The organism is Psychrobacter celer (assembly GCF_016107555.1).
Lineage (GTDB): Bacteria > Pseudomonadota > Gammaproteobacteria > Pseudomonadales > Moraxellaceae > Psychrobacter > Psychrobacter celer.
This window is the reverse complement of record NZ_JABASU010000004.1, coordinates 115,343-162,745: the sequence shown is the minus strand read 5'-3', so window position 1 is coordinate 162,745 and position 47,403 is coordinate 115,343. Positions and strand designations below refer to the sequence as shown.

Below are 47,403 nucleotides of genomic sequence, written 5' to 3'. Positions count from 1 at the left end.
TACCTAAGCTGTTTCATGATATGGGTTGTATCTCTTTTATTCTAGACTGACTATAGTAGGATTTTTTATTTTTAATCTGTCTTAATATAAGATATGGTCCAAAACCAAAAACTATTAGAAATAAAATAAGCATAGCTATTAAAAATAACGCTGCGTATTCAAAGTCTTTGATAAAAATATAACTAAATATTACTACTGTAAAGAAAAAGAAACCTTGCCCAAACAACCAACTAAAGCAATAAGCCATCAAAAATCCAATTAATTGATATGAGTTAATAATGGGGTGAAACAGTAGGTAATCTGGGTTTACCTCATGCATATCACGGCTTAGCTTCTCTACGCTGGCTGTTTTTTCTCGATACGCAGGTATGCTCCCTTCCCAAGATCGGCTTAGTAGCTTTTCAATGGAGTGAGTATTATTAGGAGGATTGTAAATCATTAGTTTAAACAACAAAAGTTGAAAAATAACAGCATTATACATCCTGTTCTTAAACAATGTAACTATCCCCTAAAATAACACAGCTCAAACGTAGAATTTCTTATAAAATACCCATAAGGATTTTTAATATGAGCAAACGAATGACTGAGACCCAAATAGTATCCATATTAAAAGAAGCAGAAGCTGGGATACCTGCTAAAGAGCTGTGCCGTGGAAATACGGGGTAGCTAGCTCGACTTTTATAATGAGGAACGTTAAGAAACAGTCTGGGAGACTGTTTTAGTGACGCAAGACGAAGCGATAGCGAAGTTAAATCTAAATATGGTGGTATGGAAGCGTCTGACGTCAAACGCTTAAAAGAGCTTGAAGAAGAAAACCGCAGACTTAAACAGATGTATGCTGACTTAAGCTTAAAATCTCAGATGCAAGAAGAGATCATAAAAAAGCTATAGCGCCTGTACCCGAGCGCAAAGTCTGGGCGCAAGAATTACAGGCGCAGTATGGTGTTAGTATTGCAGTGAGCTGTCAGGTGGTCTGTATGAGCCGAACCGCTTACTACTATAAGCCTAAGCTATCTGATGATAGTGAGATTATTGATGTCTTAAATGAGCTAACAGATAAGCACAATCGTTGGGGTTTCCCAAAGTGTTTTAAGCGTATACGCAAGCTTGGCTATTCATGGAATCATAAGCGAGTACACCGTGTTTATACCGCGTTAAACTTAAACCTACGCCGTAAGTCTAAAAGACGGCTACCAGCACGTAACCCCCAGCCGCTAAGTGTACCAAATACATTAGGTCATACTTGGTCTATGGATTTCATGAGTGACAGACTACACAACAATATTCGCTTTCGAACCTTTAATGTGATTGATGATTACAACCGTGAAGTATTAGGCATTGATATTGGTACCAGTATGCCTTCTCACCGAGTGATTCGCTACCTCGACCAGTTAGCCGAGTGGCATGGTTATCCTAAGCAAATTCGTGTGGATAACGGCAGTGAGTTTACATCCAGCATATTTACTGATTGGGCATCAGCTCATGGTATTTATATTGATTATATCGAGCCTGGCTGTCCTTATCAAAATGCTTATATTGAACGGTTTAATCGTAGTTATCGCAATGAGGTCTTGGATTGTTATTTATTCAATGATTTAAATGAGGTCAGTCAACTGACTGAGGAATGGATCACGGTTTATAACACCGAAAGACCCCATGATTCACTTAATGATATGACACCTGCCGAGTACAGACAGGTGGCTTAATTATTCTACGATGATGTTGTGTTAAGAATGGGGTATTTACAACAACACTATCTTATTCTTTCACTCTCTACCCCATCACAACGAGCCAAAAGATAAAATACGAAGCAGCCTATCAAGCAAGCTTGGATAATCACCACCTTTCACTGCACCGAGCGAATCAATATAAAATGCTGAAAAGATCAGCATGACAATAGTAGACACAAATAAGACAGCGGCAAAAACAAGCTTATAGCGAAGTGATAATTTATCTTGAAGGTTACCCTCAGGTGGATACTTATTCGAATCGTGAGGATCATTGGTATCAATTTGACACTCTGCCTCTATAGGCTCACTAAAGAGCGGCGTGATGCTGGTATTGATAGAGAGTAACCTTCCTAAATAGCGCAGCCATAAAACCGGGGTAATCGCTAGCAAAGAGACATCAGGGGTAAATGAAGTCTTTGGATACTCCATGTTACTGTAGGTATTATGTCCACCCAGAACCACTCTTTGAAAAGAGACCAATGGATTTTCTCGCTTTTGATGGAAAATACTGCGGGAGCTGATGTGCCGTAAGTCGAGTCGTAATATGATGGCGATACTGATGGCCTTTGTGGTCATTGGGCTAAGCTGTACTGCTGTAGCGCTAGGTTTGCCGATTATTTATGGTATTTGGCTAATTATTTTGGCACCTATAGTGATGATTTGGTTTTTTGGACGAGACAACGAGCACTGGCTGGCTAAGGATAGCAGCTAAGTGTGTTTGCGACAGGTCTGGCCGTGATAGTGTGACAATATGACAACGTAAAAAGCAGAACAATGTGAAAAGTAGAACAAGGCAGTTCACAGTAAGTGCGACATCACAAAAACGGCAGTGGTACAATAAATTTAAACAGTCGTTTGCTTGATACAGCAGTGATAGGGTATCTGGCATGGTTTAAAGACATCATAAAAAAGGATTTTTGTACCCATGAAACACCCAAATCGTCTCTCTCAATTGATCAATACCAATGGTTTACAGCATGCAGGCTATCTGGCGGTCGCCAAGACTCGCGCCAAAGTGCTAAAAGCGTTTTCTTATGTTGTGCCGATTAGAAGACCGATGTTGTTTGTCGGTGAGACCTCATGTGAGGAGCTGTGCGATATGCTGATAAATGAAGGCAACGCTCATGTCTTTATCGTCACAGATGCTGTGCTTGATAAGCTGGGCATCCCTGCCAAAGTCACCGACTATCTGGATGAGAAAAATATCCGCTACCATATCTATGATGGTATCACGCCAGACCCAACGTTTGCTGTGGTCAAAGAAGGATTGCGCCAATCTGTCGCCGCCAAGTGCGATTCGATCATTGCCATCGGCGGCGGTTCGGTCATCGATGCGGCCAAAATGATCGCCATGGCCCAAGGTAATAAATGTCAGCCTGAGCAATTAATCGGACTTTTAAAAGCCAAAAAGCCCTCTGTACCGCTTTATTGTATTCCTACCACTGCTGGTACTGGTTCAGAGGCGACCCTAGGTGCGGTGGTGTCTGATGACAAAACTCACCAAAAAGCGCTGTCGATTGACCCCAGAATGGTACCCCTAGCAGCCGCTATCGATCCTGTGATTATGAAAGGGATGCCTAAGCATATCACTGCGGATACTGGTATTGACGTTTTGACTCATGCCTTAGAGGCGTGGATGAGCGCTAATGCTAGCGTTGAGACCGACTATTATGCCGCTTCTGCCACCAAAGCGGTGATGCAGTATCTGCCAATCGCCTATGAAAATGGGGAAGACCTGCAGGCTCGCGAAGAAATGGGGATAGCTGCACATTATGGCGGTATCGCCTTTAACAAAGCGGGTCTTGGCTATGTCCATGCCATCGCGCACCAGCTAGGGGCGTATTATGGTATTCCTCATGGTCGTGCCAATGCCATCGTCTTGCCTTATGTGCTAGACGTCAATCGTCAAGCAAGCAAAAAAAGACTGGCCAAGCTGGCCAAGCAGACAGGAATGATCAGGCAAGGCAACGCTGGTAATAGTGATGCTGAGATCGCCGATCATCTAATCGCGCAAGTGCGCGACTTGATTGCTAGCTTACACATCGACCCAGCGGTAAGAGGCATGCAAAGCAGTGATTTTGATGACATCGCAAAAGCGGCGGCAAAAGAAGTCAGTGATACTTATGCGGTGCCGACCTATCTGTCACCTGCCGAAATCAAAGACATCTTAACAAGGATCAAACACGCCAGTGAACAGCATAGTGCTGCTGCCAAGACGGCGAATGCGGTCGCTTAGGGTGCTCTTGTTTAAAGCACAGGCTGGCACGGCGACTGGATCGCTCAGATGCAGCCGAGCGTCTAAGGCTGACGAAAAGTGACAAAAAAGGATACTGAACGCAGTATCCTTTTTGGGTTTTGTTTGGGCGTTTATCTGGGTTTAGATGTTAGGCTTGATTGCTTGCGACATTAAAACGCCGGTCGACGCTTGGGCACCGCGTCCAAAAATTCATTACGTGCTTGATTGTCGTGAAGATACTCACCCAGCATGGCGGTACTACGGGTGGTTGACTGTTGTTTGTTGACGCCGCGCATCATCATACACATATGCGAAGCATCCATTACCACAGCTACCCCGCGACACCCTGTCACATCCATGATGGTTTGGGCGACTTGCTCGCTTAGGTTTTCTTGGATCTGCAAGCGGCGAGCAAACATGTCGACGATGCGCGCAAACTTTGACAGACCCAATACATGACCATTTGGTAAATAACCGATATGCGCCACGCCATGAAACGGTAGCATATGATGCTCACACAGCGAGTAAAACTCGATGTTTTGCACCAATACAAGCTCGCGATTGGTCGATGGGAATACCGCGTCATTGACGACTTCTTCTAAGCTTTGATGATAGCCTTGCGTCAAATAAGAAAACGCCTTTGCTGCTCGCGCAGGCGTGTCTAGTAAGCCTGGGCGATTTAAGTCTTCGCCAGTTGAGTCAATCAATTGACGATAAGAGTCGATATTTTCTTTATAATCTGGAGTGATGATGGGGGTATTACTCATAAGTTTGGCAGCCATCCAAAATGTGGGTGTAGCTTAACGCTAAATCCTCAGTTACAAGCACTCGATTACGAGCAAGGGTTGTAAGGGATTTTTATAAAAATTGTGCAAGCTGGGAAGGGCTGTGATTATACTTGAAAAAGGCTTAACTTCATACTGCTGTGGCCAGAGTTGCGCGTTTTATCGCCATCAGGCATCACCATAACATAGAGGATGCCAGCATCTGTATCAGTAAGTACAGTTTACGACTGTTTACTTAAATCAATTCGTGTATAATGAGTCATCTTTTTATCATACTTATAATGAGCATTTATACTCTCGAACGATTCAAAAGGAAATATTATGCTACTGCAAGGACAACGATTTGTCGTAACTGGCATCGCAAGTAAACTCTCTATCGCATGGGCGATCGCAGAAGCGTTGCACCGTGAAGGCGCTTCATTGATTTTGACTTATCCAAATGAGAAAATCAAAAAACGGGTAGATATGGCAGCCGAAGCATTTGAGGCAGACTTGGTGTTAGAGTGTGATGTCGCCTCAGATGACTCTATCGCCGCTTGCTTTGAGCAAATCACCGCACATTGGGGCGATGGTATCGATGGCGTCGTACATGCTATTGGCTTTGCGCCAATGGATCAGCTCGATGGCGATTTTGTTAGCGCCACCACTCGTGAGGGCAGTCAAATCGCGCACGATATCTCAAGCTACAGTTTTGTAGCATTGGCCAAAGAGGCGCGGTCGTTACTGGCTATGCGTCATGGCTCGATGCTGACACTGACTTATGAAGGTAGTATCTCAGTATTGCCAAACTATAATGTCATGGGGATGGCCAAGGCAAGCTTGGAGGCCAGTGTGCGTTATCTAGCGACATCGATGGGCGGTGAAGGTATCCGTGTCAACGCTATATCAGCAGGGCCTATCCGTACGCTGGCCGCCAGCGGCATCAAATCTTTTAGAAAAATGCTCGATATCAGCGAAAAGATAGCGCCGCTACAACGCAATATCACCCAAACAGAGGTCGGTAACGCAGCGTTGTTCTTGCTATCACCATGGGCTTCAGGTATCACCGGTGAGATTATGTTTGTGGATGCTGGGTTCAATACCGTGGCCATCAGCGAGCAGCTAATGATGGCTGATGAGTCAAAGTAGCCGCTCAAGGTAAGGGCATGAACTGACATATTCAGTGATATTATTTAGCAAAGACAGAAGGCAGCCTATGGGCTGTCTTTTTTGGTTATAATAAAGGCTTTTTGGCCCTAGGCCATGAAACGACAAATATGATCACCAAACTACCAAAGTGGATATTATGGGGCGGCGCGATTTTAGCGTTTAGTGCCGGCTGCGTAAATACAGCGGCGCTGATGGGCTTTGCGCGTCTTTCTGTCTCGCACGTCACGGGTAATGTGAGTCTGTTTGCCGCTGCAATCGCTTACATGGATGCTCGTAGTATCTTGTATATCGGGGCGCTGCTACTGTCGTTTTTGGCAGGTGCGATATTAAGCGGTTATGTGATCGGGCAGACGTCCCTAAAGCTTGGGCGACGTTATGGCCGCGCGTTATATATCGAGGCGGCACTACTGCTGCTCAGTTATTGGCTATATCAGCAGCATGACTACTTAGGGCAGCTGGCGGCAGCGATGGCCTGCGGTTTACAAAATGCCATGGTAGCGACTTATAGTGGGGCAGTCATTCGCACGACTCATTTGACAGGTCTTACCTCAGATATGGGTGCGGCCATCGGAAACTGGCTGGCAGGTCGTGCCATCAGCAAGCCTACCTTAGGGTTTCAAGCGATTATCTGGTACTGCTTTTGTGGTGGTAGTGCGCTTGGGGCGTTTTTATTTGCAAAGGTCGGTTATGATGCGCTGTTTGTGCCCATTAGCATCGTACTTAGCGCGGCGTTTATTTATAACTATGTCTCAGACCGCTTGCCGGAGAAAAGATAATTAAAATAAAGATAAACTAAAAAAGAGCGTATCTTAAGAAAAAGATCTAGGACACGTGCTCATAAAAGAAAGCGCTCATCATTCCAATGAGCGCTTATAGCAAACAATACATAAATGGCGCGTTGTCAGTGGCAATGCGCTTATTTTACGTGGCTGCTTAAAATTATAAAAATATTTGAAAAACCAGCGAATTACTTATCGCTTTCTTCGTTATGATCTTCGTGCTCATGCATGCCTTGCATCATGTCTAGGGCAGAGTCATCGGTACGCTGCTGGTCTTTTTGGTCAAGGCCATCTTGATTGATATCTTTACGAGCCATTTTTGTGGTCGAGTTTGTTTTATTGTCATCTGTCATGAAATGCTCCTAATAGTTATTGTCAATTTGATTGAAGACATGTCCTAGTATGAAAGAGCATGGTGGTGTTGTACATATGGTGTGTATGCGTGTTTAGTGACGATGTGTAACTGGCGGTTTGTAACTAAAGACTCATAACTAAAGCGCATGATCCTTGCTACTTGGCAGAACGGTATTTGCTAGCAGCGCCATCGATGACGAAAAATGTTGCTTAGATAAGTAATTGAGTTTAAAGCATTCTTATAAACGAACATTGATACAGGTCAATCAAGTGCTTTGTCAGGCGCGTTTTTTACGATATATCTGCTATGATGACAGCCTGTTTTTTGCTGATAACCCGCCAGTTATCACAATTTATACTCTCTCTTTGGTTTATCTTTAGGGTTTTTTTACACTGTCTTTGGATCAATAAGGACATTTTATGTCAAAGCAAAAACTAGACAGCCATCTTCCTGATGATGGCAATGAGTATTTATTTACCGATACCTTTCCGAAGGGGACGGGTAAAGGGCTGATAGTGGTCGCCATCGCTGCCATTATCGCTATGATTATCTATAACGTTTTACCCTTTGAAGTCAATGCCAATAAAGGCCTTGCGGTGCTGTTTTTTATCGGTGTGCTGTGGTTGACAGAGGCGGTACACGTGACTATCACCGCCTTGCTGGTCGTCGTGGTCGGGGCGCTGGTTGGCATACCTGAGTTTGATGCCAAGATTGGCCTACAAAGCTTTGCCAGCCCGACTATTTATTTGTTTTTTGGTGGTTTTGCACTAGCCGCTGCCTTACATGTACAACAGCTAGACAAAAAAATCGCCCTAAAGATATTATCGATGTCAGGTGGTAAGCTGAGTACGGCGGTGTTTTTGATATTTGCCGTGACCGCGTTTTTATCGATGTGGATATCTAATACTGCTACAGCGGCGATGATGCTGCCACTGGCGCTGGGTATTCTCACGCAAGTGGATCGCGAAAAAGACCGCGGCACTTTTGTTTTTGTGCTGCTGGGTATCGCATACTCAGCCAGCCTTGGGGGCTTGGGTACTATCGTGGGCTCGCCGCCTAATGCTATTGCGGCAAAAGCGCTCAACATCGCCTTTGTAGATTGGATGAAGTTTGGTGTACCCATGATGTTGGTGTTGTTGCCGCTGCTCTTGGGGGCGATGTATGTGTTTTTAAAACCCAACCTCAACCGCACAATCACTGTACTCGATGAAGCGCCAATCGCGTGGAACAAGCCGCGAGTTGTGACGATTATCGTCTTTATTATCACTGCCTTTAGTTGGATATTTTCTAAAAAAATTGGTGCAGCGCTCGATATCACTGATACCGATGCTATCATTGCTTTGTCAGCGGCCGCCGCGGTGGTCAGTCTGGGTCTGGTATCATGGAAGCAAGTCTCGGACAATACCGATTGGGGTGTGCTCATGCTGTTTGGTGGCGGTATTGCGCTATCGACGATCTTAAAAGTATCGGGCGCATCATTGGTGCTGGGTGAGACGGTGGCAAGTGCGCTGTCTTCTGCGCCGCTGATCTTGGTGATGATTGCGGTGTCGGCCTTTATTATCTTTTTGACTGAGTTTGCCTCAAACACCGCGTCAGCTGCGCTGCTGGTGCCAGTATTTGCGGCGATTGCTGAGCAAATGGGTCTGCCGCATGAGGTGCTGGTGCTGGTCATCGGTATTGGCGCATCTTGTGCCTTTATGCTACCTGTTGCGACACCGCCAAACGCCATTGTCTTTGGTACTGGGTTGATCAAACAATCTGAGATGGTCCGCACAGGGGTAATACTCAACATCATTGCCACCGTCGTTGTTGGATTGTGGGCGTATTTTTTCTTGATATAGCCTCAAATATATCCGACTAAGACATACCAATACAGACAAAACCCGATGTTTCCATGACTATTGGACATCGGGTTTTTGTTTTTATATACGCGGCAGGGCCGGACAACAGTGATAATTGATAAATATTGTATCGTCAGTTCACTATAGAGGTGTTATACAAGGCTGATGTGGTCAAGGCATTTTTGGAGTAAACTAGTCCAAATATAGCTCATCACACAGTGGTTTAAATAACGGCTCAAATAATAGCTCAAGTAGTAATAAGCCAAGCAAAGCTACCTGTACCAAAGTCTAATCGCTTATAACTTTATATAGACGTTATGCAGCCATTCTAACTGAATAAAGAGGTACCATCATATGCCCCTAACTATGTATTATAAAAACGGTATGATTCGTAAAACGCGCTGTCACATCCCTGATGATCTGGTGCCGACACTCTATCAGATTCATGATAATGCCAGCTTTCCGCAATTGACTTGGCTGATTGATAATCTTTATGAAAGCCCGCAGATCGAACCTGCTACCGCGCGAGCATTGGCCGATGAGATGGTAGCATTTGAGCGCTTGATACTGTCGTTGCACCTGCCTTTTCCTAGAGTACCGTTACAAACGCTGCAAGACTTCTTTGCAAAGGCAGCTAGAGATCAGCGGACGATTTATAGCAGTAGCGATTGATTATTTCAACAGTTCCTATATCTTTATAGTGTTTTTAAAACAGCTTTCTAAAAGGTTAAAAGCTAATTTAAGCTACCAAGCAAACACCTTAACCACCTTGAATCCCGCCGAAAATACCCCCATACTCTTAGCACTTATAAACAATAAATAGCCTAAGCAAATATGTCTAATACTTTAAAAGATGCGCCAAACTTAGCAGAGAATAACTCAGCAAAAGATCTAAATGATACGATTCATAATCTAGCTCAGATAGCAGATAAAGATAGCCTTACAGAACTACCTGTGTTGGCGAAAGATAGCCACTATTTAAGCCGGTTAGAGCGTGAGCTGGCACGCGCGGCGGTATCAAAAAACAAAAATTCAAATACTGATGATAAGCAAGACAAAGCGCAAAAAGAGCTGGCTAAAAAACGCGCGCAATACGAAAAAATAAAAACCCGCTCACAGCAAGCGGTGCAAGCGCGTATCGATAGTATCCCAGACAATTTGCCAGCCACCTTAAACCTAGATTTGCCTGTCAGTCAGCGCGCTGATGACATCGTGCAAGCCATCATTGACAACCAAGTCATCATCGTTGCAGGTGAGACAGGGTCTGGTAAAACGACGCAGTTGCCGAAGCTTGCGATGCTGGCAGGGCGCGGCATCACAGGGCAAATAGGGCATACCCAACCGCGTAGGCTCGCAGCACGTAGTGTGGCCAACCGTATCGCCGAAGAGCTTGGCGAGAAATTGGGTAATACCGTTAGCTTTAAGATTCGCTTTAACGAACAGGGGTCAGCGCAGTCGATTGTCAAATTGATGACCGATGGTATCTTGCTCGCTGAGCTTGGTCATGACAGGTTTTTGAGTAAATACGATACGATTATTATCGATGAGGCGCATGAGCGTAGTCTAAACATTGACTTTATTATGGGTTATCTAAAAAAACTGCTACCCAAACGCCCTGATTTAAAAGTCATTATTACCTCAGCCACCCTCGATACCAAGCGTTTTAGTGAATACTTTAGCCGTTATGATAGTAAGCTCAAGCGTAATGTCCCTGCGCCGATTTTTAATGTCGAAGGCCGCAGTTACCCGGTTGAGGTACGTTATCGCCCGCTGACTGATGAGCCAGTGGGTAGCTCAGATGACGACAGCTACGATGATTTTGAAGAAAATCTACCGCGTGCGGTGGTTGCTGCTGTTGAAGAGTGCTTTAGCGATGCGCAAAATAAAGGTCATGCCGACCAAGCAGATATCTTGATATTTGCGGCGACAGAAGCAGAGATTCGTGAGCTGCAAGATGTACTGGTTCGTCATGGACCCAAGCACACCGAAGTGTTGCCACTGTTTGCACGGCAGACTTATGAAGAGCAGCAGCGTATCTTTCAGCCGTCAGGTCGCGGTAGGCGTATTGTGATTGCTACCAACGTTGCCGAGACTGCACTGACCGTACCCGGCATTCGCTACGTGATTGACTTAGGGTTTGCGCGCATATCACGTTACTCTTATCGCTCGCGTGTACAGCGTTTGCCGATTGAAGCCATCTCGCAAGCGGCTGCCAATCAGCGTAAAGGTCGCTGTGGCCGTGTCGCGCCGGGCGTTTGTGTTCGTCTGTATAGTGAAGAGGACTTTAGCGGTCGCCCTGAGTTTACCGAGCCTGAGATACTACGCACCAATCTTGCATCCGTTATTTTGCAGATGGCGAACCTGCGTTTAGGTAGCGTCGAGAATTTTGAATTTATCGAGCCGCCCGATAGCCGTTTGGTGACTGATGGGCATAAATTACTTGACGAGCTTGGCGCGATTACCGCCAAAAACAACAAAGCTAACCTACCCAAACGCAAACAAACTTTGGATCATCTGTGTCTGACCCGTATCGGGCAAAAGATGGCGCGTATGCCTATCGATCCAAGGCTGGCGCGTATGCTGGTGGCAGGTAGCGACTTTGATTGTATCCGTGAGATGCTCATTGTTGTCGCCGCGCTTGCCGTACAAGATCCGCGCGAGCGCCCCGCCAATAAACGCCAGCAAGCGGATCAAAAGCATGCTGAGTTTCGTCAAGATGACTCTGACTTTTTGTTTTATTTAAGTCTATGGAAAGCGCTGTTTGAAAAAGGCGAAGACGGCAATAAATTATCTGGTAATCAGCGCAAACAGTTTGCTAAAAAACACTATCTGAGCTTCCCGCGCGTGCGTGAATGGAGTCAGACTCATCGGCAGTTGCTGCAGATGGTCACGGATCTTAATCTTGCAGATGATAAAGGCGGTAAAAAAGGGGCGGGTAGTAGTGACCCTACCAGTGTGGAAGATGAGGAAGTCAAAGCGGTCAAATATGCCAATCTGCATCGCGCACTATTGACGGGGCTGCTCTCGACCATCGCGCATAAGACAGAAAATCGCGGTGAGTACTTAGCAGCACGCCAGCAAAAAGCCAAAATATTCCCAGCCAGTACTGTGTTTAAACAAGTACCGCCTTGGGTCATGGCCTTTGAGATGGTTGAGACCTCGCAAGTGTTTATGCGTACTGTTGCCAAGATTGAACCTGAGTGGATCATCTCCGCGGCGGGCAACTTACTGAAGTACCATTATTTTGAGCCGCATTGGTCCAAAAAGACAGGCCGCGTTAAAGCTTACGCGCAGATTAGTTTGTTTGGGCTGATTATTGTTAGTAAGCAGCTGACCAACTATGAGCAGGTCAATTTGGCAGAGTCGCGGGAGATATTTATCCGTGACGGTTTAGTAACGGGTAATTTGGGTCGGCAAGCGCCGTTTTTGCAGCACAATATGGACAAAATCGCCCATGTTGAGCGTATCGAAGATAAATTGCGTCGCCGCGATTTACTCGTCGACGAACAGGCGCTGTATCAGTTTTATGACAAAAAAATCCCTGAGAACGTCGCTAGCCGCAAAGCCTTCGAAGATTGGCGCGCGGAGATGGAAAAAAGCGATCCTAAGTATCTATTCTTTACCGATGACGATGTGCTTAACAGTCAAGCACCGACTACCGGCGACTTCCCTGAGATTTGGCAGTTAGGCGATTTGCGCTTGCCACTGCGTTACGTGTTTGATCCTGCCAGCGACGATGATGGGGTGACCATTCGGGTGCCACTTGCTGCACTACCGCAGCTTGATGCTATCGAGCTGTTATGGGGCGTACCGGGTTGGCGCTATGAGCTAGTACTGCAACTGCTCAAATCCTTGCCAAAAGACATTCGCCGTCAAATCGTACCGATTCCAGATACCGCGGATAGTTTGTTTGATGAGCTCAAGCCTGAGGGCGAGCAAGGTCTGCTCAAGCAGCTGTGTCAAGCGCTACACCGCCGCGGCATTATGTCGGTGAGCGAAGCGAGCTTTAATCCGGCCAGCATTGATCGTTATTTGCAGCCACAAATCTGTGTGGTCGATGACAAAAACCGCATCATCGAAAAAGGACGCGACCTACAAACGCTACAGATTCGTCATGCTCAAGAGACCCGTCAAGCGGTCAATGAGCAGCAAGGCGCACACACGGACTTCCCTGAGCATTTTGCCTTTAGTAAAAACCATCATAGCGCAGGCGTAGTGATGAAGCAATTTGCTGCCTTGGTCGCAGATGAGGCGGGTGAGGCGGTATCGATTCATCAATACACCGATGTCAATGCCGCACTGCAGGCGCATCGTATCGGGGTTTTGACTTTGATCAAAGGCAAGCTGGGTGCCAAAAGAAAGCAGCTGACCAGTCAAATCGATAAGATATTTAAATTGGCCTTTGCCCCGCTGGGTGATATGGAAGCCCTAAAGACCATTGTGATTGATGCGACACTTGATGCCACGCTTGAGGAGCATTATGTCTTATTTGATCATAGTGAGGATTTGCCTGAGAGCGCCGATGATGTGGCAGTTGAACTGAGCGAAGAGCTACCCTTTACCACAGAGGAGTATGCAAAGACGCTCGAGGCTGTGGTTAGCAATTTTTTATTGACGGGTCAGAGTGTCATCAAAACTCTCAAAAACGTCTATACGCGCTGGCAACGTATTCGTCAGAGCTTACTCATGCTGGATCGGGAGGTATTTGGCGAGTCTATCGATGATATCGAAGACCAGCTTGAGGACTTGCATTTGTCTGATTTTGTTTATCGGATGGATTACAGTCAGTGGCAGCAGTATCCGCGCTATCTTGAGGCGCTAGAGATTCGTATCGAACGTCTGGAGCACAACCTCGAGGCTGATCTCGACGGTGTTTATGCGCTCGATGTGCACATGGAGCGACTGGCAAACCGTGCCAGCGATGCGGCCATCAGTGAATATCGCTGGATGGTCGAGGAGTATCGCATTCAACTGTTTGCCCAACCGATGAAAACTCGTATGGCGGTGTCACCTAAGCGTTTGAGTAAAATGTGGGATAAGGTGGGTTAATAAACTGTTAAATAAAGGATAGTGAGTAGGGTGCGTGAGGGGCACCCTATGCGAGCGGCTACTTTATACTAAAACTTATGAATGTATTTTATTCGCCAAATTACTTAGTCTAGGATCTTTGGGGGTAGATATATTGTGAACTCATTTAGGGGCTCAACCAATACACTGTAAGGGTTGTTTTGCTCGGAATTTGGAACAATACCAAAATCTGATAACAGTTTAAAATTTGCCGAAATTAAGGTGGCAGGTTTTACTTCAAGCCGTTTATGCCAGACACGATAAGTGCCGAGCTTACCATCTCTACGATGATAAAAACCTGCTAGTGGGTGAGTAATATAAATAAGGGCTGACTCAACATTAGGAAAACCTGCAAACGATAATACCTCCTCTCCTGTTTGTTGCAGAGACACCGAAGCCGCTGCCCAGTCTGATTGAGCATTCATGACATACTTAGTATATAGCTCTGTTGCGTCATCAAAGTGACAATCAAAACTCACCTTAGCTGAGTGCCATGGTAGCTGCCATACATATCTAGGCACGGCCAATGTCCATGAATCCAAAGTCGTACCTAAAAACCAGACGCAGCGCTCGCCAGTTTGTTTGTCTATAATATAAATGCGGTAGTTGGTCTGCGGCATAGTAAACTTTGGGAAAGGATAAACGGCTGAGGTAAAGTCAACGTCGATAAAAGGCACAACAGATATAAGCCCTTTGTTTTCACCATTTATCGATACGATGTCAATTGCAAATCTATCAGGAATCATACCAGCGAATCTCTCAACTGGCACCGCATAAGTGATGATGGAGAAGTGTTTCAGACCACAAATCACATCTATGCCAGTAGGCTCAGGTCTCTCCTGTAGATAATCTTCGAAACGTCTCAGTTGTTGCATACCATCTCCTAAAGTTAGAGTATGATTCTATCAAATTTAGTGCAGTATTTTGTAAAAGAATTTGAAGTGCGTAGGCCTCTCAAGTTATTCAAGTTATGTTCAACTGGAACCCATTAAAAATAAACCCTATCTGTTTTTTAAACAATAAAAAAGGCTGGACTAGCAAGCGCTAATCCAGCCTTTTACTTTTTACTTTATAAAAACCTGAACCGCCCCGATATATCGGAGAGTGGATTACTTGAGTCAGGCAGCTTTATCTGACTCAGTAAGACTATCATAGTATCGTCTTTCAAACTCAAAAGGCGACACATAACCAATTTTACTATTCAAACGTGTTTTGTTAAACCAATCGACCCATTCTAGGGTTGCTAATTCAACGTCATTCACACCAGTCCAGTTCTGCTTTAAATAATGAATCACCTCAGACTTATAAAGCCCATTGACTGTTTCAGTTAATCTTAGGGGCTTGATGACATGCCTTAAAACGTTATGGTATTAGAACTTATAGTTAATGCCCACACGGTATTCACGACCACGCTCGGCATTCCAGTTGGTTAAGTCGGTAAAGCGCGTGGAGCGGAAGTTGCTTTGGTTGTAATACATTTTATCTGCAATGTTGTTGATGCCAGCGTTGAGGCTCAGGCTGTCATTGTTGAAAGGTTGCCAGTTGGCGAAGACATCGGTGACCCAATATTTTGGCATGGTGCGGTCCTCAGTTTCGCCCGCTTCACGGTATTGGTATTCATCCATGTGACGATGTTTGACACCAATCTCAAGCTGGGGGTCGTCAAACTGATAAGAAACCGACGCAACATATTTGTCACCCGTTGGGACAACGTCGAGGGCATAGCCGTAATATTCGCCATTTAACTCAGGGTCATTGTGCGACATACCAAGATAGGCTTTGATGCCGTTGTTTTGGTAGCCTAGGTTAAGCTCGTAGCCTTGGTTTTTGAGTTCGCCTTGGTTGGCTTGTACGGTGTCGTAGGTGTGGATGTAGTCTTTAAAACGTTGGTCAAAGACGCTTGCGCCTGCCATAAAGCCATTATCCCCCATCCATTCAATACCGATTTCTGCGTTTTGCGCTTTACCAGCTTCTAAGTCATCGGCAAAGCTGTGTTGGTCGCCATTGGCCAATGCCAGAATTAAAGATTCATACAGCTTTGGAGATTGGATGGCTTGAGACCAGCTGGCGTTAAGAGATAAGTTGTTATTTACAAACCAAGTGGCAGCAATGCTGGGGCTGACCATGCCATCGCTTAGGTTTTGCTCGGTGTTGTTGGTGATGTCGTAATGGTCGTAGCGTGCGCCTGTGGTCAGCAAGATGGGGTCAAAGTCCCAGCGCATTTCAGCAAATACACCGTATTCTTCCTTTTCTTCTTCGCCAGTGCCAACTGTATAGGCATCTGCGCTGATTTTGCTGTCTCGATAGTTGATACCAGTGACCAGTCTGTGCGCATCTGTCACTGGGTAGGTGACGGACAGATTTGCCCCTGTGGTTTCTGCTTCGGAGTTTAGCGGGTCTGGAATGCGGGCAGAAAGATTGTCGATTTGTTTACGCTCGTCATCGGTCTTGCTATAAAAAACATTGGCATCGATATCAAGAGCGTAGATACCACCAATGTCATAGCCTTGATAGGCTAGGTTGGTGGTGTCTTGCGTGGTTTCGGTATCAAAAATGGTCTGGTCGCCGAAGGTGCCGATAAGATTGGGGCGAAAGCCGATGTCACCGCTCATTTGCTCACGGCGATGACTCAGCTCAAGGCGGTTGTCTGGGTTGATGTTCCAGCCAAGTTTTGCCAAATAGCCTTCTTGGTCTATTTCGGTATAGGGCACTTCGTTGCCATCGCCATCTTCGTAATTGTCATTATGAACGATGTTGCCCATGATGATGCCATCAACTGCACCGTTTGAGCTGCGTCCATAAGCGGCTGTCACCCCGTTCCAGCCTTCATTGCTGCTATAGCCGCCACCAATCATTGCGCCAACATCTTTACCAGATTTTAGCATGTCATTGGCGTTAACTGTTGTCATACGAATAGCTCCAGCAGTAACACCAATACCCGAGCTGGCTGCGCCTGTGCCTTTTTCAATGTTGATGGATTTAAGCAAGGCGGGATCAAACATAAAGCGAGATTGATGGTGAAATACTTGCGCACTGGTACTGACATTGTCCACGCTAAAGGTCAGCTCGTTTTCTCCCATATTACGAATGTATAGCTGCTGTGCGACACCGTTGCCACCACTGACGGAGAGGCTGGGTTGGTCTTTTAACACGTCTTTCATGTCGAGAATGGTGCTTTTTTCTATGATTTGCTGATTGACCGTCGGTGTCACACCGCCAGAGCTGGCAGTGACGGTGATGGTGTCTAGGGTGGTGGTTGGTACATCTTCATTGCTTAGGTCTGTGCTGTCTGATGCTGAAAAGGCCACGGTGCTTAGTGTAGCCAATGAGCCGAACATGAGTGTTTTTACAGCAAAAGAAAGTGGGGTACGAAGAGCAAGCATGGTCAAACCTCAAAAATATGCAGTCAATTTAATGAGAATGATTATCATATAATTTTGTGAAGATTTGTGTCACAATCAGGAAAGAATTGCTATCAAAATCAGGAATGATGGCAAGTTAAAGCAGCGAGTCGAAAAATTGTAGGTATACATTTTCGTCAGTTAAAGACCAGCTCATCAAAAGATGACTGTGTTTGTTGTCAGAGCTTGATGCCGTGCTTTTATGCTGGGTTGATGTTTTGGTTAGATGAGTGGATTTAACTGAAAAGTGATATTTAAGACAGTTTGAGATGGATAGAGGTCAGAGGAGCAGTCATATGAGTGTGGCGATTGAGGCACTGCCATGGCAAGACCACGAGTTAGGAAGTATGCACATACGCAAACTGACAGGTGGGGAGCAGGCAGAGAATGTCAAAGCGTATCAGGAAAGTTATCAAATAGCTGATGGGTTTACTTTGGTGCGAGAGCAAATGCAAACAGCGACTCCAATTGTGTATCCAGAGATGAATAGCGATGGCTATGTGGGTGTGTGTTTTGCGTTTGCAGATGTGAAAAAGACAGATAAACAGATTGCGTTTCCTCATTTATATCATGAGCAAATGAATGTGACCAATGGTTATCATTACCCTGCACAAAAGCACAATGCGCTAAATAAACCTAGCTATTATACTAGCTTGAAGTTTCGTCCTGAATATCTGTTGGCATTGCATAAGCAGCAGCCATTGCCTAGTTGGCTATTGCATTTGGTGGATGGCAGTTGTAAGCAGGTGGTGACTCGGATACAAGTGCCGACCAGCTTAAGAGAGCTAGGCTGGCAGATATGTCGCATGCCACGCAGTGAAACGCTCAGTGACTGTATGCGCATACAGGCAAAAGCGCTGTCTTGGCTGGCGATGCTGCTAGAAATACCAGAGCAAATCAATCGACGTCATTACCAGCAGCAAGATGTTATGATAGCAAAGAAGATACAGCAGGCCATTAATATTATTCAAAATGAATTTCATACCGAGCTGACCATTACTAGTTTGGCTAGCCGAGTGGCCTTAAATGAGTGTTATTTAAAAAAAGGCTTTAAAAATGAAACGGGGCTTGGTATCCATGAATATTTAACGGAATATCGTTTAGAACAGTCTTGCCAGCTACTGCGCTGTCGCCCTGATTTAAGCATTAAAAGTGTTGCCAGTATGTGCGGGTATCAACCAAGCTACTTTAGTCAGGTATTTAAATCAAGGTTTGTGATATCACCGAATGATTTTCGTAAACAATGAATACGGTAAAGAGCTCATTATATACCGCTTTTCAAACTCAAAGGGTGACACATATCCAATCGTGCTATGCAAACGGGTTTTATTAAACCAGTCCACCCACTCAAGCGTGGCTAATTCAACATCGTTCACACCAGTCCAGTTCTGCTTTAAATAATGAATCACCTCAGACTTATAAAGCCCATTGACCGTTTCAGCCAATACGTTGTCATAAGAGTCGCCTGTTGTACTAACAGAGGCAATGACGCTAGAATCCGTCATCCTAGAAGTATAGCGAATGGATAAGTACTGAACCCCTCGATCACTATGATGAATCACATCTTTGGGATGGTTTCTATCTGCTATTGCTTATCTAGGACAGCCCCTTTTTTAATTACATTGGGATTCCAGCCATTCGCTTAATTTAATAATATCATCCTGATTATTCCTTAATTCCTTACAAACGAAGTAAAAGTTATCCCCTGTTAGAAATTCATGCATTGGAACTCTAACGATATTTTGTTTATAAGCATCATCCTGCATCATATAATTATTGGTAAGAGTAATACCCAGATTGTACCGTGCGGCTTCTATCGCTAATAGTACATGACTAAAATGATTTATCTTTATATCGCTTGGTAATTCAAATCCGCCTGCCTTACACCATCGCAGCCAATCCTCCGCTGTATTCTTGCTCGTATCTGCATATCTCACAGACAATATTGGATGCCGCCACAATGCGTCAGGAAGGGGTTTATCTCTTATTTTCTCCCAAAGCTTTTGACCACAAACAGGATATAAAGTTTCAGCAAATAAAAACTTACTGATGAAAGCATGTGGAGGAGGATCGACGGTGATATAACAATCGGCCCTTTGCTCATTATAATCAGAGGGATGATTAACCATGTCTAAAGTAAGTTCTATTTCTGGATACTGTCTATAGAAGTCTTCTAGTCGAGGAATCAACCAATTCACTGCGACTGAACTGTACAGAGCTAAGCGTATATGCCCAGGTTTTCCATGTTTAATAATCTGACTACTATCTGAAAGAAGACCCAATGCGCGACTCACATCTGTGAAATAACACTCACCAACCTCTGTCAATGAAAAGGTCCGGCCTTGCCTGTAAAACATCAACTCCCCAAGATACTCCTCAAGGATGCGTATTTGGTGACTGACTGCACTTTGTGTCACATTGAGGCTTTGTGCTGCTTTTGAAAAGCTGTTAAGCCTTGCAACGGACTCGAAGCACTGTATTGCACGCAGCGGTGGTAAATCCATTATTACCTCAGTTAATACTAAATATGTTTTATATCATTATACATCATACTCTTACTTGAATATACTGCCTGACAGATCGTTAAATCAGCATGAACCCATGGGGGTTTTAACAGTTTCTGAATTTAGAGCACGGCAGTAGAGGAGGCTAAGAATGCCAAAGATGAGTGTTGCATTTGCCATGACGCTATTGGTACTAGGAAATATCATTGCGGTCTTCTCAGACGCCTTGATAAAGGCCTTGCCCTCTGAGACGGCGGTATATCAATTTATCCTGTTTCGTCAATGCACAGCGGTTTTAATGCTGTTGCCATTTTCCTTAATTAATAAAAAGAACAAGTTATTCAGTAATATAAAATGGCACTTTGTTCGTAGTCACGTGTGGTTATTGGGTGTGATATTCATGGTACTGTCTCTTCAAGCACTGCCTCTTGCGACTGCGAATGCTATTTTTTATGCCGCCCCTTTATTTGTATTACCACTGGGTTTTTTATTTTATAAAGACAGATTAAACTTTCCGACTATCGCAGCCTCTATGTTAGGTTTTGCTGGTATTCTCGTTATTGTACAACCGAAACAGATCAATTTAGGGGCGGTGTTTGCCCTTATAGTGGCGGTAACCATGGCGCTAAACAATCTGTTAGTTCGTAAACTTCCACAACATCATACTGTCTATCAAACGCTACTTTTGACCAATTTATTAGGAATTCCATTCGCGCTTGGTTTGGCTATTTGGGAAGGACAGCCATTTGATTGGCGCTCATTGATTGCGGCCGCCAGTTCAAATGTATTCATTTTGATTTATGCAGGTATATGCGTACAGGTGTATCGACACATTGAAGCGTACAAAGTCTCTAGTGCGGAATACTCAGGTTTAATAGGAGCGGTGGGGGTTGGAATCATATGGTTTAATGAAGTACCAAATATGACTTTGTTAGTAGGGTCTGCGCTGATTATCCTACCTTTGATATGGCTAGCTACTCTCGAATCTATGAGGTTTAGACAAAAAACTGGGTAGGATAATAGCTTTTAAAACCTAATCAAGCTGATTTGCCATGAATAATATGAATATTTATTACATTATGCATAATTGAACAAAAATTTTTGGTTATCATTTATCTCGAGAGGTAAAGCTTGAGGGTTTAGCGATGCAAGGTGATGGGTAGGTCGGCATAACGGACATCCCCATCACTACGCTTGGCTAATGACCGATATTCTCTGTCAGTACGCCCATACTATGCAAAATAAAGGCAATGACTGCGAGTGCTACGATAAATGGGGTAAATATCCAGATCAAGATATTAATCAGCAATGAAGGTAACAAACCATTAAACAGCTCAGTGTTTGGGGCAAAAAAACTCATCATCGCATCGACGGCCCGTTTGGCAATGGGAAAAAGTACGGTACTCAGGGCCAGTATATAGACATATTTGCTAAAACTGGGGTCACTTAGCAGCACCATAAAGTAAAAGCCGATAAAAAAAGCAACGCCCAATGCCCAGCATTTGATAGTGTAGCTTAAATGAATCATAGCAGCCTCCCATATATTCTGATGGATACGTAATAGACGCATCGCAATATATTTATTAATTAGAATATATAATATGTTATATATCGAATATATAAGAGAAGTCAATCATTTTTTATCAAAAAGCACCGTAAAGCCACGTCTTTTTAGGGCGTGGATGTCAGGTATCAGTCATTGTCTCCCAACATTGGGATTGTCTTGATTGCGGTTGGTACAATAAAAAAGAGCCAGTAGCTTCACAACTGACTCTCATCATTCATAAGTGTAAAAACACTGGTCAATACATTATTTATAGTCAATAACTATAGTTGGCAGTTTACTTGATACTGTTGACCATTGTCTGAGGTGATGGTCATAATGCCAAAGTCTGCTTTGGTATGCCAGTCATAGGTGGTCTTTGGGTTTACATTGTTTACATAACGTACGCCAGAGCCTGATACTGCTTGCTCTAACGTGATTTTTGCGTCTTGTAGACCTACTTTTGGCAAGGTGACGTTTAGATTGGCCGCTTGACCATCCGCTGCATAGGCGGCAGTAATCATGCCGTCGTCTTCACAGGTAAATGACTGAACGACTGGTTTGGCAGCAGTGGTTGGGGCAGTGGTAGTCGGAGCGTTGGTTGCACAAGCGGCTAACAAAACGGTAAAAGGAGCAACAGCAAGTAATTTTTTCATAAACGATATTCCTCAAGTTGGTAAGTGAATGTGAGTTGTTATACTGAGCAATATGATACATGTTCGAATGTAATTTCGTGTTATGGTTAGAGTTTACTAAGGTAATTATTTCTGTCTTTTTCGTGATTTGCTAAGTCCTGATCGGTTAAGTGATTGAGCGATATTTGGTTTTTTGTTTACACTGTTTTTTTGTTTAAGATAAACACCAGTACCGCCCCTAAGATGACTATACTAGCGATAATAAAGCGTAAGCTCAGAGTTTCTGACAAAAACAAAACACCTCCTAGTGCTGCAATTATCGGTACACAAAGCTGCACCACTGCCGCTTGAGTACTTTTTAACAAGGGCATAGCCACATACCACATACAGTAGCCGAGGCCAGAAGTAATCGCGCCTGATATTACTGCTAGCACCACGCCTTGCATACTTATCCCAGCCCAATGGCTGATAGCGACTATCAACAAAAAAGGGATAGCGACTAGGCTTCTGATAAAATTAAACCCCGTAGCTCGTAGCGGCGAGAGACAAGCTTTGCCGCGTATACTATAGATGCCCCAAGCGATACCGCTAAGCGCCATAATCAGAGCGCCTATAAAAGAAGGTATGGCTGCTGAAGGGAGCATTAAATAGACAAAGCCAATCAGCGCGCAAGCTAGCGCAAGCCACTGCAGTACAGTTAATTGCTCCTTTTGGTAAATACTCCAACCTATCATCGTCAGTTGCACAGCAGCAGATAATATGAGCGCCCCAGTGCCGGCATCTAGATCCACATAAGCAAGCGAAAAACAAAGCGCGTAGACCACTAAGCTGACACTACTAAGCCAGCTGCCTTTATCCGCTAAAATAGCAGAAACAGCAGCGTTATTATTGTCAGTGTTAGAGTCGCTGTTAAAAGAAGTCACGGTTTGTGTCTGATGTTTTAGACGATGTGTATGAAGGGTGATGATAATACCTAAACAAATAGCGCCGCTCAGTAGTCGTAAAATCGTAAAGTTCCAAGGATCGATAGCCCCTTCCATCAATGCCATTCGGCATAGTAGAGAATTGGTAGCGAAAGCGACAAGGGCAATAATAGTATAGAAAGTAGCTGTCAAGAGAACCCTTTAGAATTAGAGTATTAGGGCGTGTTGAACATTCAACCATGGCACTGACAGAGACTATTTTTTAGACGATTCGAAGGTAAAAATAGTAAGCTTAGTCGCTCTAAGCGTCTATTTTTACCAATGAAGCGGCAAAAAAGAGTCCTGTCCCTACGGCTGATGCTAAAATTGCGCCATACTGCGTTGCAAATCTAGCTAAGGCGTCTGCATTATCGTCGCTTTGCGCCTTGTCTGGAACAATTTTGGCGATCAGCAGTGCCTATTTGTGAATGTTCAACACGCCCTATAAGTAATGACATTGATTAATGCTTTTTGGTGTCGCCTACGATTTTATCCATGAATGCAAACAATAAACCTGAGAGTACAAAAGCCATGTGAATAATCACTTTCCACATGAGCTTATCAGCATCGAGATCACTCATCTTGCTAGATATATCCATAAACGACTTGAGAAGATCAATGGCTGAGATAGCAACTATCGCGCCTATTACTTTTAGCTTTAGGCCTGAAAAGTCCACTTTTCCCATCCAGCTTGGACGATCGTCGCTTGTGCCCGTATCGATTTTGGAGACAAAAATCTCATAGCCGCTAAAGATAATAATGAGCAATAAACTAGCTACCAAAGAAATATCAACTAGTACCAAGATATCTACAATAACATCAGATATTGGGGCATCTAATACATAAGTCATCATTCCTACTAGCTTTTGTACGAACTTAATAAATAGCAACAAGATACCTATTACTAAGCCTAAATAAAACGGTGTCAATATCCAACGACTATTGAAGATGGTCTTTTCTAAATAAAATTCAATTTTTTTTATCATTGAGGTCTCTTTAGTGTTAAGTCAAGCGATCTTATACCAGTCAATTTTACGGGTCATAACCATCACGCAGGCAAGTAGTATAAAGCAGAATACCGCACCTAACAGTAAATTTAGATCTTCAGTGGTGAGAATGCCATAAAAGGCGGCGTAGAGACCAGCTAAGATAGCGGTAAAGATAACCGCTCGCCTGACGCCGCCGAGCACATAATAAGTGTACCAACCGATCAGCCCAACGCAGCTACTACCTGCAATAGCATAAGCTTGCCAAAAAGCGATTTGCTCAGCTAATGGTAATAACAAAACATAAAAGGTCAATAGCGCGCAGCCTACTAACAAATACTGAATCGGATGGATGCGACTCGATTTAATCACTTCGAATAAAAAGAAAGTGCCAAATGAGATCAAAATTAATAGTAGAGCGTATTTCATGGTACGTTCTGTTTGCAAATAAACATCGTTAGGTTCTGCGAAACTGACCCCAAAGCTATTAAGACGCACGCTATTTAGGTTGCCGTGATTGGTGCTACCGGCAACTTCTTGTACGACGGCTGCTGCCGCCCCATAATCAGCAGGATTGCCACTGTCTAAGCGCGCTCTGCTATCAACGGTGCAGCTATTGTTTGCCGTGCTCAAGCACTGCGATAAATATTGATTATTAGCCACAGTCAGGTACTGGTTCTGCCAGTTAGCAGTAAATCCCTCAGCACTAAAGTCTTTAGTATTCGGCAAAGCTTTACCTATAAAATTTGGTGCATGCCAGTTGCTTTGCATACTCAGCTTAAAGTTTGAGCCGGTAGGGACTGTGTTTAGGTTACTAATACCGGCAAGCGGTAAATCAATAGTAATATCAATAGCTTGGTTGGCGTTAATATTACTATTTGCGGTATTAGGCAAAGCTGTAGTATTGGCTTTTAATTGCGTTACGGTGTTTTGTGGTAAGGCGACTTCTACGTAGCTTAAGCCGTTGAGCATAGACACGCTTGGATAAGTGGCTTTTAGAGTTTGCTTATCTATTGTGACAGTAGGCAAGGTGGGCACGCCGCGTAAGTCTGATACCGGAATAATGAGCTTAGCTTGCTCCCAGTGCGTGATTGTCTGCTTCGCCGTTGCTATAGTGTCACGCACTGCAGTAGTATCCGGCATATCGGTTTGCACATCGGCAGTCTCAATAGACTCTATAGCAGTCTGCGGCTTATAGCTTTGCTTAAAACTGATATCGCCATTATAGCTAGTCGCGTGATAGATGCCGCGCTGATAAGTGTCAGTACTGACGTCAAGATTTTGCGTCGCCAAGCTTTGCGCCGCAAAAACTGTATCTATGGTTGTGAAGGGCGGCGCACATTTATTAGCTTTATTAGCAGCGCTTGTACATTCTGGTGTCGTGGTGACGGGAATGGCGATGAAAGGGGTAATAATCTCTTGTGGGTTGACATGCTGATCGGCGATTTCTCGAACCACGGAGTCAGCATAATACTGTCTTTCAGTAATAACGCTACTGAACATCGTCAGACCAATGGCAAAGAGCACACAGAGGCTAGCGATGACAGTGAGTTTTATAAATAGGGTTTTTTGCATGCGAATGTCCTCAAGCTGATGATTTAACTAGCGACTCAGATAACAAGTCCGTAAAGTTAAATAACAGCGTAGAGAAGCAATACTAAAAAGCGGTGCAAGAAAGATGGAAAAACTATGAAAATGAATGGAGGCACTGGTATTGGCAGGTTTTGACGTTGTCTTAATAGCTATCTTTAATAAATAGCCTAAGCAAGATTAGCTTAATTCTTGCAAGCGGACTGCTACTTGCCGTACTCGCGACATTCTGTCACCACCGATACGCCGAAACCCTTTGTGATAGTCATTAAACTCATCCTCAAACCGTGCACTAATAGCCTTGCGCTCGAAAGGACTATCACGTAGATCGTCAGCTGTACTGCCGAAAACAAAATCAGCGCGCCTGTGCCTGTATCTAATGCTGTATATGCAATCGAAAAACAAAGCGCATAAACCACCAGACTGATACTACTTATCCAGCTACCTTTATCTTGTAAAATAGCGTCATCAGTCGCGGTATTTAGATGTAGGTTTTTTTGACGTGGCATTTGTTGATGTGGTTTGTGCTGATGCAGCCAGTAGGTGTGCACCGACATCACCACCGCCAAGCTCATCGCGGCACTCAGCAGGCGAAGGGTGGTGAAGCTCCAAGCATCGATATAGCCCTCCGCCAGCGCCATCCTACAAAATAAAGAGTTTGCGGCAAATGCAATTAACGCGACTATGGTATAAAAGGTGGCTTTCAAAAATAATTCCTACAGTGATTGACGCAAGTTTTGCATAAAATAGAGCGTTATTAAAAATAACAACAAGGAACCGTTTATGGATTGGGCGAGTATTTTTATTTATGATACCACGTGGGCATTTGTCCTAGAGATATTGGTACGTGTGACTGTGATGTTTGTACTGATTATTACGTTCTTGCGCTTTACGGGTAAGCGCGGCGTCCGTCAGTTGTCTATATTTGAGCTGACTATCATTTTGTCATTAGGCTCTATCGCTGGCGACCCGATGTTTACTGAGGATTTACCGATCATCCAAGCGGTGCTGATTATGAGTACCGTCATCTTGCTGTATCGCTTGTGTACGTGGGCGATGATGAAGTTTCAGCCGTTTGAAAATTTGCTAGAAGGAAAATCGCTGTATATCGTAGAAGATGGGATGCTGGTGCTCGACAAAATCAAAAAAGGCAAGATGTCGCACGATGAGTTTTTTGCTGAGATGCGTCAGCAGGGCGTGGAGCATCTAGGGCAAGTGCGTACCGGCCTGCTAGAAACCGATGGCAATTTTAGCGTCTTATTATACCCACCTGAGCAAACAGGCTACGGTATGCCGCTTTTTCCTAAGCAGTATCAGCCAGTGGAGAAGGTAGAGTCAGGCGTGCATTATGCTTGCATGTACTGCGGTTATATCGAGCATATCACAAGCCCTGATCAAGTATGCTCGCGGTGTCAGAATAACTGCAAAAACTGGGCAAAAGCGCTCAATAGCCAGATTGTCAGATAAGCCATACCAGTCATTGTTTTTATTAAAATAGCCTAAGCAAAAATTTACACACAATCAAAATTGTTTAACCACTCTGCTACCTGCATAACACGAGTCTGTCTACCACCACCAATACGTCTAAATGACTTGTGATGAACACTAAGCTGATCTGCAAAGTAGCGGCTAATATCATCACGCTCATGCGGCGCATCACGCAAGTCATCGGCGACCCACGGCGTATCGACCTCAGTCAGTAGTATCAGGTCATAATGATGCGCCAGTGCCGCCTGAGTCAGGGCAAGAGGACAGTCGCCATAGTACCAGTTTGAATAAACCATCAGCTCAAACAAGCTGGTATCACAGAATACATAACGCTGGCCAGCAGGTAGCTGTGCCGCTTGCATTGCGCGTTTGTTTTCTAACTCAATCTGACCTTGCGCGATGGGCAATAAATCCTCCCACGTACAGGTCAGCTGCTCGTTATCCCATTTGGCTTGTAGGTAAGTGCGCATATACTCTGGCACCCAAGGACTGGCAAAATGCGCCGCCAGATCTCGGCACAACGTGGTCTTGCCAGTGCTTTCAGCGCCCAATACTGCGACATTGACGACGGATTTAGGCGTATGCTGTTTGAGGTTGTTTGCGATAGCGTTGTTGCCATTCATAATAAGCCCAGATTGCGATCAGAGTGAAGACTACGTATTGTAGTGCAGTAAAGGTGAGACCTTTATAAAAGTATAGCGGTACGGAGATGGCATCGGCGACGATCCACAATAGCCAGTGCTCAATTTTGCGTCGTGCCATCAGCCACATCGCCATCAAAAACAGCGCCGTGGTTAGCATGTCGGTGTAGTCGACCCACGTAAATAACTGCAGTCCCAGCACGGTACCCTCAAAGCTAAAGCCATTGTTTATCACGGGGCGGAAGTAATACACCAGTGCCACAAAGGCCATGGTGGCCGCGGCCAGACTCGCTAGTATGGGCAAGTCTTTTGTGCTTAGCCGCTCAACTTGGATGGCGCTCTCAGCCTCCTTGAGCGCGCGGTCTTGCTTGCTGGTAGGGTTGATATGGTCTGAAACGGTGTTGTTTGCTTTGTTTTTTGACCAATTAATCCAGCCATATAGGCTCATTACGGTATAATAGGCATTGATAAACATATCGCCAAACAACTGCCACTGCCATAGCAAATAAACAAAGATCGCCGTACTGATCAGACCGATAGGGAAGACTAAGACATTGAGTCGACTCGCCAGCAGCACACTTGCAACCCCGCAGCTGACGGCGATGAGCTCTAGACTGATAAATAAGGTGGAGTAGTCCGCATATTGACCAAAAAGCCAATTAAAAAGTTCTACCATTAATATTCCTAAATATAAACGCTTTGACTGTTTGCGAGCGCTTAATAGTCGCATATCACGCCCTGAGCCTCGTAATTATAGCGTAGATGCCCACAAATAAAGGTCGTCTTTGCTTATTTTTCGTCACAAATGCATTATTTGTAACAAAGTATTAGAAAAATAATAATATTCAGGCATAATAAAGGCTCTGATTTTAAGTTTACATTTATTCACCGAAACCAAAACATCCTTATTTTTTCACTTTTACGCTTATCCAAGCACTACCGCAGTAGACAAGGAAGCTTATTATGACGACTTGTATCACGGGCACCGGCCTATACGTTCCTCCTTATAGCATCAGCAATGAAGAGCTGGTGGCTTCATTTAACCAGTATGTCGAAAACTACAACAATGAGCATGCCGACGAGATCGCAGCAGAAACTGTGACCGCACTGCAGCCTTCATCAGCTGCATTTATCGAAAAAGTATCTGGCATCAAATCACGCTATGTCATGGAAAAAGACGGGATCTTAGATCCTGAAATCATGGCACCTGTGATTCCTTATCGCCAGCTTGGCGAAGAGCTATCAGTCATGGCTGAGATGGGCGTAGCGGCATTGAATGATGCCCTAGCGGACGCTGGACTTGAGGCAAATGATCTAGACGGTATTATTCTAGCCTGTTCTAACTTTCAGCGCACTTATCCTGCCGTCGCCATCGAGATCCAAGAGGCAATCGGCATGGTAGGCGGTTTCGCTTATGACATGAACGTCGCTTGTAGTGCCGCCACTTTTGGTCTGTCACAAGCGCACGGCTCAATTATCTCAGGACTGGCTAAGCGCGTCGCCGTCGTCAACGTCGAGATTACCTCAGCGCATTTAAACTGGCGCAACCGTGATAGTCATTTTATCTTTGGTGATGTGGCGACGGCTTCTATCGTCGAAGAGCTAGAGACGCCTAAAGGTTATGAGATTATCAACTCAAAACTGTTTACTCAGTTTTCAACCAACATCAAAAACGAATACGGTTTTATGGATCGCTCCGAGTTTTTGGCGGCGCAGACTGAGATGTATCCTGATATCAAAGAGCCGGTCACGGACAAGCTGTTTTTACAAAACGGTCGCAAAGTGTTCCGTGAGGTCTGTCCAAAGGTATCAGAGATTATCACTGAGCACCTGCATGACAACGAGCTACAAGCAAGCGACATTAAGATGATGTGGCTGCACCAAGCAAATGCCAATATGCTAGATCTTATCTTGCGCACGGTCGTGGGGCGTGATGCGGACAAAGCCATCGTGCCAAGCGTCATCGATGAGTTTGCCAATACCAGCTCAGCCAGTCCGATGATTGTCTTCCATCGCTACAAAGACAAGCTGGCATCAGGTGATTTGGGTGTGATTTGCTCATTTGGCGCAGGTTACTCGATCGGCTCGGTGCTGGTGCGCAAGGTATAAACGACAGCGATACCGCTAGCACCTAGCACGGCGGCTGATAGTTACTGTTACCTGTTGTTCACTACCGACAACAACAAATAGCTAAGAGCAATCTTGGCTATTTTTTTATGTCAGTAGGATATGGTATCAAGCTATTGATTTCTATCACTTCTGCTCGGCCGCACAGGCGGTAATTTATGAGTATAATAGGCAGATTGCTGACAGGTTTTAATTTAAACGGAAAAATTTGCTATAATCACTCTCTTATTCCCCTCATTTGATTAAAAGTCCTTTTATGAAAGAATCCTTACGCCTGCGTTTAGACCAGATGGTAGACCGTTATGAAGAGGTCACCGCCTTATTATCCGATCCTAGTGTCATCAGTGACAATAATAAATTTCGTGAGCTGTCTGTTGAGCATAGTGACCTGATGGACATCACCACGTTATGGCAGAACTATGGGCGTGCAGAAACTGATCAAGCAGATGCTGAGGCGATGCTGGCTGACGCCACTGATCCTGACATGAAAGAGATGCTGATCGATGAGATCGACAGTGCTCGTGAAACCATCGCTGAGATGGAAGAAGCGCTCAACGTCATGATGCTGCCCAAAGACCCGAATGATAAGGTACCAGCGTTTTTGGAGATTCGCGCTGGGACGGGCGGTGATGAAGCGGCGATTTTCTCTGGTGACTTGTTCCGTATGTACCAAAAGTATGCACAAAACCAAGGCTGGACTGTTGAGGTGCTATCGGCAAATGAGGGCGAGCACGGCGGCTACAAAGAAATCATCACCCGTGTCTCAGGCACCGGCGTCTATGGACGCCTAAAGTTTGAGTCAGGCGCGCATCGTGTCCAGCGTGTACCAGAAACAGAAAGTCAAGGCCGTGTCCACACATCCGCGTGTACGGTGGCTGTCATGCCAGAAGTTGAGATTGATGATACAGTAGAGCTCAATCCTGCTGATATCAAGATGGATACGTATCGTTCAAGTGGCGCAGGTGGTCAGCACGTCAACACCACCGACTCAGCGGTGCGCTTGACGCACATACCGACAGGCGTGGTGGCAGAGTGTCAGCAAGAGCGTAGCCAGCACAAAAACCGCGCAAAAGCGATGCAAATGCTGATATCACGCATTCAGCAGGCCAAAGTACAAGCGCAGGTCGATACCGCAGATGAGATGCGTCGTGACCTCGTCGGTAGCGGCGATCGTAGTGAGCGTATCCGCACCTATAACTTCCCGCAAGGGCGTATGACCGACCACCGCATCAACCTAACTCTCTATAAGCTCGATTCAATCATGGAAGGCGATTTAGATGAGCTGCTTGATGCGCTACTGCGTGAGCACCAAGCAGACTTGATGGCCAGTATCGGTGGCGGCGATTAATAGCCGCGCGTCGCAAAGATTGATAAGTACCATCTAAACGGGCAGTATTCTTAGCTGCTCTACTATTATTTTTATGTTTTTTATTTCATTACCTAATCATTTTGAGAAGTATTATGTCAAAGCACAATAATCAAAACCAAGAGCAAGCGCCCACATTAGAAGAATCCAATGAGCTGATTGCCCAACTGCAAGCCAAGCTAGACGCTATCACAGAGTCGGGCAAGCCGGCGTATCCAAACACCTTTAAACGCACAGATTACGCCAAAGATTTGCAAACCGCCTTTGAAGGTATCTCAAAACAAGAAATCGAAGACAACGTCGCAAAAGGCGAAAAAACTCAGGTCAACGTGGCAGGACGCGTCATGTTGAACCGCGGCGCGTTTATTGTCATTCAAGATATGACGGGTCGTATTCAGCTATATGTCGCTCGTAAAGAGCTGGATCCAGAAACACTTGCCACCATCAAATCATTGGATTTGGGTGATATCGTTGGGGTGTCAGGCTATATCGGACGCTCGGGTAAAGGCGACTTATACGTCCATATCGAAGAGTTCACGTTATTGACCAAGTCGCTACGCCCGATGCCAAACAAATTCCATGGCCTCGCCGATGTAGAGGCCCGCTATCGCAATCGCCATCTTGACTTGATGACCAATGAGACCACACGCGATACCTTTATGGTTCGCAGTCAAGTGATCAGTGGTATTCGCAAGTTTATGCTGGGTGAGCGTTTTATGGAAGTAGAAACGCCGATGATGCATCCCATTCCAGGTGGCGCAGTGGCGCGTCCATTTGTGACCCATCATAACGCGCTAGATATGCCGTTATATTTACGCATTGCTCCTGAGCTTTATCTAAAGCGCTTAGTGGTCGGTGGTTTTGAGAAAGTATTTGAGATCAACCGCAGCTTCCGTAATGAAGGGGTATCGACCCGTCATAACCCTGAATTCACCATGATTGAGTTTTATCAAGCCTATGCTGATTATCATGATTTGATGGATTTGACCGAGCGTTTATTTAACGAATTGGCAATGGATATCTTGGGTACCACAGAGCTTACTTACCAAGGAGAAGCCATCAGCCTAAAAGCGCCATTTGTGCGTCTGTCTATGTCTGATGCGATTGCCAAATACGCCGAAAACTTCGACATGTCACGTATCAATGATCGTGACTATCTGGCAGAGTATGTATCAACAACGCTCAAGCAACCAGTAAAAGACGTGTTTGGTGTGGGTAAACTACAAACCATTATCTTTGAAGAAACGGCCGAGCATCAGCTGCGCCAGCCAACCTTTATCACTGAGTACCCAGCTGAGACTTCACCGCTGGCGCGCCGCAGCGATGACAATCCAGAAATCACCGATCGCTTTGAGCTGTTCATCGGTGGCCGCGAATTGGCCAATGGCTTTAGTGAGCTTAACGACCCAGCAGACCAAGCAGAGCGTTTTCACGGTCAGGTCGCCGAAAAAGACGCGGGCGACGACGAAGCCATGCATTTCGATGAAGAATACATCGAAGCCTTGTCTTATGGCTTGCCACCGACTGCCGGTGAGGGTATCGGTATCGACCGTTTGGTGATGCTATTTACAGATTCGGCGAGTATTCGTGATGTGATCTTGTTTCCGCACATGCGTCGCAAGCTAGAAAGCTAGAAAGCTTAATATATGCTATGCGCTTAGCGGTCAAAAAACAAGCGAAAAGGGCTTTGCTTGCCATCAATCTGTGCTGAGACTAAACTAAACATAAGCAGGTTTTTCTGCTTTTGTAAGTTTTTCTACTTTTAAGGAATAGGCTCAGAATTTTAGAGCGCACATTTATAGGGATATTATGGATACTCAGCAAGCTGCCTCTTCAATTTGGCAACAGATGGTTCAGCAAAGCTTTTTGTCGCTGTATGAAACTGCAAACGATGACACACTTACCTCTGATCAGTTTCAGGGGTATGATTTTGTCTTTGAGTTCTCTGACGCGCGTATTTATATGCTGGTCAATGATGTCATGAGGCAAGCAAGTCAGCATGACATTGATAGCAGCCAAGTTCGCGAGTGGCGAAAAGAAGTCGTCAATCAGCTGATCAAGCGTCATGCAGCGCTTTATCAAAAAAACGATAAATCTCTGACAAATAGCGATGTGCAGAGGGATAAAGCCGTGTACTTCGTCGGTCTGACGTCGCTTGCAGTCCAGCACCATGCTGGCCGTGCAGAGGCACAGACTTATGCTATTGGCTATGAGTATGGCAGTCAGTTTTTTGCTGAAGACTGCGTGCTAGATTTGGATGATGAGCAAAGCGTCCTGCAGGTTTTTAGTTATCAAAACTTTATCGATATCTTGCGGCAACTGGTGACGCCAAGTGATTTGACCGCCTTTTTAGACTTTCATCGTCGTCAGTTGACGAGTTTTGAATCCTTTCAAGATGAGTCAACGCTGCTGGCGGAGTTTTTGCAGTCGCCAGATTTTCATCAAAGAGCCATCGCTGTACAAGAGCAATTGGTCAAGTATGAGCTGATTGACCAGATTGAGCCGCGCTTACTTAAGGCCACAGAGCCTGGGCAGACGGCTTTTGCGGCGGCTCTAATGGCAGAGATCCAAAAAAACACAGGCATGTGGTATAAGCTGTTTAATGATCTGATCAAAGATGCTTATGAGGCGCAGCGCCCGCTACCAAAAGCACAGGTCGATACATTAGTTGATGAATCGATGTATACTTATGCGTGTTTGATAGAAAAAATCCTCGCTTATAGAACCATGGATCAAGACTCACGCTGGAATGGCTATGTCCGCCACGAGCACTCTTATAGGACGTTTGGTCGTCATTATCTGATGGTGTTTTATGCCCAAGATCCTCATGGTTCGCTAAGCGCCGAGCAGGTGCGCGGTGTACATCAAGATCTGTTGGCGGAGCTCAATGCACAAATGCAAGCGCCTGTGATGGAAGATTTGTTTTTGATCGGTGTCGAGTTTAGACCCTGCGAAAACAGCGTAAACACTGAGGTACATTTGGATGCGTTTTATCAAAGTGGTGCGCTCATCGATGCAAACACTAAGCGCTTATACCAGCAGCTGGCACAGCTAAAAGCCCAGTTATAAATCAGGCGGGCTGTTGATCGCTGGGCGGATGCGCTATTTATCTTTGTATTATTCAAATTGGCATTTATTATGACGCAGCAATATCAAGTTTTAGCTCGCAAATATCGCCCAAAAAACTTTCATGAGTTGATTGGACAAACGCACGTCTCGCAAGCATTGATTAATGCGATAGATTATAATCGTCTGCATCACGCCTATCTGTTTACAGGGACGCGCGGGGTGGGTAAGACGACGATTGCGCGTATCTTATCAAAATGTTTGAACTGCGAGACGGGTGTGACGAGCACGCCTTGCGGTGTGTGTGATAACTGTGTGGCCATCGATCAGGGACGTTTTATTGACCTGATTGAGATTGATGCGGCCTCTCGTACCAAAGTCGAAGACACCCGTGAGCTATTGGACAATGTCCCTTATGCGCCAAGCCAAGGGCGCTACAAAGTGTACTTGATTGATGAAGTACACATGCTATCGACCCACAGTTTTAATGCCTTATTAAAAACACTAGAAGAGCCGCCCGAGCACGTCAAGTTTTTGCTGGCGACCACTGATCCACAAAAACTACCGATCACTATCATCTCACGCTGCTTGCAGTTTGTACTGCGTCCCTTGCCGCAGACGCTACTTAGTGAGCATTTGGCAAATATCTTGACCAAAGAGGATGTGGCTTATACCCAGCCTGCACTTTGGCAGTTGGCCAGTGCTGCCAAAGGCTCGGTGCGCGATGCTTTGTCACTGACCGATCAGGCCATCGCTTTTGGTCAAGGTGGGCTTGACGATGCGACTGTTAATGCCATGCTTGGGTTAATTGATTCAGCTGACTTGGTTCGTCTTATCACCGATATCTATAACCATGATAAGCCTGCTGTCGCCGCCCACATTGAGCAGATGCGCACGCAGATGGTCGATGCAACCAGCATGTTTGATGGGCTCGCTGAGCTGTTGCATCAATTGGCTTTGACACAGTTGTTGCCTCAAGTGGCGCTCAACGTTAATGAAGTACAAGCGCAAAATATTCATACCCTAGCGCAGCATATCAGCCCTGATGTGCTGCAGCTGTATTATGAAATCGTTGTGCAAGCGCGTGAAGGGGTCAAGCTTGCCAGTACGCCCATGCAGGCGCTTGAGATGTGTCTACTGCGTCTACTGGCGTTTCGTCCGCTCGCAGCTGATGCGGTGCTGACAGAAACCCCTCCTACGCTGCCGCAGCTGCCTAGTGAGGTGAAAGATTCACCGACAGCTTCTACGGCTGAGTATAATGTTTCAGCAGTACCGCTACCAGATGACGATGTAGATTATCAACATGATCTTAGTCAGCAATTGCCGTCAGCTGCTTATGCTCCTGAACCGATCGTAGAGCCTGAACTGATTACAGAGCCTGAACCAATTGCAGAGCCTGAACCAATTGCAGAGCCTGAACCAATTGCAGAGCCTGAACCAATTGCAGAGCCTGAACCAATTGCAGAGCCTGAACCAATTGCAGAGCCTGAACCAATTGCAGAGCCTGACGGAAATAATTCTCAATTGACTATGACGGCGGATGATCCTCGCACGTTATTGCGTTGCCCGCCACAGGAGCTGACTGGCGAGTGGACGCCAGACAAATGGGATTATTGGCTACAGACCGCTCGCGAGGCTGAGAGCTTGGCGCAAGACGAGCTAGCATTGGCGCGTCAGGGCATGATGACTGGGCTGTGTAATGGCAAATCGACCTTTGTGACCAGTGTGGACAGCCGCCATTTACAAGCCACCTTTCAACACTTAGCGGCAAAACTGCAGCAGCAGTTCGAGCAAGCCGAGATCGACCTAAAAATCGACAGCAGTGTCATGCAGTCTGAAGACAAAACCCCAGAGCGCCGTCAACAAAAGCGTATGGTGCAAGCAAAGTCACTGGCAGAAACCAAATTGCTTAACACCCCTGTGATGCAGTACCTACTCGAGCGTGGCGAAGGTAAAATGGGTAAGGTTCAGCTATACTAAACAGTAAAATTTTTTTTATATTAAAATCGATTAACAGTCTATATGGCTACTAAACACGATTGCTATCCAAAAATATCAAGGCGATGATTGCTATCACCTTGATATTTTTGTTTTTATTAAGAGTGATGCGTCATTTTAGATAAAAAAAGATGGTATTTAATCACTGTAAGACAAATTAAAATTCGTTATAATAGTTAAGTTATATTAAAAAACCAAATGCAGGTTAGGTGAGAATATGTTGGATAATTTACGCGGTATGGCTGTGTTCGCCAGTGTGGTTGAACATGGCTCCTTTAGTGGCTCAGCCCGTGAGCTTGGTATTACAACCAGTGCAGTCAGTCAGCAAATCCGCTCATTAGAAAACGAGCTGGGTGTGGTGTTATTGCACCGATCTACTCGAAAGCTTAGCTTAACGGAGGCAGGCGAGAGTTTTTATGAAGCGGCAAAAGATGTGGTCAGCGCGGCCGAGCAAGGGCGCATCAAAGTCAATCAATTGCGAGATGAGCTTGCTGGTAGCTTGCGAGTGGCGACCACCCCTGAGCTGGGCGTCAATCATATTTTGCCTGCGCTCTCGACGTGGATGGCCGCCCACGATGACTTGAGCATCACCTATTTGGCAGACAACCATTATATCGACATGATCGACGAGCGCATTGATATTGCGGTTCGTATGAGTCCAACCATCAATGACTCGAGTCTGAGTAGCCATCCATTGACTGATGTACGCCAGTTGCTGGTTGCCTCACCGCAGTATTTGCGTCAGCATGCCAAAATACAAAGCCCAAAAGACCTCAATGATCACCAGCTGATCTGTATCGAAATCATGAAAGACGCCAATCAAATTGATCTGGTTCAGACAGAAACGGGCAAAAAAACCCGCATAAAAATGAACTCTCGTATCTATACCAATAACGTCTTTATGGCGACGACATTGGCCAAAGAAGGCCACGGTCTGGTGCGAATGCTGGAGATGGATGTTAAAAAAGAGCTAGAGAGCGGCGAGTTGGTAGAGGTGTTGACCGGTTATCAGCTGCCAAGCTTTGTGCTATATGCCGTTACTTTAAATCGCGAACAGCAGCCTGCAAAAATAACCCGTTGCCTTGAAGTATTAAAGAAGTATTTTCATGCCAACTAAAGCGCGATGCATCATCAGTGCGATGATGGCTTTAGCATAAAAAAGAGCCTATAGGTTTCGATTATCTATAGGCTCTTTTTTACATGTCACAGTCAATTACTTTATCGCTTTATCATGAGGTCTTTAATAGCTCAATCAAACGATCAGCGACCTGTGCACTCTCATCACGTCTCATATTTAGTGGCGGCAATAAGCGTATCACGTGGCCACCCGTGACATTGATGATAAGCTTTTGCTCATCGCGTGCACGATCCACCAGCTGAGTACAGTCCATGTCCTCAGGTAACACGACACCGATCATCATACCTGCGCCGCGCGCACTGACGCCATACTGTCCTAGTGCATCGACTAGCGTCTCACGGATGAATTGCCCTTCGGTGACGGCATTATTCATGATGTCAGTATTGGCGAGTACATCATAAACACTATGCACCACACGACTTGCCAGCGGCGTACCGCCATAAGTTGAGCCATGGCTGCCCGCGCCAAACAGCCCATTGGCACGGCCACGTACCATACAAGCACCTACAGGAAAGCCATTTCCCAAGCCTTTTGCCGTTGTCAAAACATCAGGGCGGGCATTGCTGTGCTGATAAGCGAAGTATTTGCCAGTACGGCCATTACCTGTTTGTACTTCATCGAGCATAAACAGCCAGTTGTGAGCGTCACATTCAGCCTGTAGTGCTTCTAAATAGCCAAAGCCATTTTCGGCGGTATTTAGACCACCTTCTCCTTGAATAGGCTCTACCAAGATAGCGCAAATCTCATCGTGTTTTTGCGCGGCTTGTTTGATGGCTTCAATATCGCCAAAGGGCACACGGATAAAATCCTCATCTAAAGTGTAAAATCCTTCGCGAGCTTTTGGGTTGGCGGTGGCTGACAACGATAGCAATGTGCGGCCATGAAACGACTGTTCCATGACGATGACTTTTGGACGGGCAAAACCTTGCTGGTTGGCGTATAAGCGTGCAAGCTTTAAAGCGGCTTCGTTTGCTTCAGCACCGCTATTGGCAAAAAACACACTGTCCATCTGCGCGGCGGTGCATAGCGCTTCTCCAGCGCGCTCTTGCCAATCGATACCAAATAAGTTGCTGGTATGAACCAAAGTCGCGGCTTGCTGCTGAATGGCGTCTGTCACTTGTGGATGGCAGTGCCCTAGGCCACAAACGGCAATGCCCGTTAGCGCATCTAAATACGGGGTATCGTCTTTGGTATACAGCCAACTGCCTGAACCACGAGTAAAGCTGATTGGTTGACGGTTATAAGTGGGCATCAGGTAAGTTGCAGACATAGTAAACATCCTTAAGATGATAAGTGAGTAAAAAAGTAAGTGTTAGAGTTCGTCAGAAAAAGGCGTGGTTTCTGCAGGTAAGGTGTATTCTTCGTTTGCCCAAGCGCCTAGGTCGATCAGTTTGCATCGACTGCTACAAAATGGCTTGTACTTATTGTCTTGCCAAGCGGTCTGCGTGCCGCAGCGGGGGCAAGGATAAGTCTTGGGAGGCGCACTTGAATTACTTGAATTGGCTGGGTTGGAGGTTGATTGGGTCATAGTCGGTATACATGCATCCTTAAATTTATGATTATCAGCTTGGCAAGCGTATGGATCAGTCATCAGCTGATTGAGGCCAATCTAATGCTACCAACATGCGCCCTCAGTCTGCCGAGTAAACAACAAATAGTAAAAAACGTCTAAATATTTGCCAGACCAGATAGCATGAAGGTATCAGTGCTATTTGTTTGATGGTTATCTATCTCAGTTTTATCGATTTTTTGATAAGAAGACATTCCCAAAACAGGGAGGTGGGAAGCATGACTTGCCAGCGTTATATTACTATTGTCGCGGATTGACTATATAATAGCATGTGGCCGAATAATGGCAAAAGACAAATGCTTTAAGGATAGTAGATGACCGAACATATCGAGCTTACGCATCGACAGCAGCGTGCCTTTCAACCAAACAAGCTCTCAGCACCGCGCAGTTTTTGTATTCCTGCAATCATACAACAAACGACAACCCCTGTGCCCTTACTCTTAGAGATTGGAGCGGGGAAGGGCAAGCATGCGCTCAGCTTTGCCGCCGAGCACCCAGACCAGCACTTGATTGCCATTGAGCGTACGCGCAACAAATTCGATGCTTTTGCAAAACTGGCCGAGCGCCAAGCGCTGCCGAACCTAGATGCGATACATGCTGATGCGATCGCCTGGATTGTCCATGCGATAGAGCCGAATAGTATCGCTAAGATCTTTATTCTGTACCCCAATCCTGAGCAGCATAACCCCAATCAGCAGTGGTTAAACATGCCGTTTTTTGAGTTTTTATTATCACGTTTGCAGGTAGGTGGAGAGATCATATTGGCCACCAATATTGAGAGCTATATGGATAATGCTGAGCAGCAGGCGACGAAAGTATGGTGCTTACCCAATGAGCGCTACAAGGTATCACAAGATAGCCAGCGTACCCACTTCGAAGTCAAGTATCTGGCGCGCGGTGAGATATGCTGGGAGCTCTGTATGCGTAAGCCTGTCGGCTACAATACCAGATTTGATCAATGGCAAGCGAATCTAAGTACTCATAAAAGTTAATAATAGCCTAAGTAAAAATAGAGAGCAAAGCTTGCATAAACCTACAAGGCTAAATAAACTATATAAAATAGCCTAAGCAAATAGAGTTAAAAAAATAAAACCGCCTCTAAAAGAAGGCGGTCAAAAAATAACGCATAAACTTAAGCAAAAAATCGCTAAAATTATAAATAAGGCTTTACCAATTTATCAGAATCAGTATAAGCATCTAATACTGTCAAAAATGTATAGGCACCAATAAACTTACGACTGATAAACATAAACTCTTTTGGCGGTAAATTAAATTCAAAAGACTGCATAGCACGGCTAGCCTTTGATGAGAGGCGAGAATGCAACTTACTATTTGCCCAGATATAGCAGTTGTCAGCATCTAGACATTCCGCTGGAATATCAGGGTTGGTTGCAGGATTGCTAAAGGGTTCGGTGGCCAATAAGAATAGGGCAGCAATATCAGATTTGACCTTTTGACTCATACTATCAAAGAAGTCATAACCTGTCATGGCTCGCATCATGGCCTGATGATCATGGTGATAGCCAGCTTTTAGTAAGCCATGGGCGATGGTCAAAAGATGGTTGTCAAACTGACGTATCGCGCCAAAATCTAATAACACCAATTTGTCGATATCGTCTTCGTTTTCACTAACGCGTACCAGATAGTTGCCAAAGTTAGGATCTGTCTGCATCTCGCCCCAAACAAAAATCTCTTTCATCATGATTTCGATAGCGGCTTGACCAATGGCGTTACGGCGCTGATGCGACAACTGTTGCAGCGATGTAGAAACCACTGTGATACCTGGCTCATAGGACATGCACAGCAGACGTTTTTTAGAATACGTGCGATTGATTTTGGGTACGATATAACGTGGATCATCTTTTAGACGCTCATAAAAACGCTCTGTCGTGGCCGCTTCTGCTTCGTAATCTACCTCATGATGGAGTAGGTCGCGTATCTCCTCAAACCAAGCATCAAGCGCTCGCGTTTGCGGCACGATGTTACTAACCTTTAATAACTGTTTAAACAAAGCCAAGTCTGAGTTGATGGCATCCGCGACGCCTGGATACTGGACTTTTAGCACGACTTGCTCACCTGTGGCAATAACGGTGGCACGATGTACTTGAGCCAAAGACGCTGTACCGATAGGGATCGGATCAATCGTCAGCTCGCTTATTTTATCGCCCAACAATGTATGAAGCGTTTGCTCAATCGTTGGCCATGATAGCGTGGCGGTATCATCATTGAGCGTTTGCAGCGCACGCGTAATCTCGGGAGGCAGTATGTGCTCACCATATATTGCGAGCATCTGACCGATTTTAACCACGGAGCCTTTTAGTTTGCCAAGCTCGGTAGCAAGATAGTTTGCTTGTGTCTCCATAAAGGCTTGGTTGCGTGCGGTGCGTGCTTCTTTATTTAAAAACATACCAGACACGCTGTTGCCCGCCCAACGACGCCCAATATTTAAGGAGGTTTTGGCAATCGACATCCGTCTCTCAAACCCTGAGGTTTTTAGGTTATCGATAGAGTGCTTGGTACTAGAGGGTTTAGACGTATCGTGTGCCATAAATATAATCATTCATCCGGTTGCTATTGATTTGCGGGCATAAAACCTACAATACAAGGGACATGCGATGGTCGATACAAAATTGTATCATAGAAACTGCCTTGGGTTGATGAAGCGATGCACTCTGATAGCAGTTACTTTGTAAGCTCAGTGCATGGTGTTAGCCGTCACAAATGCAGCGATGCAACATAAAGAAAATCAGATCTAGCATGACACTAGATCTGATCAGAGTTACGATAATAAGCCAAAACAGTAAATAGGGTAGGCTAAAGTTGGCCCGTATTTATCACCATTTTATGAGCGGCTGTTTTCGCGAGCGATAGCATGATGACCAATATCACGGCGATACTGCGCCCCATCAAAACTAATCGCACCAGTCACTGCCAACGCCGCTTGTTGCGCGTCCGAAATGCTATCTGCCAAGGCGGTCACGCATAGGACGCGGCCACCGTTGGTCACGACTTCTTTTTGATGATTGGCGTTTTGATCTTGCACCTCTGCGTCAGAAAATGCGGTGCCAGCATGGAAGACTTTGACTAAGTTGGCATTGTCGGTATCAAGCTTTGGCAAGCCTGCAATGACATCGCCTTTCGATGAGCTTTCAGGATAGCCTTTAGAGGCAATGACGATACCAAGGGCAGGGCGCGCGTCCCATTTGGCAGCACTCGGCAGCTGACCTGCCAGCCCTTGCGCGACCAAGTCGACCATTGATGACTGCAGGCGCATCAAGATTGGCTGAGTTTCTGGATCACCAAAACGGCAGTTGAACTCGATAACATAAGGGTCGCCTGATTTATCAATCATCAGACCTGCATATAAAAATCCGGTATAAGGATGACCTGCAGCTTTCATGGCATCAACCACAGGCTGAATCACTTTTGCCATCACTTTATCATGCACCGCTTGGGTGACGACGGGGGCAGGAGAATATGCGCCCATGCCGCCAGTGTTGGGGCCTGTGTCACCTTCATAGGCGCGTTTGTGATCTTGGCTAGTCGCCATAGGCAAGATGTTGTCACCATCAATCATACAAATAAAGCTGGCTTCTTCGCCCTGCAAAAACTGCTCAATGACCACGCGACTGCCAGCATCGCCAAACTTGTTGCCTGCCAGCATATCATCGATGGCTTCGTAGGCTTGTTCGATCGTCTCTGCTACGATAACGCCTTTACCTGCGGCCAGACCGTCTGCTTTAATAACAATCGGCGCGCCTTGCTCATCGATATAAGCTTTGGCAGCAGCGGCATCGGTAAAGCCTTGATAGGCGGCAGTCGGGATGTTGTTTTGCGCCATAAATTCTTTAGCAAAGGTTTTTGAGCCTTCTAGCTGCGCGCAATATGCCGTCGGCCCCCACGCTTTGATACCAGCATCGCGGCAAGCATCGACGATGCCTGAGACCAGCGGTGCCTCGGGCCCAACGATGACCATATCGATGGCGTTGGCTTGACAAAACTCAATCACACCGCTGTGCTCGCCATCGGTGTCATTTAATATGACATTTTGGCATTTGGGCTCTAGAGCAGTACCTGCATTACCTGGTGCGATATAGACATTTTTGACAGTGTCATCTTTTGCACATTGCCATGCCAGCGCATGCTCGCGGCCACCTGAACCAATCACCAAAATATTCATCATACATTTTGCCCTTAGTATTATTGCCTTTAGTATTCGCCGTATTCAGCAAGAAATGTGAACCATTGACGCACTGTTAAATATACTGCCGTATTCTAACAAAAAAAGCGCAGCGATTGCCATGAGTATCCGCCCGCCAGCCTATATTGCACCATCTGAGTCCAAAACCACTGACTGTTTCATTAGTAAAAACCACTGACTGTTTCATTAGTAAAGGTTATCGACATCGCGCTGATTCATGAAATGATGTTGTACGCTTTAGCTGATGCCTGAGGTGCGTTAAACTGCCATAGATTAACGGTGTTAAGTCTGACCGGCTATATGTCTTTTAACAGACGCGTCAAAAAAGAGAAAATCCACACAAATCAGACGTGACGATAGCGTTATGGACAGCGAAATAGCACAGATTAATAAAATCAAATAAATATCAGTATGTTACATATATAAAAAAGGACAAAGGACATGCCAAACTCTCTGAATATCGCCGAAGAGCGAATCAGCCAGATAAGCGATATCGCCACCAGTTATGTACAAAAGGATAAATCGTCATTCGATCGCTTTATTCATAGCTATTATCAGCCGCTCCATCAAGAGACGGCGAAGGCTATCAGCAATGCTGACTTAGCTGGTATGGCACTTCATCACTTTACTTTGCTCAAGGCTTATGATGGCAGCAAGCCGCAATTGTCGGTGCTCAACCCAAAGGCCGAAGAGCAGCATTTTCATAGCTCACATACCGTCATTCAAATCGTCGCCTATGATCGCCCATTTTTGGTCGATACGATTTTGATGAGTCTAGAGTCCGAAGGTATCGATGTTCATCGCACGTACAACATCATTATCAATGTTGAGCGCGACGCTGAGGGCAATCTCACTCACATTCATAACGCGCATGAAAGCGCCACCTCGCACCTATCGATGATTCATTGCGAAATCGCCTATCAGGACAGTGAAGACTTGGCCGCCCTCCAGCAAATGCTACTAAATAAAATCGACACACTCGATACAGTCGTTGGCGACTGGAAACAAATGCGTGCGCAATTGATGGAAGTCAAAAATGAGCTGGCTTGCAAGCCATTGCCGGAGGTGTTTTATTCTCAGCAAGAGATTCAGGCGTTTTTAGAATGGATATTGGACGATCATTTTATCTTTTTGGGCTACCGCGAGTATCGTCTGGAGGGCGGGCAAGCCACCGAGGTAGATAGTGTCAATAATAAGGACAACGTCAATTCTCATGATAAGCCTGCGGACTTAGATTTGTTTGCGATCGGCAATAGTGGCCTTGGGCTACTGCGCGGCGCGGAGGAAGACAAGCTATCAGAAAGCTTTAGCCAACTGCCCAACGTCCTAAAGCAGCTACTGACCGAGCCGCGCGTCTTGATGCTGTCCAAATCAAGCCGAGTCTCGCCTGTACATCGTCCTGTTTATATGGACTTTTTGGGTATTCATAAGTTCGATGACAGCGGCAAGCTGGTCGGTGAATATCGCTTTATTGGGCTACTGACCTCACAAGCCTATCAGCTCACTGTGCAGCAAATACCGCTACTGCGCGAAAAAGCTAATAAAATCATGGCAATGGCGGATCTACCGCGCGATGGTCACGCCCATCACAAAATGATGCATGTCATCAACACCTTGCCTCGCGATGATCTGTTTCAAGCCAGCGTAGAAGAGCTCTATCCTATCGTCTCTGGCATCAGTCAGCTACAAGACAAAAAAAGCCTACGCTTATTTAGCCGCGTCGATCATTATCAGCGCTTTGTCTCCTGTTTGGTCTATATCCCGCGCGATAAGTTCAACACTGAGCTGCGTATCAAGGTGCAAAACGTCCTAAAAGAAGCTTATGGCGGCACATCATCTGGCTTTACCACGGAATTCAACGAATCGGCCCATGCCCGCGTACACGTCCATGTGCGCACCGTGCCAGGTCAAGTAAAAGAGGTCAATACCGCCGCGCTTGAAGACAAGCTCTCAGCGCTGATGCAATCTTGGAGCGACAATTACCAAAAAATGCTGCTAGATAATGTCGGCGAGCAGCAGGCCAATGCCTTAAACCGCCGTTTTATGAGTCATATCCCAGCTGCGTATCAAGAGCGTTTTGATGCGCACACTGGTGTGGAGGACATCAAACGCTTGGCGGGCTTGAGTGGTGAGCAGCCGATGATTTGGCACCTATACCAATCAACAGGCGACGCTAGTAATCAGCTACACTTAAAGCTCTACGGCCGCGAGCAGCCAGTTATCTTATCAAAAGTACTGCCCATCCTTGAGAACTTTGGGGTGTCGGTGATATCGGCGCAGACATATGAGTTTGACTTGCCAGAGCAGCCCATCTGGATGCAAGAGTATGAGCTTATGCTCGAACACGTGGATGCGGTCAATATGCAAGTGGTGCGCGGTCAGTTTGAGGACAGCCTTAAGCAGATTTGGGCAGGGCTGGTCGAGAGTGACTCGTTTAACGAGCTGGTGCTCACGACCAAGCTAGATACCTTTGATGTGGTGGTGCTGCGCGCCTTATCACGCTATATGGTACAAGCTCGTGCGCCGTTCTCTAGTACCTATATCCAGCAAACGGTGGTCAAAAACAGTGATATCAGTGTGGCACTCGGTAGCCTGTTTGATGCGCGCATGAACCCCAAGCATGATGATGAGAATCGTGCCAAAAAAACCGCTGAAATCGAAGAGCAGATCTTATCAGCGTTGGCGGATGTCGATAGCCTCGATGAAGACCGTATTTTGCGTTGGTATTTGGATCTCATCAAAGCCATGGTACGTACTAACTTTTATCAAACCGATAGCGAGGGTCAGCGTAAAGATCGCTTGTCGTTTAAGTTTTTGGCAGCTGATATCCCCAATCTGCCCAAACCCAAGCCCATGTTTGAAATATTTGTCTATTCGCCGCGCGTAGAAGCGGTGCATCTGCGCGGCGGTAAAGTGGCACGCGGCGGTCTGCGCTGGTCAGATCGTATGGAAGATTTTCGTACCGAAGTACTCGGCTTGGTCAAAGCGCAGATGGTCAAAAACGCGGTGATCGTTCCTGTCGGCTCCAAAGGTGGTTTTATCGTCAAAACCAAAACCATGGCTGATGGCCGTGATGTCTTCCAAGCAGAAGGGATTGCCTGCTATCAGACATTCCTGCGCGGTATGCTTGATGTTACCGACAATATCGTCGATGGACAGATCGTCCCGCCAGCCAACACCGTGCGTCATGACGAAGATGATCCGTACTTGGTCGTCGCCGCTGACAAAGGCACAGCAAGTTTTTCTGATATTGCAAACAGCTTAGCAAGCGAGTATAACTTTTGGCTCGATGATGCCTTTGCCTCTGGTGGCTCGGTTGGGTATGATCACAAAGCCATGGGTATCACCGCCCGCGGCGGCTGGGAGTCGGTCAAGCGTCACTTCCGTATGCGCGGCATGGATATCCAAAACCGCGATGATTTTACTGTGGTCGGTATCGGTGATATGAGCGGTGATGTATTCGGTAACGGCATGCTCAGATCCACTCATACCAAGCTGGTCGCCGCCTTTAACCATTTGCATATCTTTATCGACCCCAACCCAGACACTGCGACGTCGTTTGCAGAGCGTGAGCGCTTGTTTGAGATGCCGCGCTCGACGTGGGATGATTATGACAAATCGCTTATTAGCCAAGGTGGCGGCGTGTTTTCGCGTACCGATAAGAGCATCCCTATCAGTGCTGAGATGAAAGCGCTGTTTGATATCAGCGAAGATAGCTTGGCGCCCAATGAGCTGATCAGCGCATTACTAAAGTCACCTGTCGATCTAATCTGGAACGGCGGTATCGGTACCTATGTCAAAAGTGAAAACGAGACGCACGCCGATGTCGGCGACCGCGCCAATGATGCTGTTCGGGTTAATGGTGGTGAACTGCGCACGGCGGTCGTCGGTGAGGGCGGCAACTTAGGCTTTACCCAGCAAGGGCGTATCGAGTACGCACAGACGGGCGGACGCATCTACACCGATGCGATCGACAACTCAGGCGGGGTCAACTGCTCAGACCATGAAGTCAATATCAAAATATTGCTTGGCAAAGTCGTTGAGCAAGGTGATATGACCTTAAAGCAGCGTAATGAGCTGCTAGAGTCCATGACGGATACCGTGGCCGAGCTGGTACTGCGCCAAAACTACCTACAGCCACAGGCGATTGAGCTCAGTCATATCCGTGCAGCCGCCAACTTAAGTGATCATCAGCGGTTTATTCAAATGCTAGAGGGCGAAGGTCGTTTGGACCGCGCTATTGAG

Annotated in this window: 36 protein-coding genes and 3 pseudogenes (1 of these 39 running past the window's edge); 18 read left to right on the top strand and 21 right to left on the bottom strand. The window is 45.7% G+C overall.

Translation table 11 applies throughout. The features are described from left to right. Nucleotides 1–13 precede the first annotated feature (13 nt). Nucleotides 14–481 carry a hypothetical protein gene (locus JFC05_RS03820; RefSeq protein WP_198335835.1) on the bottom strand — a complete coding sequence of 156 codons (468 nt, stop codon included), beginning with the start codon at nt 479–481 and terminating at the stop codon, nt 14–16. A gap of 86 nt (nt 482–567) precedes the next feature. On the opposite strand from JFC05_RS03820, the pseudogene JFC05_RS03815 reads away from it, so the two are divergent. Next, nucleotides 568–1,706 (top strand): annotated as a pseudogene (locus JFC05_RS03815) (IS3 family transposase). 75 nt (nt 1,707–1,781) lie between these two features. Here JFC05_RS03815 and JFC05_RS03810 read toward each other — a convergent pair. Next, on the bottom strand, nt 1,782–2,306 hold the full coding sequence (locus JFC05_RS03810) for a hypothetical protein (protein WP_198335834.1): 525 nt from the start codon (nt 2,304–2,306) through the stop codon (nt 1,782–1,784). A 349-nt stretch (nt 2,307–2,655) separates the two neighbouring features. Here JFC05_RS03810 and JFC05_RS03805 point away from each other — a divergent pair, with 349 nt between their 5' ends. Then, complete coding sequence (locus JFC05_RS03805) at nt 2,656–3,966, top strand: iron-containing alcohol dehydrogenase (protein WP_198335833.1); 1,311 nt, start codon at nt 2,656–2,658, stop codon at nt 3,964–3,966. A 170-nt stretch (nt 3,967–4,136) separates the two neighbouring features. On the opposite strand, the gene folE is transcribed toward JFC05_RS03805, so the two are convergent. Continuing rightward, on the bottom strand, nt 4,137–4,733 hold the full coding sequence (folE, locus tag JFC05_RS03800; RefSeq protein WP_172953095.1) for a GTP cyclohydrolase I FolE: 597 nt from the start codon (nt 4,731–4,733) through the stop codon (nt 4,137–4,139). A 339-nt stretch (nt 4,734–5,072) separates the two neighbouring features. On the opposite strand from folE, the gene JFC05_RS03795 reads away from it, so the two are divergent. Further along, nucleotides 5,073–5,879 carry an enoyl-ACP reductase FabI gene (locus JFC05_RS03795; RefSeq protein ID WP_075100887.1) on the top strand — a complete coding sequence of 269 codons (807 nt, stop codon included), beginning with the start codon at nt 5,073–5,075 and terminating at the stop codon, nt 5,877–5,879. 128 nt (nt 5,880–6,007) lie between these two features. Next, on the top strand, nt 6,008–6,676 hold the full coding sequence (locus tag JFC05_RS03790; RefSeq protein WP_075100886.1) for a YoaK family protein: 669 nt from the start codon (nt 6,008–6,010) through the stop codon (nt 6,674–6,676). Between the two features lie 191 nt (nt 6,677–6,867). On the opposite strand, the gene JFC05_RS03785 is transcribed toward JFC05_RS03790, so the two are convergent. Then, nucleotides 6,868–7,032 (bottom strand): hypothetical protein, encoded by a 165-nt coding sequence (locus tag JFC05_RS03785; protein WP_198335832.1) that lies wholly within the window; start codon nt 7,030–7,032, stop codon nt 6,868–6,870. A 421-nt stretch (nt 7,033–7,453) separates the two neighbouring features. On the opposite strand from JFC05_RS03785, the gene JFC05_RS03780 reads away from it, so the two are divergent. The 3 genes from JFC05_RS03780 to hrpA all read left to right on the top strand — a co-directional run bounded on the left by JFC05_RS03780 (nt 7,454) and on the right by hrpA (nt 13,924). After that, complete coding sequence (locus JFC05_RS03780) at nt 7,454–8,875, top strand: SLC13 family permease (RefSeq protein WP_198335831.1); 1,422 nt, start codon at nt 7,454–7,456, stop codon at nt 8,873–8,875. A gap of 354 nt (nt 8,876–9,229) precedes the next feature. Then, nucleotides 9,230–9,547: a hypothetical protein gene (locus tag JFC05_RS03775; RefSeq protein ID WP_198335830.1), complete on the top strand. Its 318-nt coding sequence runs from the start codon at nt 9,230–9,232 to the stop codon at nt 9,545–9,547. Between the two features lie 162 nt (nt 9,548–9,709). Continuing rightward, nucleotides 9,710–13,924, top strand: a complete 4,215-nt coding sequence (gene hrpA, locus JFC05_RS03770; protein ID WP_198335829.1) for an ATP-dependent RNA helicase HrpA — start codon at nt 9,710–9,712, stop codon at nt 13,922–13,924. A gap of 104 nt (nt 13,925–14,028) precedes the next feature. Here hrpA and JFC05_RS03765 read toward each other — a convergent pair whose 3' ends face one another. From JFC05_RS03765 to JFC05_RS03755, 3 genes and pseudogenes are all read right to left on the bottom strand, one after another. Beyond that, nucleotides 14,029–14,817: a DUF2071 domain-containing protein gene (locus JFC05_RS03765; RefSeq protein ID WP_198335828.1), complete on the bottom strand. Its 789-nt coding sequence runs from the start codon at nt 14,815–14,817 to the stop codon at nt 14,029–14,031. Nucleotides 14,818–15,060: 243 nt separating this feature from the next. Continuing rightward, nucleotides 15,061–15,273, bottom strand: a pseudogene (locus JFC05_RS12935) (IS3 family transposase); the annotation flags it as partial. Between the two features lie 39 nt (nt 15,274–15,312). Further along, nucleotides 15,313–17,325 (bottom strand): TonB-dependent receptor plug domain-containing protein, encoded by a 2,013-nt coding sequence (locus JFC05_RS03755; RefSeq protein WP_198335826.1) that lies wholly within the window; start codon nt 17,323–17,325, stop codon nt 15,313–15,315. Nucleotides 17,326–17,639: 314 nt separating this feature from the next. Here JFC05_RS03755 and JFC05_RS03750 point away from each other — a divergent pair, with 314 nt between their 5' ends. Continuing rightward, nucleotides 17,640–18,590 (top strand): helix-turn-helix transcriptional regulator, encoded by a 951-nt coding sequence (locus JFC05_RS03750; RefSeq protein WP_198335825.1) that lies wholly within the window; start codon nt 17,640–17,642, stop codon nt 18,588–18,590. Here the strand turns inward: JFC05_RS03750 and JFC05_RS03745 are convergent. Both JFC05_RS03745 and JFC05_RS03740 read right to left on the bottom strand, forming a co-directional pair. Beyond that, nucleotides 18,564–18,935, bottom strand: a pseudogene (locus JFC05_RS03745) (integrase core domain-containing protein); the annotation flags it as partial. The gene JFC05_RS03750 and the pseudogene JFC05_RS03745 overlap by 27 nt on opposite strands. A gap of 21 nt (nt 18,936–18,956) precedes the next feature. Further along, nucleotides 18,957–19,847: a LysR substrate-binding domain-containing protein gene (locus tag JFC05_RS03740; protein ID WP_198335824.1), complete on the bottom strand. Its 891-nt coding sequence runs from the start codon at nt 19,845–19,847 to the stop codon at nt 18,957–18,959. Nucleotides 19,848–19,998: 151 nt separating this feature from the next. Here JFC05_RS03740 and JFC05_RS03735 point away from each other — a divergent pair, with 151 nt between their 5' ends. Further along, entirely contained in the window at nt 19,999–20,862 is an 864-nt protein-coding gene (locus JFC05_RS03735) for a DMT family transporter (RefSeq protein ID WP_198335823.1), read from the top strand. Between the two features lie 183 nt (nt 20,863–21,045). Here the strand turns inward: JFC05_RS03735 and JFC05_RS03730 are convergent, their stop codons facing one another. The 6 genes from JFC05_RS03730 to JFC05_RS03705 all read right to left on the bottom strand — a co-directional run bounded on the left by JFC05_RS03730 (nt 21,046) and on the right by JFC05_RS03705 (nt 26,270). Next, nucleotides 21,046–21,375, bottom strand: a complete 330-nt coding sequence (locus tag JFC05_RS03730) for a hypothetical protein (RefSeq protein ID WP_198335822.1) — start codon at nt 21,373–21,375, stop codon at nt 21,046–21,048. A 299-nt stretch (nt 21,376–21,674) separates the two neighbouring features. Next, nucleotides 21,675–22,046 carry an MliC family protein gene (locus JFC05_RS03725; RefSeq protein ID WP_198335821.1) on the bottom strand — a complete coding sequence of 124 codons (372 nt, stop codon included), beginning with the start codon at nt 22,044–22,046 and terminating at the stop codon, nt 21,675–21,677. 176 nt (nt 22,047–22,222) lie between these two features. After that, nucleotides 22,223–23,140, bottom strand: a complete 918-nt coding sequence (locus JFC05_RS03720; protein ID WP_198335820.1) for a DMT family transporter — start codon at nt 23,138–23,140, stop codon at nt 22,223–22,225. Between the two features lie 308 nt (nt 23,141–23,448). Further along, nucleotides 23,449–23,973: a TIGR00645 family protein gene (locus JFC05_RS03715; protein WP_192992848.1), complete on the bottom strand. Its 525-nt coding sequence runs from the start codon at nt 23,971–23,973 to the stop codon at nt 23,449–23,451. A gap of 21 nt (nt 23,974–23,994) precedes the next feature. Next, complete coding sequence (gene creD, locus JFC05_RS03710) at nt 23,995–25,548, bottom strand: cell envelope integrity protein CreD (protein ID WP_198335819.1); 1,554 nt, start codon at nt 25,546–25,548, stop codon at nt 23,995–23,997. Between the two features lie 221 nt (nt 25,549–25,769). Then, nucleotides 25,770–26,270: a hypothetical protein gene (locus JFC05_RS03705; protein ID WP_244658194.1), complete on the bottom strand. Its 501-nt coding sequence runs from the start codon at nt 26,268–26,270 to the stop codon at nt 25,770–25,772. Nucleotides 26,271–26,346: 76 nt separating this feature from the next. On the opposite strand from JFC05_RS03705, the gene JFC05_RS03700 reads away from it, so the two are divergent. Beyond that, the gene (locus JFC05_RS03700; RefSeq protein ID WP_198335818.1) at nt 26,347–27,030 is read left to right on the top strand and encodes a DUF421 domain-containing protein; all 684 of its coding nucleotides are present in this window, start codon (nt 26,347–26,349) and stop codon (nt 27,028–27,030) included. A gap of 44 nt (nt 27,031–27,074) precedes the next feature. Here the strand turns inward: JFC05_RS03700 and JFC05_RS03695 are convergent, their stop codons facing one another. Together JFC05_RS03695 and pnuC are read right to left on the bottom strand one after the other, a co-directional pair. After that, the gene (locus tag JFC05_RS03695; RefSeq protein ID WP_198335817.1) at nt 27,075–27,674 is read right to left on the bottom strand and encodes an AAA family ATPase; all 600 of its coding nucleotides are present in this window, start codon (nt 27,672–27,674) and stop codon (nt 27,075–27,077) included. Then, nucleotides 27,625–28,368 (bottom strand): nicotinamide riboside transporter PnuC, encoded by a 744-nt coding sequence (pnuC, locus tag JFC05_RS03690; protein ID WP_198335816.1) that lies wholly within the window; start codon nt 28,366–28,368, stop codon nt 27,625–27,627. The genes JFC05_RS03695 and pnuC overlap by 50 nt, the downstream gene beginning before the upstream one ends. A 287-nt stretch (nt 28,369–28,655) precedes the next feature. Between pnuC and JFC05_RS03685 the strand changes: the two genes are divergently transcribed. The 6 genes from JFC05_RS03685 to JFC05_RS03660 all read left to right on the top strand — a co-directional run bounded on the left by JFC05_RS03685 (nt 28,656) and on the right by JFC05_RS03660 (nt 37,366). After that, nucleotides 28,656–29,801 carry a beta-ketoacyl-ACP synthase III gene (locus tag JFC05_RS03685; protein ID WP_198335815.1) on the top strand — a complete coding sequence of 382 codons (1,146 nt, stop codon included), beginning with the start codon at nt 28,656–28,658 and terminating at the stop codon, nt 29,799–29,801. A 274-nt stretch (nt 29,802–30,075) separates the two neighbouring features. Then, on the top strand, nt 30,076–31,167 hold the full coding sequence (gene prfA, locus JFC05_RS03680; protein ID WP_105245729.1) for a peptide chain release factor 1: 1,092 nt from the start codon (nt 30,076–30,078) through the stop codon (nt 31,165–31,167). A gap of 113 nt (nt 31,168–31,280) precedes the next feature. Next, nucleotides 31,281–32,819: a lysine--tRNA ligase gene (gene lysS / locus JFC05_RS03675; RefSeq protein ID WP_105245731.1), complete on the top strand. Its 1,539-nt coding sequence runs from the start codon at nt 31,281–31,283 to the stop codon at nt 32,817–32,819. A 175-nt stretch (nt 32,820–32,994) separates the two neighbouring features. Continuing rightward, the gene (locus JFC05_RS03670) at nt 32,995–34,254 is read left to right on the top strand and encodes a hypothetical protein (RefSeq protein ID WP_198335814.1); all 1,260 of its coding nucleotides are present in this window, start codon (nt 32,995–32,997) and stop codon (nt 34,252–34,254) included. Between the two features lie 69 nt (nt 34,255–34,323). Next, on the top strand, nt 34,324–36,231 hold the full coding sequence (gene dnaX, locus JFC05_RS03665; RefSeq protein ID WP_198335813.1) for a DNA polymerase III subunit gamma/tau: 1,908 nt from the start codon (nt 34,324–34,326) through the stop codon (nt 36,229–36,231). Nucleotides 36,232–36,466: 235 nt separating this feature from the next. Then, nucleotides 36,467–37,366, top strand: a complete 900-nt coding sequence (locus JFC05_RS03660) for a LysR family transcriptional regulator (protein ID WP_105245737.1) — start codon at nt 36,467–36,469, stop codon at nt 37,364–37,366. Between the two features lie 112 nt (nt 37,367–37,478). Here JFC05_RS03660 and JFC05_RS03655 read toward each other — a convergent pair whose 3' ends face one another. Both JFC05_RS03655 and JFC05_RS03650 read right to left on the bottom strand, forming a co-directional pair. Further along, on the bottom strand, nt 37,479–38,657 hold the full coding sequence (locus JFC05_RS03655) for an aspartate aminotransferase family protein (RefSeq protein ID WP_198335812.1): 1,179 nt from the start codon (nt 38,655–38,657) through the stop codon (nt 37,479–37,481). Nucleotides 38,658–38,699: 42 nt separating this feature from the next. Next, entirely contained in the window at nt 38,700–38,915 is a 216-nt protein-coding gene (locus tag JFC05_RS03650) for a DNA gyrase inhibitor YacG (RefSeq protein WP_198335811.1), read from the bottom strand. A 356-nt stretch (nt 38,916–39,271) separates the two neighbouring features. On the opposite strand from JFC05_RS03650, the gene JFC05_RS03645 reads away from it, so the two are divergent. Continuing rightward, complete coding sequence (locus JFC05_RS03645; protein ID WP_198335810.1) at nt 39,272–39,949, top strand: DUF938 domain-containing protein; 678 nt, start codon at nt 39,272–39,274, stop codon at nt 39,947–39,949. Between the two features lie 161 nt (nt 39,950–40,110). On the opposite strand, the gene JFC05_RS03640 is transcribed toward JFC05_RS03645, so the two are convergent. Continuing rightward, a complete protein-coding gene (locus JFC05_RS03640; RefSeq protein WP_198335809.1) occupies nt 40,111–41,505 on the bottom strand; it encodes an ABC1 kinase family protein in 1,395 nt (464 codons plus the stop codon). Between the two features lie 294 nt (nt 41,506–41,799). Beyond that, nucleotides 41,800–43,137, bottom strand: coding sequence for a phosphoribosylamine--glycine ligase (purD, locus tag JFC05_RS03635; RefSeq protein WP_198335843.1), 1,338 nt, complete (start codon nt 43,135–43,137; stop codon nt 41,800–41,802). 462 nt (nt 43,138–43,599) lie between these two features. Between purD and JFC05_RS03630 the strand changes: the two genes are divergently transcribed. Next, a protein-coding gene (locus tag JFC05_RS03630; protein WP_198335808.1) for an NAD-glutamate dehydrogenase crosses the window boundary here: on the top strand, nt 43,600–47,403 show its 5' portion. The gene runs 1,062 nt beyond the window's last position; 3,804 of the gene's 4,866 nt are visible here — the first part of the coding sequence; the start codon lies at nt 43,600–43,602; the stop codon falls past the right edge of the window.

Bases quoted from the DNA above. Each gene is read 5' to 3' on its own strand.
- JFC05_RS03790 (WP_075100886.1), top strand. From the start codon at position 6,008: ATGATCACCAAACTACCAAAGTGGATATTATGGGGCGGCGCGATTTTA.
- JFC05_RS03740 (WP_198335824.1), bottom strand. From the start codon at position 19,847: ATGGATTTACCACCGCTGCGTGCAATACAGTGCTTCGAGTCCGTTGCA.
- JFC05_RS03750 (WP_198335825.1), top strand. From the start codon at position 17,640: ATGAGTGTGGCGATTGAGGCACTGCCATGGCAAGACCACGAGTTAGGA.
- purD (WP_198335843.1), bottom strand. From the start codon at position 43,137: ATGAATATTTTGGTGATTGGTTCAGGTGGCCGCGAGCATGCGCTGGCA.
- JFC05_RS03700 (WP_198335818.1), top strand. From the start codon at position 26,347: ATGGATTGGGCGAGTATTTTTATTTATGATACCACGTGGGCATTTGTC.
- JFC05_RS03650 (WP_198335811.1), bottom strand. From the start codon at position 38,915: ATGACCCAATCAACCTCCAACCCAGCCAATTCAAGTAATTCAAGTGCG.
- JFC05_RS03765 (WP_198335828.1), bottom strand. From the start codon at position 14,817: ATGCAACAACTGAGACGTTTCGAAGATTATCTACAGGAGAGACCTGAG.
- JFC05_RS03695 (WP_198335817.1), bottom strand. From the start codon at position 27,674: ATGAATGGCAACAACGCTATCGCAAACAACCTCAAACAGCATACGCCT.
- JFC05_RS03640 (WP_198335809.1), bottom strand. From the start codon at position 41,505: ATGGCACACGATACGTCTAAACCCTCTAGTACCAAGCACTCTATCGAT.
- JFC05_RS03655 (WP_198335812.1), bottom strand. From the start codon at position 38,657: ATGTCTGCAACTTACCTGATGCCCACTTATAACCGTCAACCAATCAGC.
- JFC05_RS03725 (WP_198335821.1), bottom strand. From the start codon at position 22,046: ATGAAAAAATTACTTGCTGTTGCTCCTTTTACCGTTTTGTTAGCCGCT.
- JFC05_RS03780 (WP_198335831.1), top strand. From the start codon at position 7,454: ATGTCAAAGCAAAAACTAGACAGCCATCTTCCTGATGATGGCAATGAG.
- JFC05_RS03730 (WP_198335822.1), bottom strand. From the start codon at position 21,375: ATGATTCATTTAAGCTACACTATCAAATGCTGGGCATTGGGCGTTGCT.
- JFC05_RS03735 (WP_198335823.1), top strand. From the start codon at position 19,999: ATGCCAAAGATGAGTGTTGCATTTGCCATGACGCTATTGGTACTAGGA.
- prfA (WP_105245729.1), top strand. From the start codon at position 30,076: ATGAAAGAATCCTTACGCCTGCGTTTAGACCAGATGGTAGACCGTTAT.
- JFC05_RS03685 (WP_198335815.1), top strand. From the start codon at position 28,656: ATGACGACTTGTATCACGGGCACCGGCCTATACGTTCCTCCTTATAGC.
- JFC05_RS03670 (WP_198335814.1), top strand. From the start codon at position 32,995: ATGGATACTCAGCAAGCTGCCTCTTCAATTTGGCAACAGATGGTTCAG.
- JFC05_RS03810 (WP_198335834.1), bottom strand. From the start codon at position 2,306: ATGACCACAAAGGCCATCAGTATCGCCATCATATTACGACTCGACTTA.
- lysS (WP_105245731.1), top strand. From the start codon at position 31,281: ATGTCAAAGCACAATAATCAAAACCAAGAGCAAGCGCCCACATTAGAA.
- JFC05_RS03645 (WP_198335810.1), top strand. From the start codon at position 39,272: ATGACCGAACATATCGAGCTTACGCATCGACAGCAGCGTGCCTTTCAA.
- folE (WP_172953095.1), bottom strand. From the start codon at position 4,733: ATGAGTAATACCCCCATCATCACTCCAGATTATAAAGAAAATATCGAC.
- JFC05_RS03820 (WP_198335835.1), bottom strand. From the start codon at position 481: ATGTATAATGCTGTTATTTTTCAACTTTTGTTGTTTAAACTAATGATT.
- hrpA (WP_198335829.1), top strand. From the start codon at position 9,710: ATGTCTAATACTTTAAAAGATGCGCCAAACTTAGCAGAGAATAACTCA.
- pnuC (WP_198335816.1), bottom strand. From the start codon at position 28,368: ATGGTAGAACTTTTTAATTGGCTTTTTGGTCAATATGCGGACTACTCC.
- JFC05_RS03795 (WP_075100887.1), top strand. From the start codon at position 5,073: ATGCTACTGCAAGGACAACGATTTGTCGTAACTGGCATCGCAAGTAAA.
- dnaX (WP_198335813.1), top strand. From the start codon at position 34,324: ATGACGCAGCAATATCAAGTTTTAGCTCGCAAATATCGCCCAAAAAAC.
- JFC05_RS03660 (WP_105245737.1), top strand. From the start codon at position 36,467: ATGTTGGATAATTTACGCGGTATGGCTGTGTTCGCCAGTGTGGTTGAA.
- JFC05_RS03755 (WP_198335826.1), bottom strand. From the start codon at position 17,325: ATGCTTGCTCTTCGTACCCCACTTTCTTTTGCTGTAAAAACACTCATG.
- creD (WP_198335819.1), bottom strand. From the start codon at position 25,548: ATGCAAAAAACCCTATTTATAAAACTCACTGTCATCGCTAGCCTCTGT.
- JFC05_RS03785 (WP_198335832.1), bottom strand. From the start codon at position 7,032: ATGACAGATGACAATAAAACAAACTCGACCACAAAAATGGCTCGTAAA.
- JFC05_RS03805 (WP_198335833.1), top strand. From the start codon at position 2,656: ATGAAACACCCAAATCGTCTCTCTCAATTGATCAATACCAATGGTTTA.
- JFC05_RS03775 (WP_198335830.1), top strand. From the start codon at position 9,230: ATGCCCCTAACTATGTATTATAAAAACGGTATGATTCGTAAAACGCGC.
- JFC05_RS03715 (WP_192992848.1), bottom strand. From the start codon at position 23,973: ATGATAAAAAAAATTGAATTTTATTTAGAAAAGACCATCTTCAATAGT.